53 protein-coding genes, 2 tRNA genes and 2 pseudogenes (2 of these 57 cut by a window edge) are annotated in these 56,982 nt (G+C 69.8%); 33 read left to right on the top strand and 24 right to left on the bottom strand.

The window, feature by feature from the left end; all coding sequences use genetic code 11:
• The 4 genes from EV193_RS34380 to EV193_RS04760 all read right to left on the bottom strand — a co-directional run.
• Positions 1-201: the 5' portion of a hypothetical protein gene (locus EV193_RS34380; RefSeq protein WP_207222485.1), read on the bottom strand. 303 nt of this gene lie to the left of the window's left edge; only the first 201 of its 504 coding nucleotides appear in the window; its start codon is at positions 199-201; the stop codon falls past the left edge of the window.
• Between the two features lie 61 nt (positions 202-262).
• Positions 263-418, bottom strand: a complete 156-nt coding sequence (locus EV193_RS33130) for a hypothetical protein (protein ID WP_165401227.1) — start codon at positions 416-418, stop codon at positions 263-265.
• A 14-nt stretch (positions 419-432) separates the two neighbouring features.
• The gene (locus EV193_RS04765) at positions 433-1,206 is read right to left on the bottom strand and encodes a putative hydro-lyase (RefSeq protein WP_130342666.1); all 774 of its coding nucleotides are present in this window, start codon (positions 1,204-1,206) and stop codon (positions 433-435) included.
• 13 nt (positions 1,207-1,219) lie between these two features.
• Complete coding sequence (locus EV193_RS04760) at positions 1,220-2,470, bottom strand: MFS transporter (protein ID WP_130342665.1); 1,251 nt, start codon at positions 2,468-2,470, stop codon at positions 1,220-1,222.
• A gap of 116 nt (positions 2,471-2,586) precedes the next feature.
• On the opposite strand from EV193_RS04760, the gene EV193_RS04755 reads away from it, so the two are divergent.
• Both EV193_RS04755 and EV193_RS04750 read left to right on the top strand, forming a co-directional pair.
• Complete coding sequence (locus EV193_RS04755; RefSeq protein WP_242613135.1) at positions 2,587-3,270, top strand: GntR family transcriptional regulator; 684 nt, start codon at positions 2,587-2,589, stop codon at positions 3,268-3,270.
• A gap of 69 nt (positions 3,271-3,339) precedes the next feature.
• Positions 3,340-4,092 (top strand): sulfite exporter TauE/SafE family protein, encoded by a 753-nt coding sequence (locus EV193_RS04750; RefSeq protein ID WP_130342663.1) that lies wholly within the window; start codon positions 3,340-3,342, stop codon positions 4,090-4,092.
• Between the two features lie 56 nt (positions 4,093-4,148).
• On the opposite strand, the gene EV193_RS04745 is transcribed toward EV193_RS04750, so the two are convergent.
• A complete protein-coding gene (locus EV193_RS04745; RefSeq protein ID WP_130342662.1) occupies positions 4,149-5,219 on the bottom strand; it encodes a pyridoxal phosphate-dependent aminotransferase in 1,071 nt (356 codons plus the stop codon).
• 167 nt (positions 5,220-5,386) lie between these two features.
• Here EV193_RS04745 and EV193_RS04740 point away from each other — a divergent pair, with 167 nt between their 5' ends.
• The 7 genes from EV193_RS04740 (at position 5,387) to EV193_RS04710 (ending at position 11,079) form a co-directional block, all read left to right on the top strand.
• A complete protein-coding gene (locus EV193_RS04740; RefSeq protein ID WP_130342661.1) occupies positions 5,387-6,082 on the top strand; it encodes a dienelactone hydrolase family protein in 696 nt (231 codons plus the stop codon).
• A 104-nt stretch (positions 6,083-6,186) separates the two neighbouring features.
• Positions 6,187-6,624: a hypothetical protein gene (locus tag EV193_RS04735; protein WP_130342660.1), complete on the top strand. Its 438-nt coding sequence runs from the start codon at positions 6,187-6,189 to the stop codon at positions 6,622-6,624.
• Positions 6,621-7,859 carry a PPE domain-containing protein gene (locus tag EV193_RS04730; RefSeq protein WP_130342659.1) on the top strand — a complete coding sequence of 413 codons (1,239 nt, stop codon included), beginning with the start codon at positions 6,621-6,623 and terminating at the stop codon, positions 7,857-7,859. Before EV193_RS04735 ends, EV193_RS04730 begins: the two co-directional genes overlap by 4 nt.
• Before the next feature lie 33 nt (positions 7,860-7,892).
• The gene (locus EV193_RS04725; protein WP_130342658.1) at positions 7,893-8,666 is read left to right on the top strand and encodes an ESX secretion-associated protein EspG; all 774 of its coding nucleotides are present in this window, start codon (positions 7,893-7,895) and stop codon (positions 8,664-8,666) included.
• Between the two features lie 58 nt (positions 8,667-8,724).
• Positions 8,725-9,192, top strand: coding sequence for a hypothetical protein (locus EV193_RS04720; RefSeq protein ID WP_130342657.1), 468 nt, complete (start codon positions 8,725-8,727; stop codon positions 9,190-9,192).
• Positions 9,189-10,313: a WXG100 family type VII secretion target gene (locus tag EV193_RS04715; protein WP_130342656.1), complete on the top strand. Its 1,125-nt coding sequence runs from the start codon at positions 9,189-9,191 to the stop codon at positions 10,311-10,313. The genes EV193_RS04720 and EV193_RS04715 overlap by 4 nt, the downstream gene beginning before the upstream one ends.
• Entirely contained in the window at positions 10,306-11,079 is a 774-nt protein-coding gene (locus EV193_RS04710) for an ESX secretion-associated protein EspG (RefSeq protein WP_165401226.1), read from the top strand. Before EV193_RS04715 ends, EV193_RS04710 begins: the two co-directional genes overlap by 8 nt.
• Positions 11,080-11,584: 505 nt before the next feature.
• Here EV193_RS04710 and EV193_RS04705 read toward each other — a convergent pair.
• Both EV193_RS04705 and EV193_RS04700 read right to left on the bottom strand, forming a co-directional pair.
• Positions 11,585-12,244, bottom strand: coding sequence for a CoA transferase subunit B (locus EV193_RS04705; RefSeq protein ID WP_130342917.1), 660 nt, complete (start codon positions 12,242-12,244; stop codon positions 11,585-11,587).
• 2 nt (positions 12,245-12,246) lie between these two features.
• Positions 12,247-13,014, bottom strand: coding sequence for a CoA transferase subunit A (locus tag EV193_RS04700; protein WP_130342654.1), 768 nt, complete (start codon positions 13,012-13,014; stop codon positions 12,247-12,249).
• Between the two features lie 168 nt (positions 13,015-13,182).
• Here EV193_RS04700 and EV193_RS04695 point away from each other — a divergent pair.
• Both EV193_RS04695 and EV193_RS04690 read left to right on the top strand, forming a co-directional pair.
• Positions 13,183-13,271 (top strand) — tRNA-Ser (locus EV193_RS04695).
• 35 nt (positions 13,272-13,306) lie between these two features.
• Positions 13,307-13,379: transfer RNA gene (locus EV193_RS04690), tRNA-Arg, on the top strand.
• A gap of 318 nt (positions 13,380-13,697) precedes the next feature.
• Here EV193_RS04690 and EV193_RS04685 read toward each other — a convergent pair.
• Positions 13,698-14,939, bottom strand: a complete 1,242-nt coding sequence (locus tag EV193_RS04685; protein ID WP_130342653.1) for an FAD-dependent monooxygenase — start codon at positions 14,937-14,939, stop codon at positions 13,698-13,700.
• A gap of 149 nt (positions 14,940-15,088) precedes the next feature.
• Positions 15,089-15,700, bottom strand: coding sequence for a TetR/AcrR family transcriptional regulator (locus tag EV193_RS04680; protein ID WP_130342652.1), 612 nt, complete (start codon positions 15,698-15,700; stop codon positions 15,089-15,091).
• 174 nt (positions 15,701-15,874) lie between these two features.
• Between EV193_RS04680 and EV193_RS04675 the strand changes: the two genes are divergently transcribed.
• Complete coding sequence (locus EV193_RS04675) at positions 15,875-17,602, top strand: AfsR/SARP family transcriptional regulator (RefSeq protein ID WP_165401225.1); 1,728 nt, start codon at positions 15,875-15,877, stop codon at positions 17,600-17,602.
• An 8-nt stretch (positions 17,603-17,610) separates the two neighbouring features.
• Here EV193_RS04675 and EV193_RS04670 read toward each other — a convergent pair whose 3' ends face one another.
• From EV193_RS04670 to EV193_RS04655, 4 genes are all read right to left on the bottom strand, one after another.
• Complete coding sequence (locus EV193_RS04670) at positions 17,611-18,897, bottom strand: hypothetical protein (RefSeq protein WP_130342650.1); 1,287 nt, start codon at positions 18,895-18,897, stop codon at positions 17,611-17,613.
• 141 nt (positions 18,898-19,038) lie between these two features.
• Complete coding sequence (locus tag EV193_RS04665) at positions 19,039-19,428, bottom strand: lactococcin 972 family bacteriocin (RefSeq protein ID WP_165401224.1); 390 nt, start codon at positions 19,426-19,428, stop codon at positions 19,039-19,041.
• 361 nt (positions 19,429-19,789) lie between these two features.
• Entirely contained in the window at positions 19,790-20,443 is a 654-nt protein-coding gene (locus EV193_RS04660) for an MBL fold metallo-hydrolase (protein ID WP_207222484.1), read from the bottom strand.
• A 17-nt stretch (positions 20,444-20,460) separates the two neighbouring features.
• A complete protein-coding gene (locus EV193_RS04655) occupies positions 20,461-21,702 on the bottom strand; it encodes an FAD-dependent oxidoreductase (RefSeq protein WP_130342647.1) in 1,242 nt (413 codons plus the stop codon).
• A 65-nt stretch (positions 21,703-21,767) separates the two neighbouring features.
• On the opposite strand from EV193_RS04655, the gene EV193_RS04650 reads away from it, so the two are divergent.
• A complete protein-coding gene (locus tag EV193_RS04650; RefSeq protein ID WP_165401223.1) occupies positions 21,768-22,253 on the top strand; it encodes a MarR family winged helix-turn-helix transcriptional regulator in 486 nt (161 codons plus the stop codon).
• Positions 22,254-22,352: 99 nt separating this feature from the next.
• On the opposite strand, the gene EV193_RS04645 is transcribed toward EV193_RS04650, so the two are convergent.
• Complete coding sequence (locus EV193_RS04645; protein ID WP_130342645.1) at positions 22,353-22,967, bottom strand: TetR/AcrR family transcriptional regulator; 615 nt, start codon at positions 22,965-22,967, stop codon at positions 22,353-22,355.
• Between the two features lie 97 nt (positions 22,968-23,064).
• Here EV193_RS04645 and EV193_RS04640 point away from each other — a divergent pair, with 97 nt between their 5' ends.
• From EV193_RS04640 to EV193_RS04610, 7 genes are all read left to right on the top strand, one after another.
• A complete protein-coding gene (locus EV193_RS04640) occupies positions 23,065-23,400 on the top strand; it encodes a hypothetical protein (protein WP_130342644.1) in 336 nt (111 codons plus the stop codon).
• Positions 23,401-23,674: 274 nt separating this feature from the next.
• Complete coding sequence (locus tag EV193_RS04635) at positions 23,675-25,885, top strand: sensor histidine kinase (RefSeq protein WP_130342643.1); 2,211 nt, start codon at positions 23,675-23,677, stop codon at positions 25,883-25,885.
• A gap of 3 nt (positions 25,886-25,888) precedes the next feature.
• Positions 25,889-26,311, top strand: coding sequence for a roadblock/LC7 domain-containing protein (locus tag EV193_RS04630; RefSeq protein ID WP_130342642.1), 423 nt, complete (start codon positions 25,889-25,891; stop codon positions 26,309-26,311).
• Positions 26,308-26,688, top strand: a complete 381-nt coding sequence (locus EV193_RS04625) for a DUF742 domain-containing protein (RefSeq protein WP_130342641.1) — start codon at positions 26,308-26,310, stop codon at positions 26,686-26,688. Before EV193_RS04630 ends, EV193_RS04625 begins: the two co-directional genes overlap by 4 nt.
• On the top strand, positions 26,669-27,259 hold the full coding sequence (locus EV193_RS04620; protein WP_130342640.1) for a GTP-binding protein: 591 nt from the start codon (positions 26,669-26,671) through the stop codon (positions 27,257-27,259). Before EV193_RS04625 ends, EV193_RS04620 begins: the two co-directional genes overlap by 20 nt.
• Before the next feature lie 277 nt (positions 27,260-27,536).
• Positions 27,537-29,819, top strand: a complete 2,283-nt coding sequence (locus EV193_RS04615; protein ID WP_242613134.1) for an ATP-binding protein — start codon at positions 27,537-27,539, stop codon at positions 29,817-29,819.
• 104 nt (positions 29,820-29,923) lie between these two features.
• Complete coding sequence (locus EV193_RS04610; protein ID WP_130342639.1) at positions 29,924-30,817, top strand: poly(ethylene terephthalate) hydrolase family protein; 894 nt, start codon at positions 29,924-29,926, stop codon at positions 30,815-30,817.
• Here EV193_RS04610 and EV193_RS33125 read toward each other — a convergent pair.
• Complete coding sequence (locus EV193_RS33125) at positions 30,810-30,986, bottom strand: hypothetical protein (RefSeq protein ID WP_165401222.1); 177 nt, start codon at positions 30,984-30,986, stop codon at positions 30,810-30,812. The two genes, EV193_RS04610 and EV193_RS33125, sit on opposite strands and share 8 nt — an antisense overlap.
• Before the next feature lie 276 nt (positions 30,987-31,262).
• Between EV193_RS33125 and EV193_RS04605 the strand changes: the two genes are divergently transcribed.
• The 11 genes and pseudogenes from EV193_RS04605 to EV193_RS04560 all read left to right on the top strand — a co-directional run bounded on the left by EV193_RS04605 (position 31,263) and on the right by EV193_RS04560 (position 40,311).
• A complete protein-coding gene (locus EV193_RS04605; RefSeq protein ID WP_130342638.1) occupies positions 31,263-32,315 on the top strand; it encodes an ISAzo13-like element transposase-related protein in 1,053 nt (350 codons plus the stop codon).
• 191 nt (positions 32,316-32,506) lie between these two features.
• Entirely contained in the window at positions 32,507-33,553 is a 1,047-nt protein-coding gene (locus EV193_RS04600) for a dienelactone hydrolase family protein (RefSeq protein WP_130342637.1), read from the top strand.
• Positions 33,554-33,565: 12 nt separating this feature from the next.
• Positions 33,566-34,216: a class F sortase gene (locus tag EV193_RS04595; protein WP_341273137.1), complete on the top strand. Its 651-nt coding sequence runs from the start codon at positions 33,566-33,568 to the stop codon at positions 34,214-34,216.
• 150 nt (positions 34,217-34,366) lie between these two features.
• Positions 34,367-35,206 (top strand): poly(ethylene terephthalate) hydrolase family protein, encoded by an 840-nt coding sequence (locus EV193_RS04590; protein ID WP_130342636.1) that lies wholly within the window; start codon positions 34,367-34,369, stop codon positions 35,204-35,206.
• A 3-nt stretch (positions 35,207-35,209) separates the two neighbouring features.
• Positions 35,210-35,330 (top strand): annotated as a pseudogene (locus EV193_RS33945) (poly(ethylene terephthalate) hydrolase family protein); the annotation flags it as partial.
• A 27-nt stretch (positions 35,331-35,357) separates the two neighbouring features.
• Positions 35,358-35,732, top strand: a complete 375-nt coding sequence (locus EV193_RS04580) for a DUF2306 domain-containing protein (RefSeq protein ID WP_242613133.1) — start codon at positions 35,358-35,360, stop codon at positions 35,730-35,732.
• 106 nt (positions 35,733-35,838) lie between these two features.
• On the top strand, positions 35,839-37,434 hold the full coding sequence (locus EV193_RS04575) for a rhamnogalacturonidase (RefSeq protein ID WP_165401221.1): 1,596 nt from the start codon (positions 35,839-35,841) through the stop codon (positions 37,432-37,434).
• Between the two features lie 170 nt (positions 37,435-37,604).
• Entirely contained in the window at positions 37,605-37,988 is a 384-nt protein-coding gene (locus EV193_RS33120; protein WP_165401220.1) for a hypothetical protein, read from the top strand.
• Complete coding sequence (locus EV193_RS04570; RefSeq protein ID WP_165401219.1) at positions 37,985-39,109, top strand: sensor histidine kinase; 1,125 nt, start codon at positions 37,985-37,987, stop codon at positions 39,107-39,109. The genes EV193_RS33120 and EV193_RS04570 overlap by 4 nt, the downstream gene beginning before the upstream one ends.
• On the top strand, positions 39,106-39,711 hold the full coding sequence (locus EV193_RS04565; RefSeq protein ID WP_130342634.1) for a response regulator transcription factor: 606 nt from the start codon (positions 39,106-39,108) through the stop codon (positions 39,709-39,711). The genes EV193_RS04570 and EV193_RS04565 overlap by 4 nt, the downstream gene beginning before the upstream one ends.
• An 18-nt stretch (positions 39,712-39,729) precedes the next feature.
• Positions 39,730-40,311, top strand: coding sequence for a GNAT family N-acetyltransferase (locus tag EV193_RS04560; protein WP_130342633.1), 582 nt, complete (start codon positions 39,730-39,732; stop codon positions 40,309-40,311).
• On the opposite strand, the gene EV193_RS04555 is transcribed toward EV193_RS04560, so the two are convergent.
• The gene (locus EV193_RS04555; RefSeq protein ID WP_130342632.1) at positions 40,277-41,821 is read right to left on the bottom strand and encodes an MFS transporter; all 1,545 of its coding nucleotides are present in this window, start codon (positions 41,819-41,821) and stop codon (positions 40,277-40,279) included. The two genes, EV193_RS04560 and EV193_RS04555, sit on opposite strands and share 35 nt — an antisense overlap.
• A 151-nt stretch (positions 41,822-41,972) precedes the next feature.
• Here EV193_RS04555 and EV193_RS33665 point away from each other — a divergent pair, with 151 nt between their 5' ends.
• On the top strand, positions 41,973-42,302 hold the full coding sequence (locus EV193_RS33665) for a hypothetical protein (protein ID WP_207222523.1): 330 nt from the start codon (positions 41,973-41,975) through the stop codon (positions 42,300-42,302).
• Positions 42,303-42,533: 231 nt separating this feature from the next.
• Here the strand turns inward: EV193_RS33665 and EV193_RS34695 are convergent.
• The 8 genes and pseudogenes from EV193_RS34695 to EV193_RS04515 all read right to left on the bottom strand — a co-directional run.
• Positions 42,534-43,709, bottom strand: a pseudogene (locus tag EV193_RS34695) (MFS transporter); the annotation flags it as partial.
• Between the two features lie 74 nt (positions 43,710-43,783).
• Positions 43,784-45,190 (bottom strand): ABC transporter ATP-binding protein, encoded by a 1,407-nt coding sequence (locus EV193_RS04545; protein WP_130342630.1) that lies wholly within the window; start codon positions 45,188-45,190, stop codon positions 43,784-43,786.
• Positions 45,187-45,975, bottom strand: a complete 789-nt coding sequence (locus EV193_RS04540; protein WP_130342629.1) for an ABC transporter permease — start codon at positions 45,973-45,975, stop codon at positions 45,187-45,189. The genes EV193_RS04545 and EV193_RS04540 overlap by 4 nt, the downstream gene beginning before the upstream one ends.
• Positions 45,972-46,925 (bottom strand): ABC transporter permease, encoded by a 954-nt coding sequence (locus EV193_RS04535; RefSeq protein WP_130342628.1) that lies wholly within the window; start codon positions 46,923-46,925, stop codon positions 45,972-45,974. Before EV193_RS04535 ends, EV193_RS04540 begins: the two co-directional genes overlap by 4 nt.
• Positions 46,922-48,442 (bottom strand): ABC transporter substrate-binding protein, encoded by a 1,521-nt coding sequence (locus EV193_RS04530; protein ID WP_130342627.1) that lies wholly within the window; start codon positions 48,440-48,442, stop codon positions 46,922-46,924. Before EV193_RS04530 ends, EV193_RS04535 begins: the two co-directional genes overlap by 4 nt.
• Positions 48,442-50,259, bottom strand: a complete 1,818-nt coding sequence (locus EV193_RS04525; RefSeq protein ID WP_130342626.1) for an AMP-binding protein — start codon at positions 50,257-50,259, stop codon at positions 48,442-48,444. Before EV193_RS04525 ends, EV193_RS04530 begins: the two co-directional genes overlap by 1 nt.
• On the bottom strand, positions 50,256-51,986 hold the full coding sequence (locus tag EV193_RS04520; protein WP_130342625.1) for an ABC transporter ATP-binding protein: 1,731 nt from the start codon (positions 51,984-51,986) through the stop codon (positions 50,256-50,258). Before EV193_RS04520 ends, EV193_RS04525 begins: the two co-directional genes overlap by 4 nt.
• The gene (locus tag EV193_RS04515; RefSeq protein ID WP_242613132.1) at positions 51,983-53,794 is read right to left on the bottom strand and encodes an ABC transporter ATP-binding protein; all 1,812 of its coding nucleotides are present in this window, start codon (positions 53,792-53,794) and stop codon (positions 51,983-51,985) included. The genes EV193_RS04520 and EV193_RS04515 overlap by 4 nt, the downstream gene beginning before the upstream one ends.
• A 69-nt stretch (positions 53,795-53,863) precedes the next feature.
• Between EV193_RS04515 and EV193_RS04510 the strand changes: the two genes are divergently transcribed.
• Positions 53,864-56,982, top strand: the beginning of a protein-coding gene (locus EV193_RS04510; RefSeq protein ID WP_130342624.1) for a non-ribosomal peptide synthetase. Its footprint extends 7,087 nt past the window's final position; 3,119 of the gene's 10,206 nt are visible here — the first part of the coding sequence; the start codon lies at positions 53,864-53,866; its stop codon lies beyond the right edge, outside the window.

Genomic DNA, 56,982 nt, shown 5'->3' with positions numbered 1-56,982 from the left:
GGGTGTCGTGGTGACCACGAGTGGCTCGGCGGACGTCGTGGTCGCCGGTGGCGCGATCGAGTCCGGTGCCGCCGCCGGTGGAGTCTCCTCCTCGATGAGCGACCCGATGCCCGCCGCCGCGAGCACCACCGCTGCCACGACCCACCCGATGGTGCCTCGGCGCTTCGGTGTTGCCGCGCCGCCCGATCCTGCGCTCGTCATGCGACGTGTATCCGAGGAGCGACGATCGCGGTTACGGGGCGTGATTGGACTGTGATGTGGGTCAGCCCCAGAGGGTGAACGCCGACGCGGTGGCGGCCGAACCGAGCAGGAAGCCGGTCAGCGCGAGCACGCCGAACATCTTCGTCCTGGTGAGCAGGTAGGTGATCACCAGGCAGCCGACGAGGATCACCAACGCGGGGGAAGTGGTGGCTGGCATGGCTTTCTCCTTCGTCAGCCGAGCCGGTAGGTCGCCTCGGGCACGTCGGTGACGAACATGTGCCCCGGCGAGTGGGTGATCGCGAACGGAACGGCCGACCGCTCCAGCGCGGCCTGCGGGGTGACGCCGCACGCCCAGAACACCGGGACGTCGCCGGCCGTGAACTCCACTGGTTCGCCGTAGTCGGGCGAGCCCAGGTCGGTGATCCCGAGCGTCGCCGGCGATCCGACGTGCACCGGCGCGCCGTGCACGGCCGGCACCCGCGCGGTCACCTGAACCGCCGCGGCGACCAGGTCGGCCGGGATCGGCCGCATCGACACCACCAGCGGTCCGGCGAGCCGTCCCGCCGGCCGGCACGGGCGGTTGGTGCGGTACATCGGCACGTTGCGCCCTTGATCGAGGTGCCGCAGCGGCACCTTCGCCTCGCGCAGCGCTCCCTCGAACGTGAAGCTGCAGCCGATCAGGAACGCGACCAGGTCGTCTCGCCACACCGCACGCGCGTCGGTCGGCTCGTCGATCAGCTTTCCGTTGTGCCACAAGCGATAGCGCGGCAGGTCGGTACGCAGGTCGGCGTCCGGAGCCAGCTCGGTGACCGGCGAGCCGGCGTCGGTCACGTCCAGCACCGGGCACGGCTTCGGGTTGCGCTGCGTGAACAGCAGCATGTCGTAGGCCCAGTCCGCCGGCACCGCGACCAGGTTCGCCTGCGCGTAGCCGTCGGCGATACCCGACGTCGGTGTCACCGTGCCGGCGCGAAACGCTTGCCGCGCCTCCGAAGGGATCCCCAGCATGTTGACCCTCCACTTAGGACAGTTCGGTGTTCCTGGTCTCCGGCAGGCCGAACAGTGCGAAGAACGCCAGCGCGTAGGCGAGCGCGCCGAAGGCCATGGCGCCGCCGACGCCGTGCTGATCGGCGAGATACCCGATGATCGTGGGGAAGAACGCGCCGACACCGCGCCCGAAGTTGTAGGTGAACCCCTGCCCGGCGCCGCGCGCCCGGCTCGGGTACAGCTCCGACAGGTACGCGCCGAACCCGCTGAAGATCGCCGACGAGGTGAACCCGAGCGGGAACCCGAGGTACATGATCGAGTCACCGATACTGCTCGGCAGTTGCGTGTACAGCAGCACGAGCGCGGCGCTGAGCACGGCGAACAACCGGAAGGTGTTCTTGCGCCCCAACCGATCCGTGAAGTACCCGCCGCACAGGTAGCCGGCGAACGCGCCGGTGATCAGGAACAGGTAGTACGGCCCGGTATTGATCAGCGTCAGCCCGCGGTGGTCCTTCAGGAAAGTGGGCAGCCAGGTGGCCAGCGTGTAGTAGCCGCCCTGACAGCCGGTGGCCAGAATCGAGGCGAACACGGTGGTGCGCAACAAGTCTCGGCGGAAGATCGCGCGGAGCGAGCCGCGCGCGGACTCCTTCTGCCGGGTGTAGATCGGCGCGTCGGTGATGCCGCGCCGCAGGTAGATCACCAGCAGCGCGGGCAGCGCGCCGGTGAAGAAGAGCACCCGCCAGGCCATGTCGTCGTCGACGAGGCTGAACACCAGCGTGTAGGTGATCACCGCCAGGCCCCAGCCGACCGCCCAGGCGCTCTGGATCACCGCGACGGACCGCCCTCGATGCTTGGCCGAGGCGTACTCGGCCACCAGGATCGCGCCGGTCGCCCACTCGCCGCCGAAGCCGATCCCTTGCAGCGCACGGAAAACCAGCAGCGTCTCGTAGTTCGGGGCGAGGCCGCACAGCGCGGTGAACACCGCGTAGGCGATCACCGTGAGCATGAGCGTGCGAACCCGGCCAATGCGGTCGGCGAGCACACCGGCGAGCACGCCGCCGAACGCCGAGGCGACCAGGGTGGCCGTCGCCAGCAGCCCCGCCTCGCCCTTGGTCAGCCCGAAGGCGGACGTGATCGCCGCGAGGCCGAGCGGCAGTACCCAGTAGTCGTAGGAGTCGAGGCCGTAGCCCAGGAACGCGCCGACGAACGCACGCTTTCCCCTGGCCGGAAGCTCCCGAAACCACGCCAGCCTGCCGGTGACCTCGGGTTCGGACGGTGCGCTCATCGTGTCACCCCGTTCACGGATACTAATGTCGTACGAGTCAGTTTGAGGATTGTTCAACGATCTGACAATACTCAAAATGGGCGATAGTGTGAACGAGACCACAGTAGGAGGTGTGGGTGGCCGCGTCGAACGTCGTCGGACGGCTCGCCGATCTCGCGCGTGAACGCACCCGCCGGCAGCGCAGCAGCGCCCCGGAGTGGGCGGCCGGCGTGCTGCGGGACCGGATCATGCTCGGCGAGCTGCTGCCGGGAGACCAGCTCTCCGAGAAGGCGATCATGGAGGGTCTCGACGTCTCCAGGAACACGTTGCGCGAGGCGTTCCGGCTGCTGGCGCACGAGAAGTTGTTGGAGCACAAGCTGAATCGCGGCGTGTTCGTGCGCCTGCTGGACGTCCACGACGTGGTGGACGTGTTCAAGATCCGCCGTCTGATCGAGTGCCCGGCCATCCTCGAAGCGCGCGGCGACGGAATCGACCGGCTCGACGCCGAGGTCCGGATCGGCGAGGTCGCCGCCGAGCAGGGCCGCTGGCAGGACGTCGGCACCGCGAACATCAAGTTCCACAAGGCGATCGGCTCGCTTCTCGGCAGCCCGAGGGTGGACGAGCTGATGGGACAGGTGCTCGCCGAGCTGCGGCTGGTCTTCCACGGGATGGACGATCCGCGCAGCTTCTACGAGCCGTACCTGCCGCGCAATCGCGAGATCGTGGACCACCTTCGCGACGGTGACCGCCCTGGCGCGCACAACCTGCTCGAGGACTACCTCGCCGACGCGGAGGACCAGCTCGTCTCGGCGTACCGGTGAGTGTCTGACCGACCACAATCGGGTCGCTGTGGGACCTTCACCTGCCTACGCTCGGCCAATGGTGATCGTGTGACCGGGCTCGAAGCGGTCGCTGTGATGGTCGCCGGCGTGTTCGCCGGTGGGATCAACGCGGCCGTCGGCTCCGGAACGCTGATCAGCTTCCCGGTTCTGCTCGCCGTCGGCCTCCCGCCCGTGGTGGCCAACGTGTCCAACAGCCTCGGCCTGGTACCCGGCTCGGTGGCCGGCGCGATCGGCTACCGCAAGGAACTCGCGGGCCAGCGCCGGCGGCTGTGGCGGCTCGGTTTCTCCTCGGTCCTCGGCGGCGTGACCGGTGCGCTGCTGCTGCTCGTGCTGCCGCCGGAGGCGTTCGAGACGATCGTGCCGATCCTCATCGCGCTGGCCGTCGTCCTGGTGATCCTCCAGCCGTGGATCGCCAGGAAACTCCGTGCCAGACAAGGAGAAGCGCCACGGCGCGACGGACCCGCGCTGCTGATCAGCGCGGGTCTGTGTGGCGTGTACGGCGGCTACTTCGGCGCGTCGCAGGGGGTCCTGCTGGTCGCGATCATGGGCATCCTCATGGACGAGAACCTGCAGCGCGTCAACGCGGTGAAGAACGTCTACGTCGCGGTGGTGAACCTGGTCGCCGGCATCGTGTTCATCTTCGTCGCCGAGGTGGCCTGGATCGCCGTCCTCGCGCTGGCCGTCGGTGCCGCGATCGGCGGGCTCATCGGCGCGAAGATCGGCCGCAAGCTCCCGCCGCACGTGCTGCGCGGCGCGATCGTCGTGGTCGGCGTCGTCGCGATCCTGCAGTTGCTGCTTTAGAGGTGGCGCGGGTTGGGGCTGCCGCGCAGCAGGCATTCGCCCAACCCGCGTGATCTCTAGGTAGCCGCGAAGCCGGCCGCCGCGGCGAGGAACGCGTCGTTCTCCTCGGGCAGGCCGATCGTCACCCGCGCGCCGGCACCGCTGAACGCGCGCACCACGATCTTCTGCGCCAGACAGTGCTCGTTGAACGCGTCGGTCTCCTCACCCAGCGGCAGCCACACGAAGTTCGCCTGCGTCGGTGGCACCTCGTAGCCCTGATCCAGCAGCGTGTCGCGGACCCGCCCGCGCTCGGCCACGGTCTCGGCGCACCGCACAAGCAACTCGTCCTCCGCGTCCAGCGACGCCAGTGCGGCGACCTGCGCCAGCGCGTTCACCCCGAACGGCACGTACACCTTGCGCACCGCCTCGGTGACCGCCTCGCTCGCCACGCAGTAGCCCACCCGCAGCCCGGCGAGCCCGTAGGCCTTGGAGAACGTGCGCAGCACCGCCACGTTGTCCCGGCCGCGCGCCCAGTACTCCTTGGCCAGCTCGATCCCGTCCGGCACCTCCGGGTCGTCCACGAACTCCCGGTACGCCTCGTCGATCACCACGACCACGTCGTCCGGCACCGCGTCGATGAACCGCTCCAGCTCCGCGCGCCGCAGCGCCGTCCCGGTCGGGTTGTTCGGCGTGCACACGAACACCAGCCGGGTGGCCGGCGTGATCGCGGCCAGCATCGCGTCCAGGTCCAGGCCGTGCCCGGCGGTCAGCGGAACCCGGACCTGTGCCGCGCCGGCGACCTGCACCAAGATCGGGTACGCCTCGAAGGACCGCCAGCCGAACAGCACCTGGTCGCCGGCGCCGCTGGTGGCCTGCACGAGCTGCTGGCACACGGTCACCGAGCCGCAGCCGATCGCCAACCGTGACTCCGGCACGTCCAGCCGCCCGCTCAGCCGGGAGACCAGCTCGCCGGCGCCCGAGTCCGGGTAGCGGTTGATCCGCGAGGCCGCCTCCGCGATCGCCTTCACCACGCTGGGCAGCGGACCGGGCGACATCTCGTTGCTCGCCAGTTTGATCGCACCGGGAATGGTGCGCCCGGGCACATAGCCGGGCAGGTCGGCAAGATCAGCACGGGTCCGGACGGTCATCGGTGCGCTCCTCCACCACGTTGTCACGCGGGCAACATCGCCCGCGCACCCTGACGTTAGCCGGTTCCGGCGAACGGGTGACATGGCCGGACGTCGACGCATCTCGGGTGACAACGTCTCGTTTCTCACGTTGACTGGTGTTCACTCCGGCGTGATTGGCTTTACCCATGACCGAGACCCGCACCGAGACGTTCCAGCTCGACGACGGCCGCGCGCTGCGGCTGACCTTCGCCGAACCGGAACAGGTGGTTCGGGGCGGGCTGGTCGTCCTGCACGAGGCCCGCGGCATGACCGACACGGCGCGCATCCTGGTGAGCGCGCTGGCCGCCGAGGGGTGGCTGGCCGTCGCGCCGCACCTCTACCACGGCGTCTCCGGCGTCGACGAGGTCGAGCACCACGACGCGGCCGACCACGTGAGCAAGCTGTCCGCCGAATCCGTGCTCGCCGACGCCGACCTGGCGATCCGCTGGCTCGCCGCGCGGGACGTGCGGTCGGACCTCATGGGCGTGATCGGCTTCGACATCGGCGGCTCGGTGGCGCTCGCCGTCGCGGCCTGGCGGTCGGTCGGCGCCGCGGTCACCGTCGCCGGCCCCGGCATCGTGCACCCGCTGTCCGACGGGCTGCCCTCGCTGGTCGACATCGCGCCGGAACTGCGCTGCCCGTGGCTGGGCCTGTACGGCGACCGGGACGAGGCGATCGGTGTGGACGAGGTGGAGAAGCTGCGCGACGCGGCCGCCACCTCGGGCGTGGCCACCACGCTGCAGCGTTTCGCCGACGCCGACCACCGCTTCGACACCGATCCGGAGGCCGCGTCGGAGGCCTGGCAGCGCGCGCTCAACTGGTTCGACGCGCACCTTCGGTAGAGCCGTTTCGATCAGCGTCAAAAGACCCCGCGCGCCTGGAACCTCCCTGCCTACCTGGGCATCTACCCAGCGTCGATGCAGCGCGAAAGGCGAGGTGGGGACGTATGACGTTGGGAATCGGTGACCGGTTGCCGGCCGTTGGCACCGCGATGAACGACTCCAAGGCCGAGCTCGGCAGGTCGATCGAGATGATCAACAAGCTGAGCGAGCTGACGGCGTCCGGCAAGGTGGCGGTCGACCCGATCGGCGGCGGCTCGTTGCTGTCCGCGATCGGCGACGCGCGCACCAGGGTGGCCGAGTTGCGCCAGTCGGGCGACTCGATCGACCACAAGCCGCCGCTGGGCGCGGACCCGGTGAGCACCGCGATGGCCAAGAAGTTCCACGGCCGCGCGGGCAAGGACGATCTGTCCTTCCTCACCGTGCTCGGCAAGTACGAGGAGGCGCTCGAGGCGGTCGAGTCCAACGTCCGCGCCGCGATGCGCAACTACACCTCGACCGACGGCGGCAACGCCATCCGATTCCGTCCGGGGGTCCAGGCATGAGCGGCGACAAGGCGATCACCGACAGCCCGAACTGGCTCGGCTACTCGCACCCGGAACTGCACCGCATGATCAGCGCCGCGGAACCGTCCAGTGTGGACGCGGTCGGTGGCCGCTGGTCGACGTTGGGCGAGGACCTCACCGAGATCGCCAAGGACTTCGGCAAGGCCGTCGACGGTATCGGCAACGTCTGGCAGGGCGAGGCCGCCGACGCGGCGCACGCCACGATGAAACCGTTGTCGGTCTGGGGGACCAGCGCCGGACGGGCGGCCAACCTGATGAGTGAATGCGTTGCGCGCCAAGCGGAAGCGGTGTCGAACGCGAAGAACACGATGCCGCCGCCGGTCGCAGATCCGCGGCAGACGACCATTTGCGGGTTCACCGGATCCGGACCGTCCACAATGGAGGTCTCCACGACGGACCTGCGCCAGCAGGCCGTCGCGGCGCAGGAGGCGCACCGCAGGGCGGCGCAGGTGATGGAGATCTACGAGCAGACCTCCCGCTCGGTCGACGGTGCCACGCCCACGTTCACCATGCCGCCGGGCGTGCGCGGTCCCAACAACGCGGCGCCCGCGCTCAACAACCCCGCGCCGGTGGGGCAGCCCGGCAGCGGCGCGCCCACCACGTCGTCCGCCGCGGTCGGCGGTAACGGCGGCCAGGCCTCGCGACCTGGTGACACCGGCGGCTCGACCGGCACCCGGCCGTCGCCGGGCGGCCCGGGAAGCCCTGGAGTCCCGATCCCGGGGCGCGTGCCGCATACCGGCCACGGCTCCACGACCCCGTCCTTCGGTGGCCCGCCGTCGTCGTCGGACCTGCTGCCCGGCCGGTCGGTGCCCGGAGCGATCGACCCGCAGCGGCCCTCGAATCCAGGCGCGCCAGGCTATCCCGCGCCGTTCGGTCCACTTGGGACGGACTGGCGAGGCGGGTCCGGTAGCGGCAATGGATCCGGCAACGGCAGCGGATCCGGTCGCGCCGGCAACGCGGGCGCCCGGCTGGGCATGGCCGGTGGCGAGCCGCACGCCGGCACGCGGGCCGCGGGCATGGCACCCGGGTTCGCCGGTGGCGGCGCGGGCCGCAACGGCATGCACGCGCCGATGATGCCGATGGGTCGCGGCGGCCGTCAGGGCGAGGACGAGGAGCACTCCAGCCCGGACTTCCTGATGGAGGCCGACGACCTGTTCGGCCCAGGCGGTCTGGTCGCCCCGCCGGTGATCGGCGAGAACCTCCCGCCGCAGTAGGGCATTCTGACCGTGACCAGAGGAGGAGCTGTCATGGCGGTACGCGCCGGGGTGAGCCTGTCGCCGCTCGAACTCGACTTCGTGTGGGAGCACCTCGGCCTCGGCGAGGCGCCGTACCCGCTGGAGATCGTCTCGCACGGCCACACCATGGGGGAGCGCGCCGAGCTGCGCGACCAGGTGCTCACCGGGCTTGTCGGGCGTCGCCTGTACGACGGGCGCGACCTCGATCCGGACCTCGAAGAGCTGCTGATCCTGTTGGTGCGCAACAGTTTCACCATCGACGCGCAGCTCGCGCTCGGCGGCCACGTGCGCGCGCTGGCCGCGTCGAGGGACGACTCCGGCGTGCTCGCCGTGCTCACCGGCGAGGGGCTGCGGCTCGACCCGATCCGGGGCAGCGGCATCGTGCACGCCGTGGTCGCCCTGCTGCCGGATCTCAAACCGGGGCCGGGTGTGCCGGTGTCGCTGCCGAAGTCGGTGTTCTCGCGCGCCGTGGACGCCTTCGAGCGCAACGGGTACGTCGAGTTCGAGGCGGAGCTGAACGCCGGCGGCGTGACCGGGCGGGACATGCGCACGATCACCACGCTGGTCGAGTCGCGGCGGCACGGCGGCGGGCAGTTCGCCGTGAACACCGTGGACCAGATGGGCCGGCGTACCCGGTCGGAGGTGCTCAACTGGTTCGACACCGACAACGGGCGCTACATGATCCAGTCCAGCCGCAGTGCCGGCCAGGAGCCGTGGCTGACCTTCTCCCCGTCCGACGCCGAGCGGCTGGCGTCCCGGCTGCACTCGATGCTCGGATCGGTGTGAACCGAACGCGCCTACGCTGCGTCGTAGGAGCACACGCGTGAGTAGCGAGGGGGCGGACATGCCTGACGGAGACGGACAGTGGAGCAAGCCGACGACGGCCGCGTTCACGCCTGGTGCCGCCGCGGGGCTGGCGCCGGTCGCCGGTGGTGTGGCGGACGCGAAGCAGAGCGCGGTACTCGGCGACCTGCACCTCGACCCGGTCGCGGCGGACACGCTGCTCAAGGCGCTCGCCAAGATCAAGGTGCGGGCCAAGCAACTCCTGCGCGACTCCGGTGACCTGGACGCGCCGCTGCGGTTCGGCGACAGCTGGGTGGCCGACATCATGGCCAAGCGACTGCGTCAGGTCGCGGTCGGCAACGGCTCGGTCGCCGCGGTGCTGACCGAGTTCGAGCGGATCGTCGAGGACATGGAGCTCACCGTGCGGGCCGCCGCCGGCGACTACATCGCGCGTGACCAGGCGGCCAAGGAGCGGCTGGAGAAGGCCGCGAACCGGATCGGTGTCGAGGTCATCGGGGGGCCGGCATGAGCGGCGAGAACTCGATCCTGCCCGGGGGATGCCTGCCGAAGCTGCCGCGGTGCTGGCCGCCGCTGCCGCCGGCCGACCCGGATTCGCTCAACGACAAGGTCAACTGGATGACCTACTCGCACGACGAGATGTACGGGATGGTCAACAGCGGGGTCGACCTCGCCGGCGCGAACTCGGTCGCCGCGGAGTGGGCCAGGCTGGGCACGGAACTCGAGGAGATTGGCGACGACCTGACCGACGTGCTGCGCACCCTGCACCACGCGTGGTCCGGGCAGGCGGCCGACCGCGCGCGGGAGCACTTCTTCGCGTTGGCCGATTGGTGCGGCAGGACCGGGGAGAGCGCCAAGGACGTGGCCAACTGCGTCACCGTCGAGGCGGACAACGCGCAGGACGCGCGCAACTCGATGCCTAAGCCGATCCGCGATTCTCCTTTCCCGCCAACGATTCCGCCGCAGACCGCGACGACGGAGGCCGCGTCCGGCGGTACCAGTCCGTCCAGCGCGATGGTGAACGGCGGCATCGCCACCGGTGACATGCTGATCGTCGACCCTGGCCCGCAGAGCCGCGAGCAGCGTGAGGCGCACAAGCAGGCCGCCGAGGTGATGCAGCGCTTCCAGAGCAACTCGCGCGAGGTGTACGGCACGGTTCCGCAGTTTCACAAGCCCGGCCTGATCGACCGGTACGGGCCACAGCCGCAGCCGCCCGAGCAGCCGAAACCGACGCCACCGCCGAACCCCGGTCCGGTCCCGCCGCCGCTTCCCGGCCCGGGACCCACGCGTGGTCCGTCCGGCGGAGGCTCGCCGGTGCCCGGCGGTTCGCCCGCGCCCGGACAGCCCGGCCGCCCCGCGCCCGGTGGAGTGCCGTCGGGCCCGCACGTCGGCGCGGCCGCGCCGGAGCCGGAAGCGGCTCGTCCCGCCGCGGCCGCCGCCGGACAGCCCGGTCGTCCCGGTGGAGCGGGACAGCAGGGCATGGGCGGCATGCCGATGGGCGGCGCGAGTGGTGGTCGCGGTGGTGACGACATCGAGCACAAGTCGGCCTACGTCGCGGAGGACGCGGACCTGTTCGGCCCGCCACCTCCGGTGGCGCCCCCGGTGATCGGCGAGGATCACAAGCGTGCGTGATCCCGACTCGGGTTGGATCCAGTTGGACGCCGTCGAGCTGTCCGCGTTGTGGTCCACAGTGGACGGTGACTCGCCGCTGGTGCTCGACCTGCCGCACGTCGGCCGGACCGAACGCGATCGCGAGGAGCTGGCCGGCTGGGTGTCCTGGCGGCTGCGCGAGCGCGATCTCGGCACGCTCGACCAGCCGGCCCGTGATCTGGCCGGGTTCCTGCGCACGCTGTCGGAGTTCGACGTGTCGCTGGACCTGCGTGTCGACGGGACCGGCGAACCGCTGGCCGCGATCGCCGCGGACGGGCGGCGCGGTGCGGCCGCGGCGGCCCGGGTCGGCGACGAGATCAGGATCGGACCGGTGACACCCGGCCGGCTCGTCGCCCAGCTACTCGACTCGCTGGCCCCGTTGCCGGCCGGGCCGGGACGTCCGGCCAACGTGAGCGCCGCCGACTTCGCCGAGGCGTGCCAGGAAGGCGGGCGCGACGGCGTGTCCGGTTTCCGGCAGGTGCTCGCGGACGCGGGGCTGCGGCAGCCGGAGATCGCCACGCTCGGCACGGCGCTGGCCGGCCGCACGGCGGTCGGCAAGCTCGGCGCGAACAACCGCGGCGGGCGGGACGGCACGGTCGCCAGACTCCCCGGGATGATCACCTGGGTGGACACCCCGGAAGGCCGCTACACCTTGCGGCGCAACGCTTCCTGGATCACCGTGACGCCCGTGGACCTGCCCCGCCTCACCGCGATGGCCGAGGAATTGCTGGCCGACGCGCGCTCGTAACCGCCGCAGGATTCCTTCAAGGTTGCCGGTGCACGGTGGATCGGGAGGGATCACTGGAGGGGTCGAAGATCTTCGGCATGATGGTCGGCCTGCTTCGGTTCACCGGCACCAGCGTCCGGTTCGGCCCGCTGGACAAGTGGAGGTATTGGCGCTTCACCCGGCGCTCGAGCAAGGAGTGGGACGCGGGCAAGCGCGTGACGACTGCCGTCGTCGGTGGCGTCGAGGGATCGCTTGCCGAGCCGTTCGAGATCGTGCTGGGCAGGCAGCCGTCACGCGGCAAGCAAGTGCGACCGGTGGGCACCACCCTGGTTCTCGGAGTCGAGGCCCAGGAGCGGCTCACCCTCGCGGGGCCGGAGCACCCGTGGCCCAGGACGCTGCCGGGCACCCGCGAGTTCGACCCGCTCGAACGGGGCATCCCGATCGACTACACGCGGGTCGAACCCGATGTGGTGGTGGAGATCCGGGTCCGGCCGGACGACCGGACCCGCGATCGACCGTCCGGTGTCTACGCTGTCGTCACCGCGCCCAGGTCCGACGCCACGATCAGCTCCGGCTCGGTCCGCTCGCGCACCTCGTCGACGGTGATGCCGGGCGCCAGCTCGGTGAGCACCAGCCCGTCGGCCGTGACGTCGATCACCGCGAGATCGGTGATGATCCGGTGCACCACGCGCAGGCCGGTGTACGGCAGCGAGCACTCGTTGACGATCTTGTACGAGCCGTCCTTGGCGGTGTGCTCCATGAGTACGACGACCTTCTTGGCGCCGTGCACCAGGTCCATCGCGCCGCCCATGCCCTTGACCATCTTGCCGGGGATCATCCAGTTGGCGATGTCGCCGTCCCTGGAGACCTGCATGGCGCCGAGGATCGCCGCGTCCACCTTGCCGCCGCGGATCATGCCGAACGAGGTGGCCGAGTCGAAGAAGGACGCGCCCTTGCGCAGGGTCACGGTCTCCTTGCCGGCGTTGATCAGGTCCGGGTCGACGTCCTCGTCGTACGGGTAGGCGCCGACGCCGAGGATGCCGTTCTCGGACTGCAGGACGATCTCCACGTCGTCCGGCACGTAGTTCGGGACCAGGGTGGGCAGGCCGATGCCCAGGTTCACGTAGGAGCCGTCGGAGAGTTCGGCGGCGGCGCGGGCGGCCATCTGCTCGCGGGTGAGTGCCATGGTCACGCCTCCTGCTTCTGCCGGACGGTGCGGCGTTCGATGCGCTTCTCGTCGGCCTGGTCCGGGGTCAGCGGGACCACGCGCTGCACGAAGATGCCCGGGAGGTGGATGTTGTCCGCGTCCAGCTCGCCCGGATCGACCAGCTCCTCCACCTCGGCGATCGTGATCTTGCCGGCCATGGCGCACAGCGGGTTGAAGTTGCGCGCGGACTCGTGGAAGACCAGGTTGCCGTGCCGGTCGCCCTTCCAGGCGCGGACCAGGCCGAAGTCGCACACGATGGCCTTCTCCAGCACGTAGTCCAGCCCGTCGAAGTCGCGGACCTCTTTCTTGGGAGAGGCGACCGTGACATTGCCCGCGTCGTCGTAGCGCCACGGCAGGCCGCCGTCGGCCACCTGCGTGCCGACGCCCGTGCGGGTGTAGAACGCCGGGATGCCGGAGCCGCCGGCGCGCAGCCGTTCGGCCAGCGTGCCCTGCGGGGTCAGCTCGACCTCCAGCTCGCCGGAGAGGTACTGGCGCGCGAACTCCTTGTTCTCGCCGACGTAGGAGCTGGTCATCCGGACGATGCGCTTCTCGCGGAGGAGCAGGCCCAGGCCCCAGTCGTCGACTCCGCAGTTGTTCGAGGTGACGTCGAGCCCGGTCACCCCCTTGTCGAGCAGCGCCTTGATCAACACGCTCGGGATGCCGCACAGGCCGAACCCGCCGACACTGAGCGACACGTTGTCCGGGATGTCGGCGACCGCGTCGGCCGCGCTGTGGACGACTTTGTCCATCTGTGGCCCTTCCTAGCTGGGTTGTGACCGGGTCCGAGCCTAGCGGGCCGGACGTGTCACAGGCGTGGTCGTGAGCGCCATATCGAGGGCGCGGGCTGTGTAGGGAGGGGTGTTTTGCCTGTCGGTTCGGGGGCTGTGTAGGCTGCTTGCCAGCGGCCTGGGGCCCCGGGAGGCTTCGCCTAGTCTGGTCTATGGCGCCGCACTGCTAATGCGGTTTGGGTTTACGCCCATCCCGGGTTCAAATCCCGGAGCCTCCGCGCAACGCTCGGCTCGCCGGGCGACAACTGAACAGGCGCCCGTAGCTCAACGGATAGAGCATCTGACTACGGATCAGAAGGTTAGGGGTTCGAATCCCTTCGGGCGCGCGGGCTCGGGTGACGTGTGTCTGCGGAATGCGCAGACCGGGTCGCCCGCCATTATTTCCGGGGGGCCGAGCCCCCCGGACCCCCACGTTCCTACCGGGTTACCTTCCAGCGTGGTTTTGGCGATCGTCCGAGATCGGTATGGCCTGCTACTTCGCGGGCCGCGCAACCGCCAACAACGACCCGCGCCACCTGCTCACCGCGATCGAGACCGCCTTCGACCGGCTCGGCTGAAGCCGGAACCCGGCGCGGCGCACGCGTTCGAGCAGTGAGAAGCGGACTTGATGAAGTCGACGGTGCCCCGATTTCCGGTCTTCCTGGCTAGTCTGGGACGTGGTCCCGGCGCCCGCTGTGGGGTTGTGGACGGAGTCCTGCGCCGTAGTCGGGGAGTGTGATGGCCCTGGCCGCCTGGTCCACTTCCTTGGTCGCGGCGCGGAGGACGAGTCGCCGCCAGGGCAGGTAGGGCAGCATCCGCAGGCCCTGGTTGCGAAACCAGATCTGGCGTCGGGTGGGGAGGACGAAGCCGTTGCCGGAGCTTTCGGCGATGTGCTGGTTGTCCTGGACGAATTGGCGCATGCCGGTCGCATAGCGATCGAACGCCTGCTGGTGGTCGGAAGCCCGAGCCATTTCGCCCGCCAGAATGTAGGCACCGACCAGGGCGAGGCTCGTGCCTTGTCCGGACAGGGGTGACGGGCAGTATGCCGCGTCGCCGACCAGGGCGACGCGGCCGCTGGACCAGGTCGGCATGCGGATCTGACTGATCGAGTCGAAGAAGAAGTCCGGCGCGTCACGCATGGCCGACAGCAACCGTGGCGCTTCCCATCCCACACCACGGTAGGTATCCAGCAGCAGCCGCTGCTGCTGGGCGATGTCGCGGTGGTCGTATTTCAGAGGTGGCGAGGAGAAGAAGAACGCCGCCTTGACGTCCTCGCTGTCCTGGGTGCCGTACACGTTGACGACCTTGCCGGGCACCGCGTGCAGCAACTCCCAGCGATCGAGGCCGAGGTGGTTGGGCGCGGTGAACACCGCGCAGTGATAGCCCAGGTACCGAAGAAACTCGTCTTCGGCTCCGAAGGCCAGCGCCCGCACCGCGGAGTGCAGCCCGTCTGCGCCGACCACAAGGTCGAACGTGCGAGCCCGGCCGCTGGCGAAGGTCACCTCCACGGCGTCGCCGTGTTGCCGGATCGCCGAGACCGACTCGCCGAAGAGGTAATCGACCTGGGTGCTCTCGTGAAGCAGCCGCACCAACTCTCCACGCATGATCTCGACATCCACGGTGTCGTCACGGCCACCGAACACGTCGGCGGGCAGGCTCGCCACCCGGGTGCCTTCACCGTTGACATAGGACGCACCACGGATGCCGGTGCTGTGTTTCCGTATTTGGTCCGTCAGTTCCATGCGGTCGATGACTTCCATCGCCGCACCACGGATATCGAGTTTGTAGCCGCCTTCGCGTATCGCGGGCGCACGTTCCACAACAGTGGGCTGGAACCCATGGCGACCGAGCCAGTAGGCCAGGGCGTGGCCGGCCACACCCGCGCCAACGATGAGAATCCGCACCATTACTCGTTCCTCAAAATTCCTGGTTGCTCAGGGTCGACTGACGTCAGCGCGAGGGCCATCGGGATCTCATCCGAGATCGAGGGCGACGTTAATCGGTCTGTGTGGCACCGGCGTGGCAATCCTGTGGCGCCGCGGAATGAGCGCGCCGTTCAACTGACATCCCCATTCGGGGGCTCGGTCGTCGGTATGGCGCTCGGTGTTTCGGCGAGAGCTGTCAGGGCACGGCGCAGGGTGTGCGCGTCCGGTGTGGTTTCCGGGTCGGTGAGCCACATGAACATGATTCCGTTGAGCAGTGCGTAGGAGAGGGCGGAGACGGCGTGGGCGTCCTGGTCGTCGAGGTGGTGGGTATCGCGGAACAGTTCCGCGATGGTGTCGATTGATCGCCGCTGGCCGTCGGCCAGGGACTCGCGCACGGCCGGTACGTGTTCCAGTTGTGCGAGCCGTTCCATGCTCGCGACGAGCAGCGGGCGATGTTTCGGGAACGATTCGATGAGTTGCCGCCACATCGTTTCGAAGCGCTGGATGGCGGTGTCGCGGCGGTCGGTGCGCTTGATCGCATCGGTGATCTCCTCGCCGATCTCCGCGCCGACGATCTCGGTCAACGCGGCGTGGAGCAGCGCTTCCTTGCTGCCGAAGTGGTAGCCGATCGCGGCCAGGCTGACACCGGAGGTCGTCGCGATGTCGCGTGCGGTGGTACGCGCGTACCCGTTTTCCAGTAGGCAGCGCTTCGCGCCCGCGAGCAGGTCCTCCCGGTTTCCCATGGGCGCAGCGTAGCAAGCGACTTAGACATATGTCTTGCACATATGTCTAAGTCATGCGTAGCCTGTCCTTAGTGGCGGCGCGATCAGGGCGAGGCCCGCGCCGGCTCCGGGTGACGATCACAGGTCGGGGGATCAGTGACACCAGTCGAGATCCGTCTATTGGGCAGGTTCGAAGTGGAGCGCGAAGGCCGGCCGGTCGATGTTCCGTCGGGTCGGCAGCGATCGCTGCTCGCGATTCTCGCGCTCAGCCCGAACCTGACCGCTACGACGGACACGGTCATCAGGCGCCTGTGGGGGGCCGACGCCCCGCCGGGGGCGCCGACCACGGTCCGCGGCTACGTCAAGCGGCTACGGCGCTTGCTCGACGTTGACCACGCCCCATCGGTGATCAGGACGGTGGCCAGGGGCTATCAGCTCGATCTCGCCCCGGACGATGTCGACGTCGTGCGGTTCACCGAGTTGGTGCGTGATGCGCAGACTTCTGACCGGCCTGGTGGCGAGTCGGAGTTGCTTCGCCAGGCCTTGTCCCTGTGGCGTGGACCGGCACTGTCTGATGTGGACTGTGACGCGCTGCACCGCGAGGCTCTTCCGGCACTTCGCGAACAGTATCTCCGTTCATACGGACGGTTTCTCGAGCTGGAGTTGCCTCGCCGCCCGGAAGACGTGATCACCGAGTTGCGTGGGCTGGTCACCGAATATCCGCTCCGCGAGGGCCTGTGGACGCAACTCATCTCGGCCCTTCACCGTTGCGGGCGCCAGGCCGAGGCTCTCGCCACGTATGCGGACTGCCGCGAGGTGCTGGCCGACGAACTCGGAGCCGAGCCTGGCGCGACCCTTCGCGCGCTGCATCAGCGGGTCCTCAACGGCGACACCGCGACCGATTTGATCGTTCCGGCTCCCCGGCAGCCCGATTACCGGACACCACACCAGCTCCCGCCCGTGCCGCAGTCCTTCGCCGGTCGCGCCGCGGAAGCCGGTGTTCTCGACCGGATGCTGGATCACGGCCGAGGTGACACACCCATCGCGGTTGTGGACGGGCCCGCCGGCGTCGGCAAGACGGCGCTCGCCGTGCACTGGGCCCATCGCAACCGCCACCGATTTCCCGGTGGGGAGATCTACATCGATCTGCAGGGGTACAGCGGTGGTCAACCGCTGGCGCCGACTGTCGCGTTGCGGCGATTGCTGAACGGCCTGGGTGAGACCACGCCGCCGACCGCCGACCTCGCGACGCTCGCTGCCGCGTTCCGCAGTGTCACGACCCACCGCGGTGCGCTGATCATTCTGGACAACGCCAAGACCTCCGACCAGGTGCGGCAGCTTCTGCCCGGGGCCGGCAACGCTGTGCTGACCACCAGCCGCAGCCAGCTGCGTGGGCTCGTCGCCCGGGACGGGGCCAGCCGGCTGCGACTCGGACAACTCGACCGCGCGGACTCGGCGGAGCTGCTGACCCGCATCGTCGGCGAACACCGGTGCGGTACCGAAAAGAACGCGGTCGACGAGCTCGTCGAGCATTGTGGTGGGCTGCCGCTGGCCCTTCGTCTTCTCGGCGAATACCTCACGCGGCACCCGGACCTGCCGCTGCAGCGGATCGCCGCGTTGCTCGGGAACCCGGTGAACCGGGCGGGCGTGCTGCGTAGTCACGAGGAGAGCACGGACCTGGCGACGGTGTTCTCCTGGTCGATCCAAGCTCTGCCGGGCGAGGCGCGACGACTGCTGCGGCTGCTGGCGGCCTCGGACGTGTCGGAAATCGAGTCCGAGGCGGCGATGCATCTGGCCGGCATGCGCCACGACGACGTGCTCCGATGGCTGGACACCCTGGTCGAGGCGAACATCGTCCAACAGCCCGCACCCGATGTGTACACACTCGACGCACTCACCCGCACCCTGACGCGAATGCGCTGAATTAGCCGCTACAGCTGTTTCAATGGCTTCGCCGCGTTCCGGCGTTCCATGATGCGTGCGGTGACAATCAAAAGTAGAGCCTCGATCGCCAGGGAAATGACGGCTACCGCGAGCAGTTTTGGCGTTTGGGAATACGGACTCACCTCGACGCCGGGGATCAATGTCGCCTGTGTTCCGTGCCATACGACGACTGCGGCGATGAGGGTCTGCACCAGCCACGTTGCACCCGACACGAGGAGCAACTCCCGGTGAGACCCGAGCAGCCTGCGTGCGGTGCGCTGGCTGCGCAGCCGATCAGAGCCGGTGACGACGATCGTCACTTGCAGCAGGACCATGACGAGAAGCGCGCCGACCGCGAGCGCGACGGACTGTGTCGTGGGATCGCGTGACTCGCTGGCCTGCGTACCTGCGGGAGCGGGCACGTTCACCAGGTGCCGCAGATTGTCGTCGAGCCGGAGTTGCCTCAGCAGCGGGGCGAACTGGGCGGACACGGCCGCCGGGTCGCCGTCGACGCGGATTTTGAGCCCGGCGTCCAGACCACCGGTGATCGAGTTCAGCCGGTCGACCGTAAGGCTGTTCGCGGGCGTCATGATCTCCACGACCGGATCGGTGATCATGTTCCCGCGATCGGGGTTGACTCTGGGGTCGAAGCTGAACACCTCCTGCCCCGAAGCGGTCCAAATGATCCGGACCTCCTGGCCGGCGAACCGCTGCAGCGCCTTCTCGTCTACGACCCTCGCCTCTGCGAGCGAGGCGCTGGCTCGGATGCTCCGGAGATATTCTTTGAACTGGGCTTCTCGTGGTTTGAACCGCTCTGGCACGGCGACCACCCATGCCTTTTCGTCGTCCGGGACGGCGATCTTCTTTCCTGACGCATCCAGGATCGGGTACTGCTGGAGAAAGTTGCCGTTCACCCGGATCGGCCGCGCGGGCCACGGCGACGACGGGTCATTTGGGGCGCCAGCCTGATAGTTGACGGAGTCGACGTAGAGCCCGCCCGCCTTGTCGAGAACGGGGTACAGGTCGCGCGCCTCCGCGACCGTCGAGGCGTCGCCGCCGGTTTCGAACTCTCGCCGGTCGTCCCCCATGAGGCGTGGATGGAAAACCGCGTAGTTCTGGGCGTTCCCCCAGGGTGATGTCGGCTCCGGGTGTTGATCCAAGTCGACGAATTGTCGCCACAGGGCAACAGTCAACACAATCAGCGCCGCCCCGCACGCGACCTTCAACACGAGCGGCACCGCGATCGCGACGCGAAAGAAGGACCTGCTTCGCGCGCGGCGCATCTGCCTATTCATTGCGAAGCTCCTTTTGTCATGTTTGCGGCTCGTTGGTGATCGCGAAGGCTTGATAGACGTGAGGAATTGATGTCAAAAGGCGCGCGCCAGTATCGGACCCGATGGTCGGGTCCGATACTGACTCATCGTGCGCTCTGGCTGCTACGATCCACTAGGTGGTGGTGGATCGACCCTGTTGTCCCAGAAGGAGTTGCACACGAGAGCGATTCCGCCCACAACGTTGGCGTTTGCCCAGTATCCTGGTGCGGCATACTTCTTGTTTGTGCCACCTCCCATGGCTACGGATGCGCTGTGCCAGAATTCGTTATTGATATAATTGGAGAAGCAATTTTGCCAGCCGGGTGGCCATGCGCCCGAGGTGCCATGGCACCAGGTGCCGCCGTCGGCGGGGTCGCAGGACTGGACCTCGGGACCGTCGGTAACCGCGCTCCCGCCGTGAATCGGGGTGGCCTGCGCGACCGAGCCAGCTCCCGTGAGCATGAAGAGTGTGAGCGAAGCGATCGATGCCGCCTTCGCGGCTTTCTTCTTCAATGGTGACATACTGATTCGTCCCCTATCGGCAATGTTCCCTTGTTGAATCGAACGGAGATCCTCGTGTCCGGCGTAGGTAGTAGCCATCGTGAAGACACGCCGTTCGACCCACTTTGTGAGTTGCACGCCAGCCCTCTGTATCCACGTCGTGGAAACGTCGAGGCTCGTATGGCGCGACGAACTTCAGTTTGTCCGGTGGACGTGGCAGTCGCGTGGCACCCGCGTTGTCCTCACGTGGCACGGGACTTGTGCGATCACCGCTGAAGCGGCACGTACGTTCACCGTCTTCGATCTCGCAGGCGCAGGAATTCACCAGGAATCCCTGGACTGCTCGTAGCCGCCCAGCTTTGCCGGCTGGTGATCAGCCCAGCGGGTCGGTCCAGGTGGTGAGCGTGGCCTTGCCGTTCTCGGTGACAGGAGTGCCGTGGCCGAAGCCGACAGCATCGACGTCGATGGTGGTGAGCCGGCGCAGCGATCGTTTGGCTTGCTCGCGGTCGGTGTTGAAGGGGCCGAGGATGACCTGCCCGTTCTGATGGGCGGAGATGTCTCCGGTGAGCAGTACGCGTTCGGTGGTGAGGTGCACGGCGATGCTGCCGGGGGTGTGGCCGGGCGTGCCGATGATCACGGCGTGTTCATCGAGGGTGTCGCCGTCGTGCAACTCGCGGTGGACCTGGCAGGCGGGGGCCGGTTCGACGGTTCCGGCGATGCTGGCCATGAGCGGTTCCTCGGCGGCGGTGAGCATCGGGGGAACGCCGTCCCGCTCGCCGCGGATGACTGGTGCGTCGGCGCGTCCGGCGTAGACCTGAGCGCCGGTGCGGTCGGCGAGTGCGGCGGCGGCTCCGGTGTGGTCGTGATGCCAGTGGGTGATCAGGATGCGGGTCAGGTCGAGCCCGAGGTGGCGCAGCACGTCGAGCACGGTGGTGTCGTGTCCGACCTCGCCGGCGTCGATCAGCGTCGCGGTCGTGCCGTGTCGCCACAGGTAGGCGTTGGCGTGGCCGGCTTGGAAAGCGTGCACGTTCGGGCTGAGCGGGGTCAGTTCCGGGACGGTAATGGGAGGCTCCTTCCAGTGAGTGCGAACGTCGTGGCGCGGGTCGCGGTGACCGCGGTGTAGACCAGGGGGTGGCGCAGACGGTGCTGCCAGCGCAAGGGGGCGATGGAGCCGGTGACGATGTCGTCGGCGTAGTCGCGCATGGTCTGCTCGTACTGGTGCAGCGCGTTCAGCAGAGCCGGCCGATCACCGATCCCGGTGAGCGCGTCGACGAGGTGTCCGGCGTCGCGGATCGCGGTGCTCGCGCCGATACCGCCGGTCGGCGGGACGACGTGGACGGCGTCGCCGAGCAGGGTGACCGCGGTGGTGGGCCAGGCCGGCACCGGCGGCGCGGCGTAGAGGGCGACACGTCGTAGCGATACCGGATCGGTCAGGCGCGGCAGGTGCGCGATGTCGGGGTGCCACGCTCGGGTGAGGTCCTCGACGGCGGCGCGCAGGACGCTCTGGCCGGCGTCGGTTCCGGGAAGGCGACCGGTCGGGCCGAGTAGCGCCCAGATCAGGTAAGGGTCCTCCAGGTCGGGCTGGATCGGGCCGGCGACGGTGGGGTCGACGGCGGGGCCGGTGACCGGGTCGTGGGCGCTGAGGAACATGCCGAACCCGCCGCGCCCGGTGGCCAGCGCGTAGCCGTGGCGCAGCGCGTCGGCGATGCCGGTGAGCCCGAGGTCGGCGGCGCGCCCGGGGACACGGCCGCTGACCATGCCGGCGTCGAGCACGCGGCCACCGGTGTCGCCCAGCAGTTGGCGGCGCAGCGGGGAGTGGGCTCCCTCGGCGACGATCACGACATCGCCGGTCTCGGTCTGCCCGTCGGTGGTGGTGATCGACACGTGGTCGGGCGTGATCTGGAACGAGCGGGTCTCCCGGTGTTCACGGACGTGGTCGGCGATCCCGTGGGCGAGTAGTCGCAACAACGGCCCCCGGCCGATGGTCAGCACGTCCCGGTCGCCTTCGCGCGTGCTGCCCAGCGGGCGCAGTCGCTGGTCGAGGTAGGTCAGGCGCTGGTTGACCGCCCGACCACTGCCCGAGGCGAGCAGTGCGGTGAACAACGACGCCGGCAGCAGCCGCGCCAGCACGGTCATCGCGCGCGAGTCGAGCCGCAACCGATAGCCGCTCGGACCGGCCTGTTGCAGTTCGCCGCGCTCCAGCACGACCACCTCGTGACCCGCGGCGAGCAGGCCCTGGGCAGTGGCGAGACCGCCGACGCCCGCACCACTGATGATGATCCGCATCGCATCTCCTAGTTGCAGGTACCTGTAACCATAGGATGCAGGTACCTGTTTCCGCAAGGATGGCGATGCCTGTGATGTCCGATGAGTCGTTCGGTCCGGGATCGGCCCCGAGTGAGGCCGACATCGACGCGGTCTTCGTGTGGACCGCCATCCGCGTCGGTCGGCTGCTGGAGCGCATGGCCGCGGCCCGGCTCGCCGACACCGGGCATGGACTGACCCAGGTGCAATTCGGCGTGCTGGCCTACCTCGGCGCCCGACCTGGCATGAGTCAGTCCGAACTGGCCAGGGCTATCCAAGTCCGCCCGCAGAGCGCCCACGAGACCGTGACCGCCATGATCGACGAGGGAGTGCTCGAACGCGTCGGCCCGGGCGGGCGCGGACGCCCCGCAGCCCTGCGGCTCACCGACCACGGATACGCGCTGCTGTCCCGAACCTGGCCGGCGGTCACCGGCATCAGCGCCACCGACCTCGGGCTCACACCCGACGACGCCGCCACACTCAACGGCCTGCTGCACACCGTGCTGCACACGCCGGCGACGCGATCCCGATAGTGCCCGAACCCGCCGCCCGTCGGGTGGTCACAGGACGATCGATAGAAGCCCGGGTCATCGAGGTCACCCGGTTTCCCCGCTGACCGGCGATGGTGTCGTTCAGCCCGCCGCTTCGGCGCGGATTCCGTTGACGAGTAGGCGCAGTCCGTATTCGAATTGCTCGTCGGAGCCGACGATGAACAGGTGCTCGCCGGGAGGCGCACCGGGTGATTGTGTGATGGTCTGGCTGACTTGTTCCCAGCGTGCGTCCCGGCGACCGGCTCGCACGCTCATCGCCAGCGCTGCGGCGAGATGGGCGATGAGGGTTTGCGATGCCCGCACCACGTCGGGTGGTGCGAGACCGGCTTCGGTCAGTGCGGCGAAGATTCCGGCGCCGAGCCGACGCCCGTTCTCGCCCAGCGGGGGCCGGGCGGCGATGTGCGCGGCGATGCCGGGATGTCGCAGCGCCGACGATCGGATCGCGGCCATGATCGTGTGCAGCCGTTCGGACCACGGCGTGTCCGGGCCGGGGTCCTGGGCGTCGGTGAGCGCCGCGTCGGCCACGGCGTCCAGCAGCGCCTCGCGATTCGTGAAGTGCCGGTAGAGCGCCATCGGATCGCATTCGATGGCGGCTGCGATTCGGCGCATGGACATGGCCTCGGCGCCTTCCCGATCGCCGAGTCGCAGTGCCGCCGTCACGATCGCCGCGGGCGTGAGGCGTCCGGATCTGGCCATGTGCGCCTTTCTGCTGAGAACACCTTCAGTCTACAGCGTAGACACTCGACGCGAGGGCGGTCTACGTCGTAGACCTCAGCGTTCTGAGGAGGGTGAAATGCCTGTTGTCACCATCGGGAGGGTGTCGGCGCTCGTGTTGAGCGGCGGCACGTTCGCGTTCCTGTTCGTCAACAACTCGTGGCGTTCGGACAACCTGTTCCTGGTTCCCGACCTGATCTTGTGTGCGGTGTTGGTCGCCGCCGCCCTGACACCACGGCCGCGGGTACAGCGCGCCTTGCTGTTCGCGTTCGGGCTCACCGCGGGCGTGCTCATGACGTCGGTGGCGTCCTATGCGGTCGACGGGCGGCTCGGTGTCGCGAGCCTGATCGGAGCGGTGCTGTCGGTGGTCGCCGCCGCGCTGCTCGCGCGGTCACGTCAACCCAGCGCTGCATGATGGGAGTGTGCGCTGAAACCGTTGCGGCACAACGGGTTTCACCTCTCCGCGAGACAACCCGAGGATTCGCTCTCGAAGTCCTTCTGCCGGAAGGTCTGATCGGCGTCTACGTCGGTGGATACGTCATTCTCCCGATGCTCCGACTGGCGGCGGTACATAGCGTCCTGCGGAACCAGCCGGGCCTGTGACCTGTGCCACGCCATCTGCGACGGTGGATGTGACCAGGTAGCCGGCCGGCTCATGTCGTCGGTGGGTGAAGGTGCGGTGCTGCATCATGGCGAGTCGGGTCGGATCCCGTCGGGCACGGTCGATCAGAGCGCGGGTGCTCCGGATCGCGTTGATTCCGTGCCTGGTCGTGTTGCTGTTCGGTGGTGCGCTGTCGGTCTACCTGATCCGACAGGGTGGCGCGTCGCTGGAGTTCGCGGACGCGCGTCGGTCCGGTCTTCCCGTGGTTGGCAGGTACGTCGCCTCGCGGCAGGAGGAGCGCCGGCTGACGATGGCGGTGCTGGGCGGCTCGGAGGCCGACCGGCCGCGGCTGGCCGAGCGGCGGCGCGTCGTCGACGCCGAACTGGTGGAGGTCATCGAGTACGCGCGTGGTCTGGCCGACGGGCATTCGCCGGAGCTGCGACCTCAGGTCGTCAAGGGCGAGGAGTATCTGCGGACGGTGCCCGAGACGCGTGCCGCGCTCGACTCGGGGGCGACGCCCGCGCTTGCCGGTTTCGACTTCTTCAACCAGGTGCTGGACGTGATCGGGATCGGCTCCAAGCGGCTGGCCGCCTCGGCCGACGACGCCGCGGTCGCGTTCGAGCACGTGGTCAGCTCGGACCTGTTCTTCGTGATCGAGTCGGTGTCGCGGGCGCACGCGCTCGGGGTGTACACGGAGGCCACGGGCGACCATGCCGCGCGGACCCGTCTGGGCGCGCTGACCGCCCAGTACCGCCAGCCGCCGACCGCGGTGATCGCCAACCTGACCGAGGACGAGCGCGGCCGGTTCACTCGGCTGCTCAGGTCGCCGGACTGGGCGACGCTGATCGCCGGCGACCAGGCACTGGTCACCGCCGCGCGGTTCGACGTCGCCGCGTGGGAACGGGCGGCGGCCAACGTGGTCGGGGAGCTGTCGGCTATCTATCTGTCGCACTCGGCGTACACGGCTGATCTCGCCGAGCGGCACGGTGACGAGGCGCTGCTCTGGTCGGTGATCGCGGGCATCGTGATCGCGTTGATCGCCGGGCTGGTCGCGGTGTTCGCCTTCCGCGCCGCCGCGAAGCTGATCAGCCGGTTGAAGGACCTGCGTCGGCGCACCCTTCAGTTGGCCGACCACGAACTGCCCGCGTTGATCGAGCAGGTCGGCGCCGGCACCCGGATCGACCCGGACACCGACGTCTCCCGCGTGGACTTCGGCGCGGACGAGATCGGCGAGGTGGCCCAGGCGTTCGACAAGGCGCAGCACGTGGCGCTGTCGGCGGCGGTCGCGGAGGTGGAGACGCGGCGCGGGGTGCGTGCGGTGTTCCTCAACATCGCGCACCGCAGCCAGGGCGTCGTGCACCGCCAGCTCGAGGAGCTGGATCAGATCGAACGGTCCGAGGACAACCCGGAGTTGCTGGACCGACTGTTCCGGCTCGACCACCTCGCCACCAGGTCACGGCGAAACGCGGAGAATCTGATCATCCTCGGTGGCGAGCAGGTCGGCAGACAGTGGCGCAGGCCGGTCGCGTTGAGCGACGTGGTGCGCGGGGCGGTGTCGGAGACCAAGCACTACACCCGGGTGTCCACGCCGTCGCTGCCCGACGTGCTGCTCGACGGATCGGCGGTCGCCGATGTCGGGCATCTGCTCGCCGAGCTGGTGGACAACGGCACGGCGTTCTCGCCGCCCGAATCGCGGGTCGAGGTCCGCGGGAACCTGGTCGGCAAGGGCGTCGTGGTCGAGGTTGAGGACCAGGGCATGGGCATCGCTCCTGATCAGCTCACCGAGATCAACCGGACGCTGTGCGAGCCGCCGGATTTCAGTTTCATGGCCCTGGCCGACGAGCTGCGCATTGGGCTGTTCGTGGTGGCTCGCCTGGCGGCCAAGCATCGCATCAGGGTCACGCTGCGCGAATCGGCGTATGGCGGAATCCAGGCGATCGTGTTGCTGCCGTCCATGCTGCTGGCTGCCTCCGCCGAGTTCTACGACGACGGTGAGCGTCCGGAACCGCAGCCCGAACCGGCCCCCGAACCGGAGCCGGAACCGGCGTCCGCTCTGACCGCCCCCGTCTCGACGGCGCGGGTGATGACCGACCGGCCGCCGCTGCCGACACGGGTGCGGCAGAACAGCCTGGCGCCCCAACTGCGGGAGGCGGACCGGACCGAACCGGAGGGTGAGTCGTGGACCGAGCGTGACGTCGACCGGTCCAGTACGGCGCTCGCCGCGTTCCAGCGGGGATCGGCGCGAGCCCGATCAGAAGCTGCCGCCGCGACCGCGGGGCCCGAGGTTGGAGGCGAGTAGACGATGAGCGAGGACACCAAGTCGCGACTTGGCTGGCTGATGGACGATCTGGTCGAGCGGGTGGCCGCGGTGCGGCACGCGATCCTGCTGTCCGCCGACGGACTGCTGATGGCCCGTTCAGCCGGACTCGACCGCGGGGACGCGGAGCACCTGGCCGCGGTGAGTTCTGCCTACCGCAGCCTGTCCCAGGGCACCGGCAGGCACTTCGGACTCGGCGGCGTCCGCCAGACGGTCGTCGAGTTGGACATCGCGTATCTCCTGGTCACCGAGGCCGGAGAGCGTGCCTGCCTGGCATTGCTGACCGAGGAGAACGCCGATCTCGGGCTGGTCGCCTACGAGATGAACCGTGTCGTCCAGCAGGCGCGAACACATCTGTCCACATCGGCGCGCACGCCGGTGAACGGCGTCGTGCCACGGGCGTCATGAGTATCGCCGTGCCCCGGCGTGAGCAGTGGTTCGACGACGCGGCCGGACCGGTCGTGCGGCCCTACGCGGTCACCGGCGGCCGGACCCGCGTCGAGGGGATCGAGCTGGACCTGGTCACGCTGGTGGTCGCGGTGCAGCCCGACGTGCACGCGTCCTGGGTCGACACCGAGTCCGCACGGCTGCTGTGGGCCTGCGCTCACCCGCTGTCGGTCGCCGAGGCGGCGGCCGGTGTCCAGCTGCCGCTGCGGGTGGTCAAGGTGCTGCTGGCCGATCTCATCGGGCAGGACTACATGCTGTTTCGCAACGGCTGGACGCCGGCCGCACGGCCTGACGTGATCACGATGCGGAGGGTGCTCGATGGCCTCCGTGCGCTCTGATCGGACGAGGGCGTCGCTGGACGCCACGACGATCAAGATCCTGGTGTCCGGCGGCTTCGGCGTCGGCAAGACCACGATGGTCGGTGCGGTGAGTGAGATCCCGCCGCTGCGCACCGAGGAGACGATCACCGAGGCCAGTGCCGGCACGGACGATCTCACCGGACTGGCCGACAAGTCGACCACTACGGTCGCGCTGGACTTCGGCCGCATCACGATCAACACCGACCTGGTGCTGTATCTGTTCGGCACGCCGGGGCAGGACAGGTTCTGGTTCATGTGGGACGAGCTGGCCGAGGGCGCGCTGGGTGCCGTCGTGCTCGCCGACACCCGCCGGCTGGACAACTGCTTCGCCGCGGTGGACTTCTTCGAGCGCCGCGGGATCCCGTTCGTGATCGGGCTGAACTGCTTCGACGGAGTCCAGCTCTACGGTGTCGACGAGGTGCGAACCGCGCTCGACCTGCCCGCGGCTGTCCCGGTCCACCCGTGCGACGCCCGCGATCGCGAGTCCGCGAAGGAGATGCTGATCGAACTCGTCAGCCACGTCGTGAGCACCACGGCCGTGCCCGGCTGACCGCGACTCACGCAGCCGTGGAGGACGGCCGGCGACACGACGCCCCCGGACCGCCGGCCGTCGAGGCCCCTCCCACGGCGACGTGAAGGAGGCCGGCGCGGTCGTCGCAGCCGAGGAACCAGAAGATGTACGACTTCGGCTATCCGGGAAAGCCGAGTCCGCCCTACAACGGTGAGAAGCTGCGATCTGACGCCGGGATCGGCCTGCCCGCCGTGACCCGCACCACATAGGGTGCGGTTAGCCTGATCGGGCTAACCGAGTCTGTGAGGTGCGGGTCGTGGGTGTGGTGCGCGGTGGTGTGGTCGCGACGTCGTCGGTGGACGCCACGAGCTATGTCGGTCGCCGCACCGAGGCCGCCGAGGTGCGCGCGCTGCTCAGGACCGAGCGGCTGGTGACGCTGACCGGCACCGGCGGGGTCGGCAAGACCCGGCTCGCCGTGCGCGTTGCCCGCGACGCACGACGCGGCTTCCCCGACGGAGTCACGTTCGTCGACCTCGCGAGCCTGCGCGACGGCGGGCTGCTGCCCAACGCGGTGGCCGAGGCGCTCGGCCTGTCCGACCGCTCGTCCGGCTCGACCGCCGAGCGTGTGCTCGAGTACCTGCGGACGCGGCAGGTCCTGCTCGTGCTGGACAACTGCGAGCACCTGCTCGCCGCCGCCGCCGAGTTCGCGCGCTCCGTGATGATCGACTGCCCGCGAACTGTGCTGTTGGCGACGAGCAGGCAGTCGCTCGGCGTGCAGGGCGAGCAGATCGTGGCGGTGCCGCCGCTGCCCGTTCCGCCCGACGACGACGTGCGGGCCACCGAGCTGACCCGGTACGCGGGCGTGCGGTTGTTCCTGGACCGAGTCGCGGCGAGCTGTCTTTCCTTCCGGCTCACCGACGACAACGCCGCCGACGTCGCACAGCTGTGCCGGCGGCTGGACGGGGTTCCGCTGGCGGTCGAACTCGCGGCCGCCCGGGTCCGCCTGCTGTCACCCCGGCAGATCAACGAGCGCCTGGCCGGCGGGCTCGGGTTGCTGACCACCGGGCGGCGTACGGCGTCGCCACGGCAACAGACGCTGCGGGCGACCGTCGAGTGGAGCCACGAGCTGTGCTCCCCCGCCGAGCGAGCCATGTGGGCGCGGGTGTCGGTGTTCGCCGGCTCGTTCGACCTCGAGGCTGCCGAGGACGTGTGCGGCGAGCCGGTGCTCGACCTGCTGGAGGGGCTGCTGGACAAGTCGGTGCTCGTCCGCGAGGACACCGACGGGTTCGTGCGCTACCGGATGCTGGAGACGCTGCGGGCGTTCGGGCAGGAGCGGCTCGACGAGTCGGGCGACGCTGATCGGGTGCGGCAGCGGCACCTCGACTGGGTCGACCGGCTCACCGCCACCGCGGACCAGCGGTGGGTCAGCGCCGAACAGCAGGTGTGGGCGCGGCGGCTGCGCCAGGAGCACGCCAACCTGCGCGCGGCGCTGGACTGGTCGTTGCGCGAGCCCGCACGGGCCGGCACGGCGTTGCGGATCGCGACACGTCTCGACGAGTACTGGCGGGTGCGCGGCTCCAACACCGAGGCGTTGATGTGGCTGACCCGCGCGCTGGACGCCACACCGGCCGACCACCCCGGCCGCGCGAAGGCGCTGGCCGTCGCGGCGCTGCGCGCGGCGTGGCTGACCGATCTGGAGCGGGCGGACACGCTGGTCGACCAGGCGGACGCGGCGAACCGGGGGGACCGGTGGACCGCGGCGTTCGTGACCTACGTCCGCGCGTTCCTGAACATGATCAGGATCAAACCGGGCAGCCGCGATCTCGCCGCGAGCGCCGCCGCCGAGTTCCGCGCGCTCGGTGATGTCCGCCGAGAGCTGCACCCGCTGTTCATCCAGGGCGTCGCGACGGCGTTCCTGGGCGAGTTGGAGACCGGCCGGTCGTTGCTGGCCCGGATGATCGACCTGAGTACGGCGCACGGCGACGCCTACTACCGCGGCATCGCGAAGTTCGGCGTGGCCGCGATCGAGGTGGCGTTCGGCGACGTGGACCGCGCCGAGATCGCCGCGCTGGAGGCACTGGCGATCGACGTGGAGATCGGCAACCAGTTCGGCGCCGCGTACCACATCGACGCGCTGGCCTGGGTCGCGGCGCGATGCGGGCGGCATCAGCGGGCGGCCACGCTGTTCGGCGCCGCGGACCCGGTGTGGGAGCAGGCCGGAGCCGACGCGGGCGTCGCCACCTCGATCGGGCACCGCGAGTTCGTCAAGGCAAGCCGGGCGGCGCTGGGCGCGGCCGCGTTCGACACGGCGTTCCAGGCCGGGCGCGCGATGAGCATCGCGGCCGCGTACCGGTACGCGCTCGGTGAGGACGGCCCCGCCGACACGGCCCGGGACGGCGGCGAGCCGGATCCGCTGACCGCCCGCGAGCGCGAGGTGGCGGAGCTGGTGGCCAAGGGCATGACCAACAGCGAGATCGCCGAGCAGCTCGTGATCTCGGTGCGCACCGCCGGCACCCACGTGCGCAACATCCTGGTCAAGCTGGACTTCGCCAACCGCGCCCAGATCGCGGCGTGGATCGCGGGGACGCACACCCGCTGACCACGTCACCGGCTACGTCATTGTCCCGATGTAGACCGGTATGGCCGTCGAGCATTCTGAGCGTCCGTTGACGGGCGGACATTTCGCCGGAGAGGACGTACGCGATGAGGCGTAGGCCACGGATCGTCGTGGGAATTCTGAGTGTGTTGACGTTGATTCTCGCGACGATAGCGGGAATTGCCGGAGCGAGTTTCGCCACGGCGGCACCGGACACGGTCGTCGGCAATCCGTTCGCTCGCGGTCCGGATCCGACGAAGGAGAGCATCGAGGCGGAGCGCGGCCCGTTCGCGGTTGCCACCGAGAAGGTGCCCGGCGGAAAGGGATTCGGCGGCGGCACGATTCATTATCCGACCGACACGAGCCAGGGCACCTTCGGCGCGATCGCCGTCGCGCCCGGCTTCACCGAGTCGGAATCGGCGATCGCCTGGTACGGCCCGCGGCTCGCCTCGCAGGGCTTCGTCGTCATCACGATCTCCACCAACGGCCTGTGGGACCTGCCGGCGAGCAGGGCCGATCAGCTGCTCGCGGCGCTGCGCCACGTGACCGACGCGAGTCAGATCAAAAGCAGGGTCGACCGCGACAGGCTGGCCGTCATGGGTCATTCGATGGGCGGCGGCGGCTCACTGATCGCGGCACGCAATAATCCCGCACTGAAGGCGACGATTCCGCTGACCGGCTGGAATCCCAACACGAGCTTCTCGGACCTGAAGGTCCCGACCTTCGTCGTCAGCGCACAGAACGATTTCATCGCCCCGGACGGATCCCATTCCCGCCCGTTCTACCAGAGCTTGCCCGCTTCATTGAACAAGGCGTACATGCGGCTGGCCGGCGTCGGTCACATGGCACCGGTCAACCCGAACGTCACGATCGCGAAGTACAGCATCTCCTGGCTGAAGCGGTTCGTCGACAACGACACCAGGTACAGCCAGTTCCTGTGCCCGCTGCCGACGGGCGATCCGAAGATCGCGGCCTACGAGGGAACCTGCCCCCTCAGCTGACCGGGGCATGATCATGTGAGCGCGCACCTGATGGCGGCCGACGGCCGCCATCAGGTGCTGTCGCGTCGGCGGCACCGTCGCCTCCACGCAGCTCCTCCACGACGTCGTCGAAGATCGGCGTCGCGTCGATGAGGTCCGACGTGTCGATCTCGTACGCGTCCCACTTCATCCGGGTCCTCCACCCACGTCACTCGCGATCCGGGAATGAGAAATCCGGAACCGGCACACAATGCCGGTTCCGGATACGTCTCAGCATACGTCATTCGCCCGATGCCCGGAGTGGCGACACGCGGACAAGATGAGTTCTCCATCATGAGACGAGAGGACTCGAAGCATGCGCAGCCGGTCTCACCCGAACTCCTGTAAATAAATTAAGTAAACTCCAGTTTCCGGGTTTTGATCACCATCGTGATAGTGCTGAGCCGTGCGTTCAGATGAGGCATTGGTGGCGAAGTTCGCCGCCTTATGGCCACATCTGGATGAACGACAGCGCCGCTTGGTAATGGGTGCCGAAGCTCGTGCTCTCGGCCGCGGTGGAATCAGGACGGTCGCACGGGCGACGGGAACCAGCGCGGTGGTCGTGTCGCGCGGTATGGCCGAGTTGGACGCGGGTGAACGGCCGCTGGGGCGTGTGCGGCGACCCGGGGCCGGTCGGAAGCCGGCGACCGTCAAGGACCCTGACCTCGGGCCCGCGCTGCTGTTGCTCATGTCCTCGGGTCCGGACGGTCCGCTGCGCTGGACGACGAAGACCCTGCGGCAGTTGGCGCACGCGCTGACCGACGCCGGGCACGCCGTGTCGGCGCCGACGGTGGCCAAGCTGTTGCGGGCGGAAGGGTTCAGCCCGCGGAGCAAGGCCAGGACGGTCACGAGCGGAGCGCGCGACGACGGTGATGCCCAGTTTCGGCACATCAACGATCAGGCTGGCGATCACCTGCGCCGGGGTGACCCCGTCATCAGCATTCAGATCCACAGGAAGGCGCAGGTGGGAGAGGGTCCAGAGCACGTGAACGACCGTCAGGGTGCTGCCCGGGGCGCCGTGGACCCGGATCAGCAGGTGGCGGTCTTCGCGGTCGCGACGCTCCGGACGTGGTGGTGCGCGTTCGGCGCCTCCGCCCATCCTCAGGCGCAGCGGCTGCTGATCGGTATGCAGGCCGCCGCCGTCGGCGACCAGGCCCGACGGTGGCAGGTGGAGTTGTCGAAGCTCGCTCGGGAGACCTCCCTGGCGGTGACGGTCTGCCACCTCCCTGCCGGCGTCAGCAAGTGGACTGCCACGCAGACCCTCGTGTCGGCCGGCGTCGAGGTCCGCTCGCACGACCCGGCGAGCCGGTACGACATCACCGTCGCCGCCGTGCTCTCCGGCAACGAAGCCGACCGGCCGCCAATGACCGACAGCTCTCCTGTCGATGAGCAGTTGTTGACGGATTCCGTGGAAGGCATCATTCGGCGCCACGAGTTCCGTGGCGACTGGAATTACACGCTCGTTCCGTGGTCACTCTGACGGTGCCTATTTATTTTCAGTTCTCTGACAAATGCACACGATGGGGTGATGCGTCCCCGCGGCGGGGGAGTTGGCGCTTGCCTGCCGCATCAAGTCTCCATACCGTTCGGTCCTCCCTTGCGAAATTACAGTCACCATGGAGTCCTTTCGTGAAAGCAAAGCCTGTGCGTGCCGGCGTGCTCGCGGCGTCAATGGCCGCGTCGATCAGCCTGCTCAGTCCCGCGACGGCGGCGGCACAACCGAATTGCCCGCCCCCACCGTGCTCGGAAACCACCCTGCGCGGACCCGACCCCACCGAGGCGAGCATCGGCGCCGAGACCGGGACCTTCAATACAACGACGATCGACGTGCCGAAGGGCACCATCCAAGGCATGGGCGGAGCCACCATCTTCGCCCCGACCGGCACCGGTAACTGCAAATACGGCGCGGTCATCATCCAGTCCGGCATGAAGCTCGACCGCGACCGGCTCGCCTGGTACGGCCCCCGCGTCGCGTCCCAAGGTTTCGTGGTGATGACCATGGACGCGAACAGCGAGAACGAGCTGCCCGCCGCCCGCGCCCGGCTCTACCCCCTGGCGATCGATTACCTGACCAAGTCCAGCCAGGTCAAAGACACCGTGGACGCGAATCGGCTAGCCGTGTCGGGCTGGTCCTTCGGCGGCGGCGCGGCGCTCGACTATTCCCGGCAGAACTCCAAGCTGAAGGCGTCGATCCCACTCACCCCGTGGGAACTCCCGACCTCCCGGTACGACACCGTGCAAACGCCGACACTGATCTTCGGCGCTGAAAGCGACGATCAAGCTCCGGCGAACACGATGCCGTATCCGTTCTACCGGAGCCTGCCGGCCAACCGCCCGAAGGCGTACCTGGAGCTCAAGGGCGCCGAGCACGACGTGGTCGCCACGCCGAACCCCGACACCGCCGCGAAGACCACAATCGCCAAGACCTACATCTCCTGGCTGAAGCGGTTCGTCGACAGCGACGGCCGCTACGACCAATTCCTCTGGCCGCGAGCCGATACCGAGGGCAAGATCGCGCGCTACGAGTTCGTCAAACAGCTGGCCCCGCCGGCACCGCCGAACCAGTGCCCCAGCCCCTCACCCACACCGACGCGGCCGCCGACATCGACGCCGCCGTCCAGCTCGCGCCCACCGGCGCCAGCACCCGGGGGCGGTCAGGTCGGCATCGTGCCCATCGGCGCACCAGAGACCGGCGACCGCGGCCTCACCGAGCACTGAGCGGGAGAAGACGTGGTGACGGTGCACAACACGGCACCGCAGGCGCGGCAGGGCGATCGACGGTCGACGGCGGCCGCCCTGCCGCTCGTCCTGCTCCTGCTGTTCTCACTGATCGCATGCGGTTCGGACGACACCAGCCCGCACGACGCGGGAACGAGTCAAGCCGCCCCGGGAGAGACAACCCAGCCGGGATCAGCACACACGACGCTGCCCCGGTCGGACCCGGCCTGGATCGACGTTCCCAGCATCGGCGCGCACTCGTCGCTCGTGCCCACCGGGGTCAACGCGGACCGGACGATCGAAGTCCCGCCGGTCACCCAACCGATGCAAGCCAGCTGGTACAAGCACAGCCCGACACCCGGTGAGATCGGACCGTCGATCATCCTCGGACACGTCAACGGCAACGGACAGAACGGCGTCTTCTGGCGCCTGCACGAGATGAAGCCCGGTGCCGAGGTCCACATCGGCCGGCAGGACCACTCGGTCGCCACGTTCGTCGTCGACCGAGTCGAACAAATACCGAAGAAGCACTTCCCGACCGACAAGGTGTACGGAAGCACCGCGAGCCCGCAAGTGCGGCTGATCACCTGCGGTGGCGAATACGACAAGACCGCGCGCAGCTACCGAGACAACTGGATCGTCTACGGCACACTCAAACACTGACGGTCCGCCGTGCGGCGGAACGTGGATCACGGGGTTCACGCGCGCTGACCGCGTCGCCTCTGCGTCCCCGCTACGTCATTTTCCCGATTCCTCCAGCGTGACCGTCGGGCATGATCGACGTTCGCCCGGTCGACATGGAGGTCGTATCCGATGCAGTCCCGTCGTCTGTTTCTGGCAGTCGTGATCGCGGTGGGGGTGGGCGCCTCGATACCCGCCTACGGTGCCGACCAGGACGGCGCGGTCAGCGCGACCGGCACGGACTGGGACGCACCGGGCCCGTTCCCGATCACCGTGCAGGCCGGGTTCGCCCACACCGTCTACCGGCCGGCGACGCTGGGCGCGGACGGCCGGCGTCATCCGGTGATCGTCTGGGGCAACGGCACCGGAGCGACCCCGCTCGCCTACGACAACCTGTTGCGGCACTGGGCCACGCACGGATTCGTGGTCGCCGCCGCCAACACAACGATGGCCAACAGCGGCCAGGCGATGGTGGACGGCGCGCGATGGTTGCTCCAGGAGAACGACCGGCCCGGCAGCGTGTACCACGGGAAGATCGACCCGGCCGAGATCGGATCGGTCGGGCACTCCCAAGGTGGTGCCGGGGCGATCAACGCGGGCGCCGACCCGATCGTCGGCACGACGATCGCACTGCAGCCCGGGCCGCGTGCGGCACCGGAGAAGCTGCGCGGGCCGGCGTTGTTCCTCGCCGGTGAGAAGGACGGGATCGTCGACCCGGTCAAAATGGTTCTGCCACTGTACGAACGGGCCCCGCAGGTGCCCGGCGTCTACGCCGTGCTCACCGGGGCCGGCCATTTCGAGCCGGTCGGCGACGGCGGTAGGTACCGCGGTGTCATGACCGCCTGGTTCTACTACCAGCTGAACAACGATCCGCGGGCGGCGAACGAGTTCACCGGCCCGTCCTGCGGCCTGTGCGCCGACCCCGCCTGGCTCGACGTCCGCCGTCGCGGACTGACCGCCGCGATCGGCTGACGAACGAACGTCACGATCGCGAAGTACGGCATCTCCTGGCTGAAACGATTTGTCGACGACGACACCAGGTACGGCACAGTTCCTGTGCCCGCTGCCGACAGGTGATCCGAAGATCGCCGTCTAGGTGCGTGTCGCCTACGTCGAGGAGCGTATGCGGGAAGCCTCCCGCGACACGACGACGGCGGACGTGATCGCCTCCGAGAATCGTGCGACCGCATCGGTGTCGGAGGGAGGTCATGAGCAGCCACGTCACGGCGTCCACATCTTCACCGCCCTCACCGCCGGCCCGGTCGCCCTTCTGTCCGGCCGCCTCATCACCCAGATCGGCCTGACCATCCCCGCCGTCCTCTGGCTCGTCACCGGCACCCTCGCCTACCGAGCAGCCCGCCGCCACGACTACGCCCACCACCAGAACCGGATGACGCGCAACTACGCGCTCACCTTGCTCGCCGTCACCTCCCGCATCCTTGCCCGGATCCCTTCACCGCCAGCGCCGGCTCCGTCGGCGACAGCGCCGCATCCATGATCCCCATCGGCCAGGCCCTCGGCTGGATCGTCAACCTCATCGCGGCGGAAACCCTCATGAGACGCCGCCAATCGCGCTCCGCCGGGAGCCAGGAAAGGAAGAAACCGTGGCCAAGTCGATAAGCCGTCGCCACATCGTCGCGATGGGCGCGGCCGGAGTGGCCGGAGTGGCCGGCGCCGCGCTGGTGCCGGGAACCGCCGCCGGGGCGGCCTCCTCGACCCCGACGGGCGACTCCAGCCGGGTATTCGACGTGACGCGGTTCGGCGCCAAGGGTGACGGTGTGACGATCGACTCCGACGCCGTCAACCGCGCGATCGACGAGGCGGCCGAGGCCCGGCCGCACTCCGCCGGCGGACCGGGCGGCACCGTCTACTTCCCGGCCGGCAGGTACGCCTGCTATTCGATCCGCCTGAAGAGCAACGTCGCCCTCCACCTCGCGCAGGGCGCCACGCTGCTCGCCGCCAAGCCCGCCGGCGGAAAGGGATACGACCCGCCCGAGCCGGGAACGGACAATCCGTACCAGGATTTCGCGCACAGCCACTGGCACAACAGCCTGATCTGGGGCGAGGGCCTTACCGGCGTCACCATTTTCGGCCCGGGTGTGATCGACGGGAAGGGATTGGTCGGCGGGCGCGGGGAAAACGATCCGGGAGCCGGCAACAAGGCGATCGCGCTGAAGCTCTGTCGCAATGTCACGATCCGCGACATCACGCTCCTCAACGGCGGCAGCCTGGCGATCCTGCCGACCGGTGTGGACAACCTGCGGATCGACAACCTGGTCATCGACACCTACTCGGACGGGATCAACCTCGACTGCTGCCGCAACGTCCGGATCGCGAACACCACCGTCAACACACCGAACGCCGACTCGATCGTGCTCAAGAGCTCGTACGCGCTGGGCGAGGCCCGCGCCACCGAGAACGTGACCATCGACAACTGCATGGTCAGTGGCTACGACCTCGGCACCCTGTACGACGGCACGTTCAAGACCGAGGCGTCGCACGAGCGGGTCGGACGGATCAAGTTCGGCACCGAGTCCAACGGCGGGTTCAAGAACATCGCCATCTCGAACGTGATCTTCGAGCGCTGCCACGGGCTGGCGCTGCAGACCGTCGACGGCGGGCTGCTGGAGGACGTGACGATCAGCAACCTCACCATGCGCCACGTACGGATGCCGATCTTCCTGCGGCTGGGCTCGCGGATGCGCGGGCCGGCCGGCGCCCAGATCGGCAGGCTGCGCCGGGTCAGCATCAGTGACGTGATCGTGCACGACGCCGACCCGCGCTACCCGTCGACGATCGCCGGAATCCCCGGCCACCCCGTCGAGGACATCCGGATCAGCAACGTCCGGCACAGCCTGGCCGGCGGTCTCACGCCGGGGGACGTCAACCAGAATCCCCCCGAGGAGGAAGGCACCTATCCCGAGACGGACATGTTCGGGTCCCTGCCCGCCTACGGCTTGTTCATTCGGCACGCCACCGGCATCACGCTCGACAACGTCGAAGTCAGGTTCGAGAAACACGACACCCGCCCCGCGTACGCGTTGCGGGACGTGGCCGACGCCGACTTCCACCACAACCGGGCCGACAAGGTCCAGGGGACGCCGACCTTCGTCCTGGACGATGTCGACGACTTCATCGTCACCACCAGTCGCCCGGTCCCCGACACCCGTATCGACCACACCGGCCACCAGGAACTGTGACGCCGCTCCGCGCTGATCAGGTCCATTGCCCCAGGACGTCACGCCGAGGGTGATCACGCGTGGCTCGTGCGCACGGTGTCGTTGTCACGGTTCGACCATGACGAAGTGCATGGCGACACTGCGCGCCACGAACCCGAATATCGACTCATCAGACCAGAAGGAGGACGGCAATGAGTCGATTCACGTGGGCATTCGCGCGGCACTACGTCGAGATGCTGCTCGCCATGGGCGTGGGAATGGTGGTGCTCTACCCGTTGTGGCAGATGGCCGTGCACGACGCCGGCCCGGAGCTCGACAGTCTGGCGATGGCGACCACCATGTCGATCACGATGGCGCTGTGGATGCGCTTCCGGGGGCACGGTGGGCGGCCCATTCTCGAAATGACGCTGGCCATGTACGCCGGCTTCGTGGTGCTGTTTCCCTTCCTGTGGTCGGGAATCATCGACGCGGGTGGTCTCACGATCGTGGGGCACGTGCTGATGTTGGTGTTCATGTTCCTGTGCATGGCCGCCCGACCGGACGAGTACGCCTGGCACGGAAAGGAGCACGCGTGAACCCTGTGCGCACGCCGAGGCTCGTCGTGCTGCTCATCCTGTGGAGCAACCTGGGGTGGGCGCTGGGCCTGCCGTGGCGCCTGACGAACCCGCCGACGACGCCGGGTGACGTGCTGCTCGCGGTCGTGCTGGTCCTCGGCGGCGCGCTCCTGGCCGCGGTGGCCTGGGCGGCGGTCACCCCGACGGTCCGGTACCGCACCCGGGCGAATCTCCTGCTCGGCGCGATCGCCGTCGCGGCGGCGGCGTGGCTGCCGTGCTACGCGTGGGCGAGCGCTGGCCAGGAGCCGTGGGCCTGGTTCGCGGCGGCGGTCCTGGGCGGCGCTCCGCTCGTCGTCTCCTGGCGAGCGAGCGTCGCCGCCGGGGTGGGCCTGTGCGCGGCGGCGATCGGCGGCGCGCTCTGGAGCGGCCAGTCGGTCGGCCAGAACCTGATGTTCCTGCTCGGCAGTGGCGCCGTGTTCATGCTCATCGGGCAGACCTCCGTGTGGCTGCTCCGGTTGCTCGTGGCGGCCGAGGTCGCTCGTGCCTCGGAGGCCGAGGTCGCGATGACGCAGGAGCGACTTCGAGTCGCCCGCGATCTGCACGACGTGCTCGGCCACCGGCTGGGCGTCATCGCGCTCAAGGCGGAACTCGCGGCGGAACTGGCCGGGTCGGACTCCGTGAAGGCGCGCGAGGAGAACGTCGCGATCCAAAGCCTGGCGCGGGAAACCGTGCGGGAGGCGCGGGCAGCGCTGCGCGGCGACACGGCCGACGATCTCCGCGAACAACTGCGCTCCGCCTCGCTGGTGCTGTCCTCCGCCGGGGTCGACATCGAGGTCACTGGTGCCGTGGACCCCGAGGCGCCGGCGGTGTCCTCGGTGTTCGCCGCGGTGGTGCGGGAAGCGGTGACCAACATCCTTCGGCACGCCGACGCCGACACCGTGAAAATCGCGCTCTCCGGGGAGCCCGAGCATCCGATACTGGTGATCGTGAACGACGGTGCGACAGGCCAGGAACCCGAATCGACGCCCGGCCGTGGCCTGCCGGGACTGGCCGAGCGGTGCGCCGCGGCCGGTGTGCGCCTGCGGTGGGGGCACCTGGCCGGCAACCTGTTCGAGTTGCGGGCGGAGCGTCCCTCGGCATGATCCGGATCCTGCTCGCCGAGGACGAGGAACTCATCCGGCACGCCCTCGTCGCGCTGCTGGAGCGCGAGTCCGACCTGGAGGTGGTCGCGGCCGCGGAGGACGGGCGACAGGCCGTCGACCAGGCCAGACAGCACCGGCCGGACGTGGCGGTGGTTGACCTGCAGTTGCCGGCACTGGACGGCTTCGGGGTGATCGAGGAACTGGCCCGCGTGCTGCCGTCCTGCCCGGTGATCATCCTGACCGGGCACGGCAAACCGCTGATCCTGCGTCGCGCGCTGCGCTCGGGGGCGCGCGGGTTCCTGGCGAAGGGCGGCCCCGGCAGCGCGCTGGCCGACGTGGTCCGCCGGGTGCACAACGGTCAGCGCTACGTCGATCCGGTACTGGCCGCCGACGCCCTCACCGCCCCGCCGTCGCCGCTGACCGCGCGCGAGACGGAGGTGCTGGCCACCGCGGGGGCGAACCGGCCGATCCGGGAGGTCGCGCGGGAGCTGTACCTGTCGCCCGGCACGGTCCGCAACTACCTCGCCGCGATCACACAGAAGCTCGAGGTCGAGACCCGGGCGCAGGCGCACCGGAAGGCGCTGGACGAGGGCTGGGTCTAGAACGAAGGGGAACGTGCCGTGAAGGCCAACAGAATCGAGGACGGCGAGGGACTGTTGCTGCGCGAGCCGTCGCCGGCCGACGCGCCTGGAGTGCTTGCGGTGCACGGTGATCCTCGGGTCTATGTGCACGATCCGCACGAGACGCACGCCGATCTCGGGGACGCGGATCGGTTTCTGCGCCCGATTCTGCGGCACTGGCGAGAGCACGGGTTCGGCTACTGGACGGTGCTCGTGCCGCGCGCTTGGTGGGAGGCCGGCACGCCCGGTCCCGGCGACGGGGACGGCGAGCGGGTGAACGGCGGCATGGGCGGCGTGCAGCGCTACACCCTGGAGGACGAGCTAGTGCTGAACGTGTACTACCGGTTCGCTCCGGCCATCCAGGGGCGCGGGCTCGCCGGGCGGGTCCTGCGGGCCGCGATGACGATCGCGCCGGAGATCGCCCCGGGTACCGATCTCGTCGTGCGCACCCGTCCGGCCAACACCGCGGCCCGCCGTGTCGCCGAGCGTGCCGGGTTCCAGGATCTCGGCCTGGAACCCGGCACGACCGACATGCGGCTGCTTCGCGTCAGTGGGCGGCGACCAGCTCCGGCTCCGGGGTGACAGGCGTCTTGGCCGGGCCCTTGCGCAGGATCGCCATGCCGACCAGCGCGAAGGTGATCACGATCGCCGCGCCGATGCCGGCCACGGTGTGCAGGCCGCCGGTGAACGCGTCCTTGGCGGAGGCCAGCAGCGGTGCCGCCAGATCGTGGTGCAGACCGCCGGCCACGTGCGCCGCGCCGGCCATGCTGTCGCCGGCCACGGCCGCCGCGTCGGCGGGGACACCGACCGGGACGGTCAGCTCGTCGCGGTAGACGGCGGTGCCGACACTGCCGAACAACGCGATCCCCATCGCGATGCCGAACTCGGCGCCGGTCTCGGACATCGCGGACGCCGCACCCGCCCTGGCCGGCGGGACCGAGCTGATCACCATCTCGGTGCACAGCACGCCCTGCGGGCCCATGCCGAACGCGGCGATCGACATGCCGATCACCACCAGCACGACGCCGTTGCCGTTGTCGGCCTGCGTGAACAGCAGCAATCCGCCCGCCGCGATCAGCATTCCGAAGCCCAGCACGAACTCCGGCCGGTATCGGACGGCGAGCTTCGGCGCGATGTGCGAGCCGAGGACCACGGCCAGCGCCTGCGGCACCAGCACCAGGCCCGCCTCGCTGGTCGGCAGCCCGCCGACCAGCTGCAGGTACTGGCTGACCAGCAGGAACACCCCGCCCATGGTGAGCGCGCCGACCAGGATGATGCACAGCGCCGTGGTGAACCGGCGGTTGGCGAACAGACGCAGGTCCAGCATCGGGTCGGTCAACCGCCGCTGCCGGCGCACGAAGGTGACTCCGGCGGACAGGCCGACCAGCAGGGCAAGCACGGTCACCGTCGACGGGCCGTCCTTCGCGATCTCCTTCAGCGCGAACACCACGGGCAGGATCGTGACCAGGGACAGCACGACGCTGACCGGGTCCAGCCGACCGGCCTGCTCGTCACGGTGCTCCGGCAGCAGCTTCGGCGCGGTGATCAGCAGCAGCACCATCACCGGCACGGCCAGCAGGAAGACCGCGCCCCACCAGAACGTCTCCAGCAGCACGCCACCGACGACCGGGCCGATCACCATGCCGCCCATGAAGCAGCTCATCCACACGGCGATCGCGGTGCCGCGCTGTTTCGGCTGCTGGAACATGGTGCTGATCAGGGCCAGCGTCGACGGCATCAGCGTGGCACCCGCGACGCCGAGCAGTGCCCGTGCGCCGATCAGCATGGCCGGGCTGGCCGCGAACGCCGCCACGACCGACGCCACCCCGAACGCCGCTCCGCCGATCATCAGCAGCTTGCGCCGGCCGATCCGGTCGCCGAGCGTGCCCATCGTGACCAGGAAGCCGGCGATCATGAAGCCGTAGACGTCGATGATCCACAGCAGTTCGGTGCTGGTCGGTCGCAGATCGGCGGCCAGGTGCGGCACCGCGAGGTGCAGCACGCTCATGTCCAGGGACAGCAGCAGCGTCGGCAGCGCCAGTACGGCCAGCCCGATCCACTCGCGCCGCCCTGCGGTGTTGTCCGTGTTCATGACCCTGTCTCCTCGTGGTCGGTGCTCTGGTGTCACCACCGCGTCGAACGGAGTCGGGCCGGTTCGACAACTCGTCGCGAAAAGTTCGCCAGGATTGCGGCATGCCCGACGAGCCGGACCCGCCGTACCTGTGGTTCATGAGCTGGTCCCGGTGTGGCACGAGCTGAGGTTGACCAGCGAGGACACCATCGCCGTCCACGACGACGGGCGGCTGTGGGCCGTGGTGGACCTGCGCGACGGGGTGACCGAGAATTCGTGGGTCGCGGCGAGGGTGGTGCACCCGAGCAACACGGTGGCCGACCTGGCCGTGGGCTGGCTGCGGGCCGAGTTGGAACGGCCGATCGTGTACCGGGAGTGGCGCCGCCACGGGACGGCGATCGCCTACAACTGGACGGCCGAGGACACCGGCTGGACGATCTACCAGTTCGAGACGCCGCCGCGCCGCGGGACGCCCGAGGTGGTCCGGCGCGTGCGGCCGTGAGCGATCACCCGGTGCGTCGGACGGGCGGATCGCCGTCGCGGCGAGGGCGGCGGCGAGCAGCGACACCACGGTGATCGCGATCGCGATGGCGGACAGGCCGGAGACGTAGGCGGTTCGGGCCGCGTCCACCACGTGCGCCGGGATGCGGTCGAACTGGCCGGCGGCGACGGCGGTGCGGACCGTGTCGCTCTGATCGGACAGCGTGTCGGCGACCCGCCAGGTGAGGAGCACGCCGAACACGGCCACGCCGACGGAGGTGCCGAGCGGGAAGAAGCTGTTGGCCATCCCGGATGCCATGCCGGCTCGTTCGGGCGGCACCACGCTGACGGCGATTCCCATCAGCGGCGGGAAGATCAGACCAGCGCCGAGCCCGATCAGCATCAGGGTGGGCAGCATCGTGGTCCAGCCGTCGCCCGCGTCGACGAGCAGCAGGCCGGCACCACCGGCGGCGGTGACCAGGAAGCCGACCGTGATGATCCGCCCGGCCGGCCACAGCCGCTGGAACCGCGCCGACATCGGGGCGATCGCCATGATCATCCCGGTCAGCGCGAGCATCTGCAGGCCGGCCTCGGTGGGCGTGGCGCCGAGCGCGCCCTGCAGCCAGAAGATCAGGAACGGCGTCAGCCCGAGCGTGGTGAGCCGGGTGGCGAAGCTCAGCGCCATGCTCGCGGTGAACGACGGGATCCGGAACAGCCGGACGTCGATCAGCGCGTCCGGCCCGCGCCGCCGTTGGGTCACCACGAACGCGATCGACACCAGCGCGCCGACCGCCAGCGGCAGCAGGACGCCGGGCCGGCTCCAGCCGACGTCGGGCCCGGCCAGCACGGCGTAGTTGAGGCTGAACAACGCGATGATCGCCAGCACCGTGCCCACCGGATCGAGTCGCCGGGATCCGTTGCCGCGCAAGGGTTCGCGCAGCACGTGCACCGTGCCGGCGAGGATCAGCGCGCCGATCGGCACGTTGATGAAGAAGATCCACCGCCAGTCGCCGCCGTCCACGATCAGCCCGCCGACGGTCGGCCCGAGCACCGCCGCGGCACCGCCGGCCGAGGTGAAGATCCCGATCGCCTGATCGCGCCCGCGGCCCTCGGTGACACCGGCGATCAGCGCCACAGCCGTGGACATCACCACCGCGCCACCCGCGCCCTGGATCGCGCGGGACACGATCAGCCAGGTCGCGTTCGGCGCGATGCCGCAGGCCACCGACGCCAGCGTGAACACCGCGACGCCGATGCCGAAGATCGTGCGCCGGCCGAGCCGGTCGGATACCGAGCCGGCCGGCAGCAGCAGTGCGGCGAACGCCAGCGTGTACGCGTTGATCGTCCACTGGGTGCTGTTCAGCGACGTGCCGAACTCGCGGCCGATCTCGGGCAGCGCGATCGCCACGACGTTGATGTCCAGCGTCATGAGGATCGCGGCCATGCTGGTGAGTGCCACCGTCCAGCGGCGGATCGTGGGGCTGGCCTGTGTCGTGTCGTGAGTCATGTTCTCGCCGTCGTCCCAGTGGTTGTCGCAGTTGGCGTGGTGGGAGGGACCAGCGCGCCGTCGTCCAGCACGAGCAGCCGGTGCGCGTACTTGGCGGCGATCCGCGGGTCGTGCGTGATCAGCAGGACGGACAGCCCCAGCCGGGCGCGCAGATCGGCCAGCGCGTCGAGCACGCCGGTGGCCACCTCGCCGTCCAGCGCGGAGGTGATCTCGTCGCACACCAGCACGCTCGGCCGCACGGCCAGTGCGCGCACCAGGTTGATCCGCTGCCGCTCGCCGCCGGACAGTTCGCCGGGCAGCCGGGTTCGGTAGCGGCCGTCCAGGCCGACCATGTCCAGCAGTTCGTCGATCTCGCCGGAGACGTCGTGCGCGCCGCGCAGCCGCAACGGCCGGGCCAGCGCGGCCTCCACCCGCTCGGCCGGGTTGAGCGCGTCGGCCGAGTTCTGCGCGACGAGCGCGATCGCTTTCCGTTGCGCGGCCGACCTTTTCCGGCCGAGCGGCTCGCCGTCCAGGATCAGCTCTCCCGCGGACACCCGGTGCAGGCCGACCAGGCAGCGCGCCAGCGTGGTCTTGCCGGAGCCGGACGGGCCGACCACCGCGGTGCACTCGCCGGCCGGCAGGCGCAGCGACACCGCGTCCAGTACCCGGTGCCGCCCGTGGTGCGCGGACAGACCGGTGACCGTCAGCCGATCGTCCGTGGCGGTGCTGACCGGGGGAGACGGCGGCGGCGACGGCGGGTCGAGGATCTCGGCGGGCGGACCGTCGGCGGTGATCTCGCCGCCGCTCATTCGCACCACCCGGTCGGCCAGCGCGCGCACCAGCTCCTGGTCGTGGCTGACCACCAGTGCCGCGATTCCGTTGCGCCGCACCGTGTTCCGCAACAACTCGCGCACCTCCACGGCGAGCGCGACGTCCAGCCCGCTGGTCGGCTCGTCGAGCACGAGCAGCCTCGGTTCGCGGGCGAGCACCATGGCCAGCGCCACTCGCTGCGCCTGTCCGCCGGAGATCTGACCGGGGTACCGGCGCGGGAACGCGCGATCCGTGGGCAGGCCGAGCTGGTCGAGCAGGTCCGCGCCGCCACCCGCCTCGCGCAGTTGTGATCCGATCCGGCGCGTGGGGTGCAGCGCGGACGCCGGGTCCTGGCCGAGGTAGCCGACCAGCCGCCCGCGCACCGCGCGCCTGCCGTCCGTGGTGAACGGGTCGTGCCCGTGCACCCGCACCTCGCCGGCGGTGCGCGTCAACCCCGGCCGCAGGTGCCCGAGCAGGCTCAGCGCGACCGTGGTCTTGCCCGAGCCGGACCGGCCGATCAGTCCGACCACCTCGCCGTCGTGCACGGTCAAGTCCACAGTGGACACAACCTGCGAGCCGGCGCCGATCGTCAGCCCGCGGATCTCGGCGGTCATCGCGCGCCTCCCGCGAGCCGGTCGGCGACCGTGTCGGCCAGCAGGTTGATCGACACGGTGAACAGCACGAGAAGCAGAGCCGGCACCAGAAACGGCCACACCGCAAGGGATGCGCCGTCGATGTTCTCGGCGACCATCCGCCCCCAGTTCGCGGCGGGCGCCGGCCGGCCGAGGCCGAGGAACCCGGCGGTCGCGGTGAGGCTGACCGCGGTGACGAACCGCAGGCCCGCCTCGGCGAGCACGGTTCGCGCGATCCCGGGCAGCACGTCGTGCCGCAACACCTGCCACCGGCTGTCGCCGCGGGCCAGCGCCACCTCGACGTACCCGGCGTGCGCCAGTCGCCGGGTCGCCGCGCGCGTCACCCTGGTCGAGATCGGTGTGGTGATCAGCGCGACGGCCAGCAGCACCACGCCGTCGTTGCCCGGCATCCCGGTCGCCAGCAACAGCAACAACAGCAGCGGCGGCAACACGAGCAGCATGTCGATCACCCGCATGGCGATCTCGGACACGCGGTGCCGCGCCATGCCCAGCGCGACGCCGAGCAGCACGCCGAGCGCGGTGGCCAGCGCCGTGGCGCCGAGCGCGAGCCCGACCACGGTCCAGCCGCCGTGCAGCACCCGGTCCAGCACATCGCGGCCGAGTCCGTCCGTCCCAAGTGGACGGTCGGCCGACGGTGGCGCGTACGGCCCGTCGACCTGCTTGTCCGGCGGCCCGGCGAACAACGGGCCGGCGAATGCCAGCAACACGATCGCGACACTGAGCGATCCGGCGATACGGCCGATCATCGGCGCACCCCGTCCAGCGCACGGCCGACCAGATCACCGGCGAGTACCGCGATCAGGGTCACCGCGCCGAGCGTGAGCGCGATCCCTTGCACCACAGGCACATCCCGCGACGCGACCGCGTTCTGCAGCTCGTTGCCGATGCCCGGGTAGTCGAACAGCGTCTCCACCACGACCGCGCCGCCGACCACCGTGCCGAAGCCGACCGCGATCAGCTGGACGGCGGGCCCGAGCACCGCCGGCATCACGTGCCGCAGCACCAGTGCCGGTCCGCGCACCCCGGCGAGCCGGGCCGACTCCACGTACGGCGAGGTCGCCACGTCCGCGGCTCGGGCGCGCACCAGCCGGATCACCGCGCCGAGCGAGACGATCAGCAAACTGAGCGCGGGCAGCACCAGGATCTCCGGCGTGTCGAGCACCGAACCGCCGATCGACGCCATGGACACCGGCGGGAACAGGTGCAGCCACACCGCGAACACCGCCAGCAGAAGACCCGCGATCAGGAACTCGGGCACGCCCAGCACGGCCAGCGTGCCGAACGAGATCACCCGGTCGATCAGCCGGCCGCGCCGCCCGCCGACCGAGCCCAACCCGGCCGCCGTGCCGAGCAGCACGGCCAGCGGGATCAGCGGCAGGTACACGGCGGCGGCGAGCAGCAGGCTGTTGCCGAGCCGGTCGCCGACGATCTCCGCGACCGGGCGCCGGCCGGTCAGGCTGGTGCCGAGATCGCCACCGAACGCCGAGCCGACCCAGTCGACGTAACGCTCGATCGCCGGCCGGTCCAACCCGAGCCGCTCGGCGACCAGCGCGCGCTGCACCGGATCGGCCTGCGGGCCGGCGACTCGGGACACCGCGTCACCGGGCAGCAGCTCGGTCGCCGCGAAGATCACCACGGACAGCACCAGCAGCGTGCCGACGATGCCCAACGTCCGAGTGATCAGCAGTCGGGTCACCGCAGCGACGCCTCGGCGAAGCTGGGCAGCCGGCCGCCCCGCACCCCGCGCAGCCCGCGCACGTGCCCGTTGAGCACCGGCTTGAACACCGGCAGCAGCACGTTGTTGTCCTCCCACAGCGTGCGGTGCACCGCCTCGCTGGCCTGCTTGCGCGCCGGCCCGGACAGTTCGCGCGCGGCGGCGACCCGCTGGTCCACGTCCGGCCGCGACCAGCCGAGCGCGAACGTGTTGCCGGCCGCGCCGACCGTCTCGTAGTAGTGCAGCGGCGGAATCGGCGTGCTGTACGTGGCCGCCATCTGGAACCGGCCGTACGCGGCGTAGTCGGCGTACAGCCCGCCGGGCGGGCGCTCGTCCAGGGTCACCTTCAGGCCGACCTCGGACAGTTGCGCGGCGATCTGGGTGCACATCGGCACCAAGCCGGGCGTCTCCGGCGCGGTGGTGAGTGTGACCGTGACACCGGTGGCGCCCGCCTCGCGCAGCAGCAGCCGCGCCCGCTCCGGGTCGTGCTCGCGTTGCGGCACGGTGGTCGCCGAGTCCGGGTACCCGGGCGCGAACAGGTCGTTGCCGAGCACGCCCCGGCCGAGCAGCGCGGTGTCCAGGATCGCCTGGCGGTTGATGGCCAGCTTGCACGCCAGGCGCACCCGCGGATCGTGGAACGGCGGGCGGGACATGTTCAGCAGCACGCCGAGTCCGGTGACGTCCGGCGGCGCGGACTGCTGCACGTCGAACCGCCCGTCGCCCTGCACGGTGCGCGCCTGTGCCGGGGCGAGGTCGTGCGCGTAGTCGACCTGTCCGCCGCGCAGCGCGTTGGCCCGCGCGTCCTCGGCGGCGATGGACCGCAGCTCGATCGCGTCCAGGTGCACGGTGCCGGGGTAGGAATCGTTGCGGCGCAACACGGTTCCCCGGCCGGCTTCGAAGGTGTCCACTCGGAACGGTCCGCACGACGGCGTGGCCGGGGTGAACTCGCGGGTGCCGTCCTTGAAGATCAGCACGTACGGCTGGCACAGCATCAGCCGCACGTCGGACACCCGGCGCTTGGCGGGCAGCACCAGCGTCAGGTCGTCGATGATCCGCGCCTTGGCAAGATCGAGATCGGTGGCGTACCGGCTGTAGGCCGTCTGCGCGTTGGCCGTGATGAAGTTCAGCGAGTACAACACGTCCCGCGCGGTCAGCTTGCTGCCGTCGGTGAAACGCCGGTCGGGCCGCACGCGCAAGGTGTAGCCGGAGTTGTCCGGCGCGGACTCGATCGCGGACAGCACGTCGTAGCGCACGCCGTCCTCGGCGGTCGGGTCGACCCGGCCGAGCGTGCCGTGCACGGCCAGCGCGCGCACGAAGTCCAGGGTGGTGGCGCCGGCGAACGGGTTCAGCGTCTCGGCCGCGCCGCTGCCCACGAGTGCGGCGCGCAGTGTGCCGCCGGCGCCCTGGCCCGCGGACTGGCCGCACGCGCCGATCAGGGGTGTCGCGACCGCCAGCGCGACACCGCCGCGCAGAAAGGTCCGCCTGCTTGTTCCGTCCACTACAGCTCCTTGGTCAACTTTTCGGCGAACGACACGAACTCCTCGAGCCCACGGCTGTCGGCGACCGGCCTGCCGGTGAGGAGTCGCTTGACCGGCACTTCGCGGCGTTTTCCGTTGGGCGTACGGGGAATCGCGGTGACCGGGACGATCCGGTCGGGTACGTGCCGGGGGGACAACCGCTCGCGCAGGGCGGCGCGGATTCTTTTACTTCCGTCAGCGAGAGCAGTGCTCTCGAACACGACGAAGCACAGGATTTCCCCGTCCTCCGAGGGATCCGGCCCGCCGGAGGTGTCCACCACGAGCGCGTCGGCGACCTCGGGCAGCGACTCCAGCACCGCGTAGAACTCGGCGGTGCCCATGCGGATCCCGCCCCGGTTGAGCGTCGCGTCGGCCCGCCCGCTGATCACGCACGAGCCGCGCGGGGTGAACCGAATCCAGTCGCCGTGCCGCCACACGCCGGGGAACTCGTCGAAGTACGCGGCGCGCAGTTTCGCGCCGTCCGGGTCGTCCCAGAAGTACAGCGGCATGGACGGCATCGGCGCGGTCAGCACCAGTTCGCCGGAGTACTCGGCGGCGGGTGTGCCGAGCGTGCGGCAGGAGATCTCGCCGCGCCACACCGGAACCGTCGGCGCCGCACCGAGGAACGCGGTGCACAGGTCGGTGCCGCCGGAGATCGACGCGGTCTGCACCGACGGGCCCACCGCGTCGGCGATCCAGTCGAAGGCGGCGGGCGCGAGCGGCGCGCCGGTGGAGCCGACGGTGCGCAGCGCGCCGAGGTCGTGATCCTCGCCGGGACGCAGGTCCTCGCTCTCGCACAGGTGCAGGTACGGCGCGGACACCCCGAGGTAGGTGACCCGCTCGCGGGCGGCGATCGCCCACAGCGCGTCGATGTCGGGGTAGGTGGGCGAGCCGTCGTGCAGCACCACGGTCGCGCCCACGAGCAGGCCGGAGACCAGGTAGTTCCACATCATCCAGCCGGTGCCGGTGTGCCACAGGAACCGGTCGCCGTCGCCGAGATCTCCGTGCAGGGCAAGGGCTTTGAGGTGTTCGAGCAGGATCCCGCCGTGCCCGTGCACGATGCCCTTCGGCGGGCCGGTGCTGCCCGATGAGTGCAGTACCCACAGCGGATCGCTGAACTCCACGGGGTCGAATTCGAGTGGTGCGCCCCGGTGCGCGTCGAGCAGATCGTCGTACGCGTCGAGCGTGATCACGTGGTGCGGGCCGGGAAACCCTGGCGCGCCAAGGAGAACCGTGGGGGCGAGTGGTGCGAACCGGTCGGCCACCGCGGCGTCTCCGGCGTCCGGCGAGCAGGCCGACCACACCGCGCCGAGGCTCGCGGCGGCCAGGAAGGTGACCACGGCGGCCGGGGTGTTCGGGCACAGGCCGACCACCCGATCACCCTTGCGCACCCCGAACTCGACCAGCGCCGCCCGCATCGCGGCCACGTCGTTGCGTAACTCGCGATACGTAACAGCCGTTCGGCCGCTCTGGTCGACGGCGATCAACGCGAGCGCGTCGTCGTCCTTGCGCCCGCACAGGCCGGGTGTGAGCGCGTGCTCGGCGTAGTTCACCGTCGCGCCCGGAAACCATTGCGCCCCAGGCATCTCACCGGTCAGCACGGCCGTCGGACGCTCGTGCAGGTGCACACCGAAATACCCGACGATCGCCGACCAGAACGCGGGCAGGTCGGTCACCGACCACTCCCACAGCTCGCCGTACCCGTCGGCGCGCACGCCGTGCGCCTCGCCGACCCAGGTGGCGAACTCGGCCATCCGACCGCCGTCGACCGGCTTCCACAACACCGGCGGCTCGTTCATCGGGCGGCCCCGAGCTGCCACGAGTTGCTCTGGTCGCGGTAGGACCAGAAGCGCGCGTAGTCGCCGCCGCCGGCGAGCAGTTCGGCGTGCGTGCCGCGCTCGGCGATCCGGCCGTCGGACAGCAGCACGATCTCGTCGGCGTGCGCCACCGTGTTCAGGTCGTGCGCGATCACCAGCACGGTGCGGTGGCTGGTCAGCTCGGCGATCGCGTCGGTGACGGCCGAGGAGTTGTGCGCGTCCAACGCGGCGGTCGCCTCGTCCAGCAGCACGATCGGCGCGTCCTTGAGCAGCGCCCGCGCGATCGACACGCGCTGCCGTTCGCCGCCGGACAGCGTCCACCCGCCCTCGCCGACCCGGGTGTTCCAGCCGTCGGGCAGCCGCGCCACGATCTCGTCCACCCGCGCCCGGCGGGCCGCCTCGCGCAGCTCGTCGTCGGTGGCGTCGGCGCGCCCGATCCGCACGTTCTCCTCGATCGTCCCCTCGAACAGGAACACGTCCTGGAACACCAGGGACAGTTGGGACATCAGGGTTTCCGTGGTCATCTCGCGCACGTCCACGCCGCCGATCAGCACGCCGCCGTCCCACGCGTCGTGGAATCGCGCGATCAAGCGAGTGATCGTGGTCTTGCCGGAACCGGACGGGCCGACCAGTGCGGTGAGCCCACCGGGCGGCACCCGCAGGCTCACGCCGTCCAGCACGGGATCGTCGTCGTACCCGAACCGCACGTCACGCAATTCGATCGACGCGTCCTCGGGCACTTGCGGGTTCTCCGGCTGCGGCAGCGGACGCTCGGCGAGCACCTTCTCCACGCGATCGATCGTGTTGCCCGCGATCCGCAGCGTCGCGCCGTCGTCGGCCGCGTGGATCAGCGGCTCCACGAACCGCACCGCCAGCACCAGCAGGCCGAGCAACTCCGGTGTGGCCAGCGTGCCGTCCAGCGCGAGGTACACACCGGCCAGCAGCAGCCACACGAACGCGGCCTGCAGCACCACGATGTACCCGGTGAGCCCGACGCTGCCGGACACGATCTGCGCGCGGCCGGTGTCGTGCTGGCGGCGCAGGCTGTCCTCGAGCAGCTGGCCGCCGTGCTCGCGCTGGCCGAACGCGCGCAGCACCGGCTGGTTGCGCGCGAACTCCACGACCCGCCCGCTGGCCTGCGCGGACGCCGCGTCCACGGTGTGGTCCGTGCGGCTGATCAGGTTGCCGAACAGGCGATACGCAACAGCGACCACCGGCACGGCCAGCGCGCCCGCGAGCGCCATCCGCCAGTCGAACAACAGCATCGCCGCGAACACGGTCAGCGGCACCACGATCGCGTTGATCAGCGGGCGCACCTGCATCGCCGCGACCCGCATGAGCTGCACGACGTTCTGGCTCGCCAGTTGGGAAAGCTCGCCGGTGCGCCGCTCGGTGAACCAGCCGAGCGGCAGCGCCACCACGTGATCGCCGAGCCGGTGGTGCACGATCCGAGCCAGCTGCGCGCCGGCCGAGTAGCCGATCGTCAGGCTGGTGTAGTGCAGGACCGCGTACACGATCGCGGCGATCACCAGGGCGAACAGCCACGGCCACGCGTCGCCCGGCCGCGACTCGAACAGCGCCGTGAGCACCGGCACGGTCAACGCGAACGCGACACCCTGGCTGATCGCGGCCAGCGCCGCGGTGATCAACATCCAGTCGAACGCGGGGCGGTGCTCGTCGTCGTAGAGCCGCCGGAACTTGCCGATCATCGCAGGCCTCCCCGCTTCGCCGAGGCTTCCTGCTGTGCGTGCCACATGCCGGCGTACCGGCCGTCGCGGGCCAGCAGGTCGTCGTGCGTGCCCTGTTCGGCGATGTTTCCGTTGTCCAGCACCACGATCTGGTCGCTGCCGCGGATCGTGGCCAGCCGGTGCGCGATCACCAGCAGCGTGCGCCCGCGCGCCAGCCGGGACAGCGCGCGTTGGATGGCGACCTCCGCCTCCGGGTCGACGAACGCGGTCGCCTCGTCCAGCACCAGTACCGGCGTGTCGGCCAGCAGCGCCCGCGCGATCGACACGCGCTGCGCCTCGCCGCCGGAGAGTTGCACGTCGGTGCCGACCACCGCGTCGTAGCCGCTCGGCAGTTCGCTGATCCGGTCGTGGATCTCGGCGGCCTTCGCGACCGCGACGATCTCGTCCAGGGTGGCGTCCGGGCGGGCCAGCGCGATGTTGTCGCGCACGCTGGTGTTCAGCAGTTGCACGTCCTGGAACACGAAGGACACCGTGCGGTACAACGTGTTCGGGTCGAGATCGCGAAGATCGACTCCGCCGATGGTGACCGCGCCCTCGGTCGGATCCCAGAACCGCGGCAGCATCCGCGCGAGCGTCGACTTGCCCGAGCCGGACGGCCCGACCAGTGCGGTGACCGTGTTCGGGCGCAGCTCCAGGTCGATCCCGCGCAGCGCCTCGGTGCCGCCGTCGTAGGTGAAACGCAGATCGCGGAACTCGACCGTGGTGCCGTCGACCGCGGTGTCGTCGATCGTTCGGGGCTCGGCGGGTTCGGCGAGAGCGGGCGTGCTGAGCACGGTGGTGATCCGCTCGGCGGCCTGCCGGGAGGCGCGCAGCGCGATGATGTTCGTCCCGATCGCCAGCATCGGCGCGCTCAGCCCGAGGCCGAGCAGGGCGAACGGCAGCACGTCGACGGCGGCGAGGGTGCCGGACTCGATCAGGATCGTGCCGGCGATCAGCACCGTGGTCAGCATGACGACCGGCGACAGCAGCAGGTCCGCCGTCGCGCTGATCGCGGTCTTGGCGCGCACCCAGGCGAGGAAGAACGTGGCGAAATCGTCGGCGCTGCGGCGGAATCGCGCGTGCCCGCGTTCGGTGCGGCCGAAGGTCTTGATCACCGTGATGCCGCGGACGAGTTCCACCACGCTGGAGTTGATCTTCGAGAGGGCCTGGTCGAAGGCGATCATCTGCTCGGCGTAGCCGCCCATCGCACGGAAGTAGCACAGCGCGCCGAGGGCCAGCGGGACCAGGCAGATCACCGTCATCCGCCAGTCCACGGCCAGCAGGTAGGCGATCGCGGTGGCCGGCATGACCACGGCGTTCGTCAGGTCGAGCAGGGTGTGCGCGACCAGGTGGTGCAGCGCCTGCACGTCGTCGGCGACGGCCTTCTTCACCGTGCCGGAATTGCTCGCGGTGAACCAGCCGAGCGGGACGGTGCCGAGGTGCGCGGCGAGCCGGCGCCGGGTGATGTGCTGGAAGGTGACGTCGGCCAGGTGGCTCAGGCAGCCGGCGGCGAGCAGCAGCAGGGTCCGCAGCACCAGCGCGCCGGCGGCGATCACCGCGATGGTCCAGACCGCCTGCCGGTCGACCGGCGTGGTCAACAGCACCCGGCCCAGTTCGGCCACGGCGGCGAACGGCACGACGGCCGCGACGCAGCTCACGGCCTGGACGGCGACCGCGACGGCCAGTTGTCCGCGTACGGGCCGCATCAGCTCGCCGAACCCGATCCGGACGGCGGTCCGCGCGGTCGGTCGCTGATCGACGGGTCGCTCGCGCGGTGGTGCTGCGGTCACTGGGCCTCCTGGGTGTCGATGATCGCAGCCTATTGACTTCGAAAATCGTTATCAAGTTCAATCGGTCGGGTGACGAAGGGGTCGAGGGACGTTTCGGGGTTATCGCCGTCGGGGCTGCGCGAACTCATCGCGTCGACGCTTGATCTCCCGGTCGAGGAGATCGCGGACGACGCGGACCTCTTCGGCCTCGGGCTGGACTCGCTCCGGCTGATCCGGCTGCGGAACCGCTTGCGGCGCAAGGGAATCCGGGTCAGCTTCGGCAAGCTCGCGGCCAACCCGCGGCTGGTCGATTGGGTGCCCCTGCTGGCCGACGCGGCCGGCCGGACCGACGACAGCCAGCCGGTCGAGGTGGACCCGGACGCCCCGTTCGCGCTGACTCCGGTGCAGCACGCGTACTGGGTCGGCCGCCGGACCGACCAGGTGCTCGGTGGCGTCGGGTGTCACGTGTACTTCGAGTTCGACGGGCACGGGCCGCGGCCCGACGCGGTGGAGCGGGCCGTGTTCGCCCTGGTGCGCCGGCACGGCATGCTGCGCGCCCGGTTCGCCGAGGACGGCACGCAGCGGATCGCGCCGACGAGCCCGTGGCCGGGGCTGACCGTGCACGATCTGTCCACAGTGGATGATCGCGAGGCGGCGCTCACGGAGATTCGCGACGCGGCCTCGCACCGGCTGCTGGACGTGGCGAACGGCGAGGTCTTCGACGCCGCGCTGAGCCTGCTGCCGGACGGTGCCACCCGCCTGCACTTCCAGCTCGATCTGCTCGTCGGCGATGTGGCCAGCCTCCAGGTGCTGTTCGCCGATCTCGCCGAATTCCTTGCCACACAGGCGAATCCGGACGACGTCTCGCCGCCGGCGTGCACGTTCCCCGCGTACCTCGCCACTCGCGAAGGGCACGCGGCAGAGGGGCGGGCCGCCGCCGAGGCCTACTGGCGCGACCGGCTCGCCGACCTGCCACCGCCACCCGCACTGCCGCTCGCCCGCCGGCCCGAGGACATCGGCCTGCCACGGTTCACCCGGCGCGCCACGGTGCTGTCCGATGAGCAGTGGGCGGCTCTCACCGAGGCCGCGCGCCGGCACGGGCTGACCCCGGCGATGGTGCTGGCCACCGCGTACGCCGAGGTGCTGGCCGCGTGGAGCGAGCAGCGCCGGTTCCTGCTCAACCTGCCGCTGTTCGACCGCCGGGACCTGCACCCGGACGTCGATCAGGTGGTCGCCGACTTCACCGGAATCGTGCTGTTGGACGTGGATCTGAACGGCGACGCCACGTTCGCCGAGCGGGCCGCCGCGGTGAGTGCGACCTTCCGCGAGGCCGTGTCGCACGCCGACTACTCGGGTGTGGACGTGCTGCGTGATCTCGGCCGCCGTCGTGGTGCCGCGACCGGACACGCGCCGGTAGTGTTCACCAGCACGCTCGGTACCAAGCTGGTCGACGACACCGTGGCCGACCGGGTGGGCCGGCTCGGCTACATGATCTCGCAGACGCCGCAGGTGTGGCTGGACCACCAGGTGTTCGAACACCACCCGGACGGGGTGCTGCTGGCGTGGGACGCCGTGGATGGCCTGTTCCGTGACGGCGTGCTGGATGCGATGTTCGTTGCCTACCAACGACTTCTGGACTGGCTGATCGAGGGCGACTGGTCCGCGCCGATGCCGGACTTGCTGCCGGTTGGCCAGCGGGTGGTGCGCGAGCGGGTGAACGCGACCGGCGTCGGGCTGCCGCCGGAGCGCCTTCACGATCGGTTCTTCGCGCTGGCGTCGGAGTGTCCACAGTGGACCGCACTGGTGGACGGCGAGACGGAGTGGACCTACGGCGAGCTGGCCGACGCCGCGCTGCGAGTGGCCGGATGGCTTGCGGCACAGGGTGTGTCACCAGGTGACACGGTGGCCGTGCGGCTGCCGAAGTCGGCCGAGCAGATCGCCGCTGTGCTGGGTGTGCTCGCCGCCGGCGGGGTGTACGTGCCGATCGGCGTCGATCAACCTGACGCGCGACGGCGACGCATCGAGTCGCTGGCCGGCGTTCGGCTCACCATCACCGAATCCGTGACGGCCGAGCCGCTGCGCGCCCCTGTCGTGGTCGACCCGGACGACTCCGCGTACGTGATCTTCACGTCGGGTTCGACGGGAGAGCCGAAGGGTGTGGAGGTGTCGCACCGCGCGGCGTGGAACACGATCGCGGATGTCAACGAGCGTTGGCATGTCGGTCCCGATGATCGCGTGCTCGCTGTGTCGGCACTGGATTTCGATCTGTCGGTGTATGACGTGTTCGGGTTGCTTTCCGTTGGGGGAGCACTGGTTCTGGTCTCCGAAGACGAGCGGCGTGATGCCGCACGATGGGTGGAGCTGGTCGCATCACATGATGTGACCATCTGGAATACCGTTCCGGCGCTGCTGGACATGCTGCTCACGGCGGGAACCTCGGAGCAGCTCGACAGCCTGCGGCTTGCCTTGGTGTCGGGTGACTGGGTAGGGCTCGATCTGGCACCCCGATTGGACGCCGCGCTGATCGCTTTGGGTGGCGCGACTGAGGCCGGTATCTGGTCGAACGCCTTCGAAGTGCGGGAGATCCCCGCCGAGTGGTCCTCGATTCCGTACGGATTTCCGTTGCGCGATCAGCGTTTCCGGGTCTGCGACACGGACGGGCGGGACAGGCCGGACTGGGTGCCCGGCGAGTTGTGGATCGGCGGGGCGAGCCTCGCCTCCGGGTACCGGGGTGATCCGGAGACGACCGCCGCGAAGTTCGTGTGGCACAACGGAGAGCGCTGGTACCGCACGGGTGATCTTGGTCGGTACTGGCCGGACGGCACGCTGGAGTTCCTGGGTCGCACCGATCACCAGGTGAAGATCCGTGGCCACCGCATCGAACTCGGCGAGATCGACGCGGCCTTGAGCACCGCGCCCGGCGTCACCACGGCGGTCACGGTCGTCACCAGCACCCGACGGCTCGTCGCGGCGATCGTGGGCGAGGCAGCCGATGCGCTCCGGCACGCACGTGAGCACCTGCCCGAGTACATGGTGCCCGATCAGGTTCACGTCGTGGACAGCATTCCGTTGTCCAGCAACGGAAAGGTGGACCGACCCGCGCTGGCCGCACTGCTCGTCGAGGACGTGACCGAGCACGTCGCACAGGCGCCCGAAGGTGCCGTCGAGCAACTGGTCGCCCGAGTGTGGGCGGACGTGCTCGCGCCCGG

The sequence above is a fragment of the Herbihabitans rhizosphaerae genome, from assembly GCF_004216555.1.
Lineage (GTDB): Bacteria > Actinomycetota > Actinomycetes > Mycobacteriales > Pseudonocardiaceae > Herbihabitans > Herbihabitans rhizosphaerae.
The sequence above is the reverse complement of the archived record's forward strand: the minus strand, read 5'-3'. Positions and strand labels throughout refer to the sequence as shown.

Bases quoted from the DNA above. Each gene is read 5' to 3' on its own strand.
- EV193_RS04635 (WP_130342643.1), top strand. From the start codon at position 23,675: ATGGCGAGTCGGGTCGGATCCCGTCGGGCACGGTCGATCAGAGCGCGG.
- EV193_RS04520 (WP_130342625.1), bottom strand. From the start codon at position 51,986: ATGATCGGCAAGTTCCGGCGGCTCTACGACGACGAGCACCGCCCCGCG.
- EV193_RS04620 (WP_130342640.1), top strand. From the start codon at position 26,669: ATGGCCTCCGTGCGCTCTGATCGGACGAGGGCGTCGCTGGACGCCACG.
- EV193_RS04735 (WP_130342660.1), top strand. From the start codon at position 6,187: ATGACGTTGGGAATCGGTGACCGGTTGCCGGCCGTTGGCACCGCGATG.
- EV193_RS04580 (WP_242613133.1), top strand. From the start codon at position 35,358: ATGCGGGAAGCCTCCCGCGACACGACGACGGCGGACGTGATCGCCTCC.
- EV193_RS04565 (WP_130342634.1), top strand. From the start codon at position 39,106: ATGATCCGGATCCTGCTCGCCGAGGACGAGGAACTCATCCGGCACGCC.
- EV193_RS04725 (WP_130342658.1), top strand. From the start codon at position 7,893: ATGGCGGTACGCGCCGGGGTGAGCCTGTCGCCGCTCGAACTCGACTTC.
- EV193_RS04685 (WP_130342653.1), bottom strand. From the start codon at position 14,939: ATGGTGCGGATTCTCATCGTTGGCGCGGGTGTGGCCGGCCACGCCCTG.
- EV193_RS04590 (WP_130342636.1), top strand. From the start codon at position 34,367: ATGCAGTCCCGTCGTCTGTTTCTGGCAGTCGTGATCGCGGTGGGGGTG.
- EV193_RS04715 (WP_130342656.1), top strand. From the start codon at position 9,189: ATGAGCGGCGAGAACTCGATCCTGCCCGGGGGATGCCTGCCGAAGCTG.
- EV193_RS04625 (WP_130342641.1), top strand. From the start codon at position 26,308: ATGAGTATCGCCGTGCCCCGGCGTGAGCAGTGGTTCGACGACGCGGCC.
- EV193_RS04650 (WP_165401223.1), top strand. From the start codon at position 21,768: ATGCCTGTGATGTCCGATGAGTCGTTCGGTCCGGGATCGGCCCCGAGT.
- EV193_RS04655 (WP_130342647.1), bottom strand. From the start codon at position 21,702: ATGCGGATCATCATCAGTGGTGCGGGCGTCGGCGGTCTCGCCACTGCC.
- EV193_RS04630 (WP_130342642.1), top strand. From the start codon at position 25,889: ATGAGCGAGGACACCAAGTCGCGACTTGGCTGGCTGATGGACGATCTG.
- EV193_RS04745 (WP_130342662.1), bottom strand. From the start codon at position 5,219: ATGACCGTCCGGACCCGTGCTGATCTTGCCGACCTGCCCGGCTATGTG.
- EV193_RS04705 (WP_130342917.1), bottom strand. From the start codon at position 12,244: ATGGCACTCACCCGCGAGCAGATGGCCGCCCGCGCCGCCGCCGAACTC.
- EV193_RS04680 (WP_130342652.1), bottom strand. From the start codon at position 15,700: ATGGGAAACCGGGAGGACCTGCTCGCGGGCGCGAAGCGCTGCCTACTG.
- EV193_RS04640 (WP_130342644.1), top strand. From the start codon at position 23,065: ATGCCTGTTGTCACCATCGGGAGGGTGTCGGCGCTCGTGTTGAGCGGC.
- EV193_RS04545 (WP_130342630.1), bottom strand. From the start codon at position 45,190: ATGACCGCCGAGATCCGCGGGCTGACGATCGGCGCCGGCTCGCAGGTT.
- EV193_RS04540 (WP_130342629.1), bottom strand. From the start codon at position 45,975: ATGATCGGCCGTATCGCCGGATCGCTCAGTGTCGCGATCGTGTTGCTG.
- EV193_RS04730 (WP_130342659.1), top strand. From the start codon at position 6,621: ATGAGCGGCGACAAGGCGATCACCGACAGCCCGAACTGGCTCGGCTAC.
- EV193_RS04670 (WP_130342650.1), bottom strand. From the start codon at position 18,897: ATGAATAGGCAGATGCGCCGCGCGCGAAGCAGGTCCTTCTTTCGCGTC.
- EV193_RS04645 (WP_130342645.1), bottom strand. From the start codon at position 22,967: ATGGCCAGATCCGGACGCCTCACGCCCGCGGCGATCGTGACGGCGGCA.
- EV193_RS04600 (WP_130342637.1), top strand. From the start codon at position 32,507: ATGGCCGCGTCGATCAGCCTGCTCAGTCCCGCGACGGCGGCGGCACAA.
- EV193_RS04700 (WP_130342654.1), bottom strand. From the start codon at position 13,014: ATGGACAAAGTCGTCCACAGCGCGGCCGACGCGGTCGCCGACATCCCG.
- EV193_RS04765 (WP_130342666.1), bottom strand. From the start codon at position 1,206: ATGCTGGGGATCCCTTCGGAGGCGCGGCAAGCGTTTCGCGCCGGCACG.
- EV193_RS33120 (WP_165401220.1), top strand. From the start codon at position 37,605: ATGAGTCGATTCACGTGGGCATTCGCGCGGCACTACGTCGAGATGCTG.
- EV193_RS04760 (WP_130342665.1), bottom strand. From the start codon at position 2,470: ATGAGCGCACCGTCCGAACCCGAGGTCACCGGCAGGCTGGCGTGGTTT.
- EV193_RS04610 (WP_130342639.1), top strand. From the start codon at position 29,924: ATGAGGCGTAGGCCACGGATCGTCGTGGGAATTCTGAGTGTGTTGACG.
- EV193_RS04740 (WP_130342661.1), top strand. From the start codon at position 5,387: ATGACCGAGACCCGCACCGAGACGTTCCAGCTCGACGACGGCCGCGCG.
- EV193_RS04555 (WP_130342632.1), bottom strand. From the start codon at position 41,821: ATGAACACGGACAACACCGCAGGGCGGCGCGAGTGGATCGGGCTGGCC.
- EV193_RS04525 (WP_130342626.1), bottom strand. From the start codon at position 50,259: ATGAACGAGCCGCCGGTGTTGTGGAAGCCGGTCGACGGCGGTCGGATG.
- EV193_RS04720 (WP_130342657.1), top strand. From the start codon at position 8,725: ATGCCTGACGGAGACGGACAGTGGAGCAAGCCGACGACGGCCGCGTTC.
- EV193_RS33130 (WP_165401227.1), bottom strand. From the start codon at position 418: ATGCCAGCCACCACTTCCCCCGCGTTGGTGATCCTCGTCGGCTGCCTG.
- EV193_RS33125 (WP_165401222.1), bottom strand. From the start codon at position 30,986: ATGAAGTGGGACGCGTACGAGATCGACACGTCGGACCTCATCGACGCG.